Raw genomic sequence first — 45,071 nt, 5'->3', positions numbered from 1 at the left:
TGGCTGGTCAACACCGGCTGGACCGGCGGCAAATACGGCACCGGAAGCCGGATGCCGATCAAGGTGACGCGGGCGCTGCTCACCGCGGCGCTGAACGGCTCGCTGCGCAATGTCGAATTCCGCACCGACAAATATTTCGGCTTTGCGGTGCCGACGGCGCTGCCGGGCGTGCCCAGCGACATCCTCAATCCCGTCAACACCTGGCAGGACAAGGCCGAGTTCGACAAGACCGCGCGCGCGCTGGTCGGCATGTTCCAGAAGAATTTTGCGAAATTTGAAGCCCAGGTCGACGCCGACGTCCGCGCTGCCGCGCCCGAGGTCAAGCTCGCGGCGGAGTGATCCGAACGTCATTTCTCGGAAATGAAAAGGGCGACCGCAAGGTCGCCCTTTTTTCACAGAACGCTTGTTCTTGATGCGGCTGCTCTGGCTATCGTCCTTGCAGCATCGCGTTTGTCGGCGTTCGGCGGTCGGTGATCTGCAGGCCGAACAGGCTGCCGATCAGCTCCACTGCGACGCGCGCGGTGCGGCCGCGCTCGTCGAGGAACGGGTTGAGTTCGACGATGTCGACCGAGCGCACCAGTTCCGAATCATGCAGCAGTTCCATGACCAGATGCGCCTCGCGATAGGTGGCGCCGCCGGGCACGGTGGTGCCGACACCCGGTGCGACCGCCGGATCGAGAAAATCGACGTCGAAGCTGAGATGCAGCAGGCCATTTTTCGCCTTCACGCGCTCGATGACGCGGCGGATCAGCACGCCGACGCCGAATTCGTCGAGCGCGCGCATGTCGGCGATCGCGACGCGGCGGTCCTGAACCAGCTTCTTTTCCAGGGGATCGATCGACCGGATGCCGAACAAATCGAGCTGATCCGGCGTGATCGAGGCGCGCGGCTGATCGCCGAGCAGATCGTCCAGCCCGCCTTCGCCGCACAGGAACGCCGAGGACATGCCGTGCATGTTGCCGGTGATGGTCGTGTCGGGCGTGTTGTAGTCGGCATGCGCATCGAGCCACAGGACGAACAGCGGCCGGCCCTGTTCTTTCCAATAGCGCGCAACGCCATTGACCGATCCCATCGAGAGCGAATGATCGCCGCCCATGAAGATCGGCACCGCGCCGGAACGCGCCAAGTGGTAGGCGCGCTCGCTGAGCAGCCGAATCCAGGTTTTCACCTCGTCGTAGAATCTGGCGTTGGCAGGCGGCGGTCCGTCCGAAATGACTTTCGATATCGAAAGGTCGCCGTGATCCTCGACGGCAAATCCCAACTGGTCGAGCACGCGTGCAATGCCCGCGGTTCTTAGCGCCGCGGGGCCCATCAGCGTGCCGGCCTGCGAAGCACCGATTTCGATGGGGATGCCGAGCAGGGCGATATCGGGCTTTTTGACGTCGGGTTCGGACATGAGCCGCCTTCCAGGACCGTAGGGAACGGAAGATGAGGCCCGTATGTTCCCTTACGCCTTGAAATACGCGATTTGCGTCGTCGTTGCGAGCAACCGTCCCTTCGGCGACCACAATTCACCGTTCTGGTCGCCATAAGACTTGTGGAAAATCTTGGCGTCGGCCACCGCCAGCACGCGCGTGATGTCTTCCGCGGCGAGATCGGCGGCGTCGGCGTGGAAATAGGTCGTGATCGACACCGTGCCGAACGGTACCAGTTCGCGCCTGGCGTGGAAGATACGGCCAAAAAACGCGTCCGACATCGACATCAGCGACAGCGCGTCGATCTTCCGCGGCACCCGGTCGCCGATCCACAGTTTCGAGAACGAGTTCGGCTCGGCCGACGACGCCGAGCCCCAACCCGGCTCGCCCTCGACGAAACGGAAATCATACTGCTTGACCCAGGGAGCGGCGACCTTTCCGTAAGGCAGCGTCTGCTCGTAGGACTTGGTTGGCGGAAACGGCGCCTGCGCGTGCGACCATGACGGCCGGCGCTCGGCGAACACCGCGGTGGCCAGCGTCGCCACCTCGCCGCCGCCTTGCGTCATCTCCACGCACCAATGCTGCGTCGAACGGTTGGCCTTGACCAGCCGCACGTCGAGATCGAAGGCGCCTTGCGCGACCGGCGCGCAGAAATTGACCGTGAGCGACAATGGATCGCCCGATCGTTGCGGGTGGTCCATGAGAGCGCGCAGGATTGTGGCCGCAGTGCAGCCGCCGAACGGGCCGACAAAGGCCCAGTAATCCTCGCTGGTCTTGCCCTGCCAGCGGCTGTCGCCGGCGGTGACCTGCGTGGCGTCGTCGAACAGATGCGGTGTCTTGGTAAGCATGGAATTCCCCGGGGTACTGCCGTGCAGTATCACCGCAACTGGCATGAATTCAATGACGTGACAGGTAATGGCTTTCTCCGTCATGGCCGGCGTCCGCTTGCCTATGCCCGGCCACCCACGTCTTCCTTGTCAGTGGCGCCTGAAGACGTGGATGCCCGGGTCAAGCCCGGGCATGACGAATCGAGAGAGATCGCCGGAATTCAGCCCGACACGCCGCGCTGGGCATCCTGCTCCTGCACGGGCGCGGTCGGCAGCACCGGCACGTGCCAGATATCCGCGGCGTATTCGCGGATGGTGCGGTCGGAGGAGAACCACGGCATCCGCGCCACGTTGAGGATCGAGGCCCGCGTCCACGCCGGCATCACCTGCCAGCGCGCATCGATGCCGCGCTGGGCCTCGTAATAGGAATCGAAATCGGCGGCGCACATGTAGTGGTCGAACTGGCGCAGCGTGTGGCCGATCGCCTCGAACCGGGCGGGGTCGCCGGGCGAAAAGTCGCCGCTCTCGATCGCGCTGATCGCCCGCGACAGCCGCGGCGAGCGGCGGATCACGTCGGAGGCATCCAGCCCCTGCCGGCGCCGGACCATGACGTCGCCGGCCTCCATGCCGAAGATCGCGATGTTTTCCGCGCCGACATGGTCGCGGATTTCGATGTTGGCGCCATCGAGCGTGCCGATGGTCAAGGCGCCGTTGAGCGCGAGCTTCATGTTGCCGGTGCCGGAGGCTTCCATGCCGGCGGTCGAGATCTGTTCGGACAGGTCCGCCGCCGGAATGATCACTTCGGCCAGGCTGACATTGTAGTTGGCGAGGAACACGATCTTCAGCCGTCCCGCGACCGCGGGATCGTTGTTGACGATCTCGGCGACGTCGTTGATCAGCTTGATGATCAGCTTGGCGGTGCGATAGCTCGCCGCCGCCTTGCCGGCGAAGATTTTCACCCGCGGCACCCAGTCGCGCTGGGGTTCATCCTTGATCGCCTGATACAGCGCGACCGCCTCGAGGATGTTGAGCAGTTGCCGCTTGTATTCGTGGATGCGCTTGATCTGGACGTCGAACAGCGCCGACGGATCGACCTTGATGCTGAGGCGCTCGCCGATCGCCCGCGCCAGCGCCAGCTTGTTCTGCAGCTTGACGTCGCGGAACTGCTGCTGGAACGAATTGTCGCCGCAATGGTCTTCGAGGCGCTGCAGCCGCGAGAAATCGTCGAGCACGGCTTCGCCGCAGGTCTCGCGCAACAGCCCGGTGAGTTTCGGATTGGCCAGCATCAGCCAGCGCCGGAAGGTGATGCCGTTGGTCTTGTTGGTGATGCGCTGCGGATAGAGATGGTTGAGATCGTGGAACACGGTCTCCTTCATCAGGTCGGAATGCATCGCCGAGACGCCGTTGATGCGGTGCGAGCCGACAAAAGCCAGTTGTCCCATCCGCACCCGGCGGCCGGAGCGCTCGTCGATCAGCGACACCGAGGCGCGGAAGTCGATATCGCCGGGAGCGCGTTGCTCCGCCAGCGCCAGATGCGCGGCGTTGATGCGGTAGATGATTTCAAGATGCCGCGGCAGCAGCCGTTCGAACAGTTCGACCGGCCAGGTCTCGAGTGCTTCCGGCAGCAGCGTGTGGTTGGTGTAGGACAGCGTCGCGACCGTGATCTTCCAGGCCTCGTCCCAGCGGAAATTATGCAGGTCGACCAGTAGCCGCATCAGTTCGGTGACGGCAAGGCTCGGATGGGTGTCATTGAGCTGTACCGCGGCCTTTTGCGCCAGGCTGCGCAATTGTCCATCGGCGGCGAGGTGCCGCTTGACCAGATCCTGCAGTGAGGCGGAGACGAAGAAATATTCCTGGCGCAGCCGCAATTCGCGGCCCGCGGCGCTCTCGTCGTTCGGATAGAGGAATTTGCAGATCGATTCGGCGCGCGCTTCCTCGGCCATTGCGCCGAGATAGTCGCCGGTGTTGAAGGCATCTAACCGCAGCGGATCGGGCGAGCGCGCCGACCACAGCCGCAGCGCGTTCACATGCTGGCCGCGCCAGCCGACGATCGGGGTATCGTAGGCGACGGCCTGCACGGTTTCGCCGGGATGCCAGCTGGCGCGTTCGCGGCCGCGGTCCGCGACATGGGTGACGTGGCCGCCGAAATGCACCTGATAGACCACCTCGGAGCGCTGGAATTCCCAGGGGTTGCCGAAGCCGAGCCACTCGTCGGGATATTCCTGCTGCCAGCCCTGCGCGATGATCTGGCGGAACAGGCCGAAATCGTAGCGGATGCCGTAGCCGATGGCGGGAATGGCGAGGGTGGCCATGCTTTCCATGAAGCAGGCCGCCAGCCGCCCGAGGCCGCCATTGCCGAGCGCCGCATCCGGTTCGCAATTGCGCAGGTCCGACAAATCGACGCCGAGATCGCCCAGCGCCGCCTCGAACAGCGGCAGCAGGCCCATATTGTTCAGCGCGTCGGTAAACAGGCGCCCGATCAGGAATTCGAGCGAGAGGTAATAGACCCGCTTGCGGCCGGCGTCGTAATTATCCTTCTCGGCCGTCAGCCAGCGGTGCACAATGCGGTCGCGCAGCGCCAATGCTGCGGCCTTGTACCAGTCGCGCTTGGTCGCCATGCCGGTGTCCTTGCCGATGGCAAGCCGCAGCTTGGCGAGAATCGCGCCCTTGATCTCGGAAAGCGCCAGTTCGTCGATCGGCTGGCCCGGCACCGGAAAACTCCCTGCGAATGCTTGTTCTTGCAACGCGTCAATCCCTGCAGTTTCAGACTCAACGAAAGGATACGCGCCTTGCACCACAACCGAAACTATCCAGACGTTTGTTGTGCACCGCGCTGGTATGTTTTTATGCAAGGACCGGGCCGATTTGGTGGCCTCCGTGCGCCGATTTCGGTGCTAGAATAACGGCCGAGAGCCTGGATATCGCCTTGAGTCTGAAGGAGGGTGGGCCATGAGATTGATCATCGAGATCGCCGCTGCGACGCTTCTGATGGTCTGCATCAGCGTCACCAGCGCCGCGTTCGCCGCCGGCAAGGCGGGCAAAACCGCCGATGGATTGGGATGCTCGTTCAGCGTCGCGAAGAATGCGGCGCCCGCCACCCGGTGTGCGGCGATGAAGCGGCATGCGGCGGAAAATTCTACGCCAATTATTGCGGCGGCAAGATGCTGTCGGCGATGTGAGCCATAACGAAGCCAATCCGTCCGAACCTGCCTCGCAAGAAGAAATGATCCCGCCGATCGGTTCAATCTCGCTGTGCCCGGCCGACCATGCCGACGCAGAAGCTTTCGCCGCGCTTCGGATTCTGGCGATGCGGGAGAGCCTCGAACGCATCGGACGCTTTGATCCGCAGCGCGCCCGCGAGCGGTTCCTGTCGGGCTTCGTGCCTGAATTCACCCGGCATATCCTGGTCGACGGATCGCGCGCGGGATTGGTGGTCGTGAAGCCGGATGATGAAGGCTTGGTGCTCGATCACCTCTATGTCGATCCGCACTATCAGGGCCGCGGCGTGGGTGCAGCGGTGCTCGCCGAAGTTTTCGCCGAAGCGGACCGGCAAAGAAAGCCGTTGCGGGTCACCGCGCTGCGCGGCAGCGATTCAAACCGCTTTTATGTCAGGCACGGCTTCACGCTCGTGAGGGAAGCCGAGTGGGACAATTACTATCTGCGTCCCGCCATGGGATAGTTCCCGCTGGTCTTGGCGCTACCAGATCGGCCCGAGTCGTCAAAACATCACATGCCTCTGCTAGCAGGCGGCATGACCTATCTCTATTTGGGCATCGCGATTCTCTCGGAAGTCGTGGCGACAACCTTCCTGAAACTGTCTGACGGTTTCAGCAAGCCGCTGCCATCGCTGGTGACGGTCGCGGGTTACGCGGTGGCGTTCTGTTTTCTGTCGCTTACCCTGCGAAGCCTGCCGACAGGCGTGGTCTATGCCGTCTGGTCGGGCGTCGGCGTCGTCCTCATCGCCACGATCGCCTGGGTGTTCCAGAGCCAGAAGTTGGATACGGCCGCGCTTTGCGGCATGGGCCTGATCGTCACCGGGGTCGTTGTGATCAATCTGTTTTCCAGCGCCTCGTCGCATTAAAGACAAGCCAGTGGCACTGAACGCCCGGGATCGGAAACGCGCAGCGCCCATCAGCCTGTCAAGCGTATCTCGCTGTGCCGCCATGCGCGAACGTTGCCCGCGCTCTCGATACTTCCGGCTTCGGCCAATGCCTGGATGCGCGCAGCCAGCATTTCCGCATCGATGGGCCATGCAAGCGCTTCGCAGCGAATGACAAGGTTGCCGATAACCCAGGCGGTCTTCTGCCAATTCGGTTTCAGAGTGGAAAAGATCAACTCGTCGAGATCGGCCTGGGACACGGACTTAGGGAGCACGACATCCGCCCATTGCAGGGTCGAATCGATGGAGGGCTCTTCGTCCGATGGCGGTCGCAAGTCCGGATAGCGATCGTAAACAGCCCGCAAAAGGCCGAAAAATGCAGGGCGGAAACGGTCTCTCCAAGGGGATTGGCGAGTGCTGTCCGATCCGCCTGATCAAGCGCTGATATGACAGCGCTCGCCCGGTCAATGGCCTCTGCAGCATCGTGCAAGTGCCTGGCAATTTCCGTGGCCTGCATCCGGTCCATGTCTCGATCTCGCAAATTTATACTACTGGAACAAATTAAGAACACTTTAGCAAGTGCTTGATATATCATTGTGATTCGGCACAGCGCCGACACAATATCTATGGTCTATCGCCAATATCGAGGACTACATGTCCATGTCCACCATCGCCTTCGATCAATTCGCGCTCACCCGTATCGCCGATTTCGCGCGCTCGCTGTCGCGGCTGCATCAGGCCTCGCGCCGCCAGCCGGTCGACGACGACACCATCGACCGTGAGTTCAATGCCGTCTGCATGTCGGTGTGGGGCTACACGACCGACGATTTCAGCGACGAGTTGTTCTCGATCGCCGACCACGCCTGGCTCGATTCGCTCGACGAGGCCCATGCGCGGATCTTTGCCGCCGAGCAGGGCTACGACCTCGTCGACGACCAGGGCATGCTGTCGGACTGGTGGGGCTATTGCTGGATGATCCTCGCCGAAAAGCGCGGCCTGCTGACGCCGGAAAACCGCGCCGCGGCGCGTGCGGCGATCGAGGAAAAATATCTGTCGGCGCCGAACGTCATCGGGGTGATCGTCGGGCGGTGATGATTGTGTTTGTCATTCCGGGATGGTCCGTAAGGACCAGACCTCAGATGCGCAATTGCGCATCGGGGAATCTTGAGATTCGGGTTCGATGCTTTGCATCGCCCCGGAATGACGGCCCTAAGATGTACTGTTGCTATCGTTGACTCGTGCGATCGGCCGTCAGTTCACTTCCGCCCGCTTCGCCGCCTTGGGGGCCGTGCTCTTCGGCACCACGCTCGCCGGCATCGCGATCTCGTTTCGCGTCTCGGGCATCACGGTCTCGCCGACCATTTCAGCGCTGACAGGTGCGACCTTCATTTCGCCGAGCCGGGCACGGACGCTGGCGGTGAGGCCGGGATAGGAGGCGACGGGCGTGAATTCGGCGGTCTGCTCGGCGCCGAGGCGAACGCCGGTATAGGCGACGAGGCCGTCGGTGGTGGCGACGACGTCACCCGAACGCAGCGAGGTGTCGAGCGCGAGGTCGACCGGCGCGAGGCCGGACGGGCTCCTGCCGTTGCAGGTGCAATCGGCGCGCAGCGCCTTGCGATAAGCGAACGCGTTTTCGCTGTCCGCGTAGCGCTCGCCATTGCTGGCCGACGCGCTGTCGATGTTGCTGCCGTAGAACACTTTGGTGGGGCTGGCGGGGCAGAACGCCTGGCACATCTGAACCGGCGTGGCGTTGCCGCGCGTGGTCAGCGGAAAATACTTGCCGTCGCAGCTACGGACGCAGAAGGCGGGTCCGGAGCCGGCGACGCGCGGCGCCGGCGCGGGCTGCGCTGGCGGCTGATTGAGGCCGAACGGATCGGCAAAGAAATTCGCCTGTGCCGGGGCTTGCCGCGCCTGCTGTTTCTGGCCACCGCCAAAGAACATGTCGAACAGGCCTTCGGCCGATACGCTGCCGGGCACCAGCATGAAAGATGCTGCAAGCGTGGCGGCGGCAATAGAAGTCGCGCGGCGCCGCATGCGCGAAAAAACCAACTCTGTACGCAACGCTAACTCCACCCAACGCAACACTTAACCACCGACGCGCAACAGGCGCCGGTGGATTCACCATAATCCGGGATGGTAAACGAGCTATGAGCAAGCGCTCGGCAGCGGGAAAGAATTGAGTGTCGGTGGCGTGCCCCGGATGCTGCGCAGCGCGCTTGCGGTGCGCTGCTGATCCGGGGCCGATAGTGGTCGACGGGCGAGTGTGGGTCCCGGCTCTGCGGAGCAGCACGAAGGGTGCTGGACCGCGTCCGGGACACCCGCCAGACGAAAGAGCAATCAGCCCTTCAAAAATTCACCGGCCTTGTAGAGCGAGCGGAACGGAATGCCTGCCTCGGCAAACGCTTCGGTGGCGCCTTCGTCGCGGTCGACCATGGTGAAGACGAGCACGATCTCGCCGCCGGCATCGCGGACGGCTTCAACCGCTTTCAACGCCGAACCGCCGGTCGTCGTGACGTCTTCCACGATCACGATGCGCTTGCCTTGCAGGCTCTCGCCCTTGGCAAGGCCCTCGACCGCCAGGCGGGCGCCATGCTCCTTCGGCTTCTTGCGCACGAAGAACGCCGCGATCGGATGGCCCTTGAGCCAAGAGAGCTGCGCGATCGCGCCGGCCAGCGGCACCGCGCCCATTTCCAGGCCGCCGACGTAGTCGAGCTGGTCGTCCTTCAGCGCCTCGTAGGTCAATTCCGCCAGCAGCGCCGCACCCTCGGGGTCGAGCATGGTCGGCTTGAGGTTGAAGTAGAAGTCGCTCTTGCGGCCGGAGGCCAGCGTGATCTCGCCGCGGCCGAACGATCGCTTGCGGATGATCTCGGCGAGGCGGGCGCGGGAGGCTGACTTGGACAAGGCGTATTCCCAAAGGTTTGAGGCGGCCGGCAATCTATCGGTGCTTTCCCTTTCATTCCAGAGCCGATCTGGCCAAATCAACAGGGCGCGGCAATCTGCCGGGTCCCGCCGGGCGCAGGGAGGCCCCCTCGGAAACGGCGGTTGTAAGGCCGCAAGCTTCCGCGCTACGGGAGGTCCAAGCTTTATTGGGGGAAACCGTAATGACCATCGAACTGCACACCTGGAACACGCCGAACGGCCGCAAGATCTCGGTCGCGCTGGAGGAAATGGGGCTGCCCTACAAGGTGATCCCGGTAAACATCAGCAAGGGCGAGCAGATGGCGCCCGCCTTCCTCAAGCTCAGCCCCAACAACAAGATTCCCGCGATCGTCGATCCCGATGGCCCCGACGGCAAGCCGGTCAGCATTTTCGAGTCCGGCGCGATCCTGCTTTATCTCGGCGAGAAGACCGGCAAGTTCCTGCCCAAGCCGCTCAACGACCGCATCCCGGTTTATGAATGGCTGATGTGGCAGATGGGCGGCTTTGGGCCGATGCCCGGCCAGGTGCACCACTTCATCGCGCTCGAGAACGAAACCGACCGCGCCTATGGCCTGAAGCGCTACATGGACGAGACCCGCCGGCTCTACGGCGTGCTGGACCGCCGGCTCGACGGCCGCGACTTCGTCGCGGGTGCGCTGTCGGTCGCCGATTTTGCCATCCTCGGCTGGGCCTGGCGCCACCCGCGCCACAAGGTGGAGCTGAAGGATTTCCCGAATGTCGAACGCTGGTACAACGCGCTGATGGCCCGCCCGGCGACGAAGCGCGGCATGGAAGCGAAGCTGGATTGAGGGTCTCGATGTCATTGCCGGGCATAGCCGTCTGAAGGACGGCGTCGCTTCCGCTCGCCTATGACCCGGCAATCCATCTTTCTTGACCAAAATGATCTGCCTGCTTGCGCAGGCGATGGATGCGCGGGTCAAGCCCGCGCATGACGAGATGGGCTACGCCTTCCTTGCCTCGAACGCCATTTTCACCGCCAGCCCCGCCAGCACGGTGCCCATCAGCCAGCGCTGCAGCAGCAGCCAGCTCGGCCGCGTGCCGAGAAACAGCGCGATCGATCCGGCCGCCAGCGCGATCATCGCGTTGACGCTGACGCTGATCACGATCTGGATCGCGCCCAGCGCCAGCGACTGCGTCAGCACGCTGCCGACGGTAGGGTCGATGAATTGCGGCAGCAGCGCCAGATAGAGCATCGCGATCTTCGGGTTCAAGAGATTGGTGACAAAGCCCATCGCGAACAATTTTCGCGGGCCATCGACCTGCAGCTTCTTCACCTGAAACGGCGAGCGGCCGCCCGGCTTCAGCGCCTGCCACGCCAGCCACAGCAAATAGGCCGCGCCCGCAAAGCGCAGCGCGTCATATGCGTAAGGAATGGCGAACAACAGCGCGGTGATGCCAAACGCCGCGCACAGCATGTAGAACACAAACCCGAGCGCGACGCCGCCAAGCGACACGATCCCCGCCGCCGCGCCTTGCGTGATCGAGCGCGAGATCAGGTAGATCATGTTCGGCCCCGGCGTCAGCACCATGCCGAGCGAGACGAGGGCGAAACCGAGCAGGGCTGACGTGTGGGGCATGAGCGGACTCGCGAGGGAATGCGCGCAGGTTCTAGCGCGCGACATGCCGCGATGTCATTTCGGAAATTGTACGGAGAGCAATTCTAGCAGTCGGTCACGTGTCCCGGACGCGGTGCAGCGTTCTTCACGGTGCACCGCAGAGCCGGGACCCATCTTTCACAGAAGATGGACCCCGGATCAGCAGCGCACCACGCCGCAAGGGCGGCGTGCTGCGCAGCATCCGGGGAACGCCATCGAACTAATGCGCCTCGTCCCAATTATTCGCGGCCCTCGCATCGACTTGCAGCGGCACCGAGAGCAGCACCGCCGGGAACGGTGCGTCCTGCATCACGTGCTGCACCACCGGAAGCGTCGCCGCGACTTCGCTTTCGGGCACCTCGAAGATCAGCTCGTCGTGAACCTGCAGCAGCATCTGCGCCGAGAGCTTCTTCTCGGCCAGCGCATCTTCCATCCGGATCATGGCGCGGCGGATGATGTCGGCGGCGGAGCCTTGCAGGCGGGCGTTGATCGCGGCGCGCTCGTTGAAGGAGCGGACCGAGGCGTTGCTCGCCTTGATATCGGGGTAGTGGCATTTGCGGCCGAACAGCGTCTCGACATAGCCGTTGGCTCGGCAGAAATCCCGCGTCGCATCCATGTAGGCGCGGATGCCAGGAAAGCGCTCAAAATACTTCTTGATGTAGGCCGAGGCCTCCTCGCGCGCGATGCCGAGCTGATTGGCGAGCCCAAACGCCGAGATGCCGTAGATGATGCCGAAATTGATCGCTTTCGCGCGTCGGCGCACCTCGCTCGGCATGTCCTTGATCGGCACGCCGAACATTTCGGAAGCCGTCATGGCGTGAATGTCGAGCCCGTCGCGGAAGGCCTGCTTCAGCACGGGAATGTCGGCGATTTCGGCCAGCAGCCGCAGCTCGATCTGCGAATAGTCAGCCGACACCAGCTTGTGGCCGGGGGTGGCGATGAAGGCGCGGCGGATCTTGCGGCCGTCCTCGGTACGCACCGGAATGTTCTGCAGGTTCGGCTCATTGGACGACAGCCGCCCGGTGGTGGTCGCGGCCAGCGCGTAGGTGGTATGAACGCGGTGGGTCTGCGGATGCACATAGATCGGCAGCGCGTCGGTATAGGTCGATTTCAGTTTCGAGACCTGCCGCCATTCCAGAATCTTCTTCGGAAATTCGTGGCCCTGTTCGGCGAGCTCATCGAGCACCTGCGCCGAGGTCGACCATGCGCCGGTCTTGGTCTTGGTGCCGCCGGTGATGCCCATCTTGCCGAAGATGATATCGCCGATCTGCTTGGGGCTGCCGACATTGATCGGCTCGCCCGCGATTTCCTGCAGTTCGGCTTCGACCCGTGCGGCGGTCTGGGCGAACTCGCCTGATAACCGCGACAGCACCTGGCGGTCGATCGAAATGCCGCGCCGCTCCATCCGCGCCAGCACCGAGATCAGCGGCCGTTCCAGCGTCTCATAGACCGCGGTCATGCGGTCGGCGACGAGCCGCGGCTTGAGCACACGCCATAACCGCAAGATCACATCGGCGCTTTCGGCCGCATATTCCGTCGCCTTGTCGATGGCGACCTGGTCGAAGGTGAGCTTGTTCTTGCCGCTGCCGGTGAGCCCGGCATAATCGACGACGGCATGGCCGAGCCAGCGCTCGGCGAGCCCTTCGAGCCCATGGGCGTTGCGGCCGGCATCCAGCGCATAGGACATCAACTGCGCATCGTCATGGTTGCGGAGTGTGATGCCGTGCTGGGCCAGCATCACGGCGTTGAACTTGATGTTGAAGCCGATCTTGAGAATGCCCGCCGATTCCAGCAGCGGCTTCAATGCGGCAAGCGCATCGCCCGCCTTGATCTGGTCCGGCGCGAGGCCGGCGTCGAACAGGCCGGCACCGCCGCCGGACTGCTTGTGGCCGAGCGGGACATAGCAGGCATCGTCGGGCGCCAGCGCCAGCGCAATGCCTGAGATCTCCGCCTGCATCGGATCGATCGAGTCTGACATCGCCTCGATGACGAAATGGCCGACATCGTGCACCCGCGCCAGCCAGGCCTCGAGCTGATCGAGGCTGCCGATGGTCTGATACTTCTTGCGGTCGAACGGGATTTTGCGGATCGCCGCCTCGCGCGCGCTCGCGAGCGAGATCGGGCTGCCTTTCAGGCTTGAGGCCTTGTCTTGCCGATCACCCGACCCCTTGGCCGGTGTGCTGGCTTTCCCGCCGGCACCTTTCTCCGCAAACAGGTCTCCACTCGGGCCGTCACGTTCCCCGACTTTCTCGGCAATTGGCAGCACCCCAAAAACGCTTGCCCCGCTTTTGTTGCCGGCATCCGCCTCCACATCGGACGGATCGATCTGCGAATAATCGGCAACGCGGCGGGTGAGGGTGGAGAACTCCATCGCCTTCAGGAACGCGATCAGTTTTCGCGCGTCGGGCTCATGGACCGCAAGATCATCGAGCGGCACGTCGAGCGCGACCTTGTCGTCGAGCAGCACCAGCTGCCGCGAAATCCGCGCCTTCTCGGCATTCTCGATCAGCGCCTCGCGCCGTTTCGGCTGCTTGATCTCGCCGGCGCGCAGCAGCAGTGTTTCCAGATCGCCATATTCGACGATCAGTTGCGCGGCGGTCTTGACGCCGATACCGGGCACACCAGGCACGTTGTCGGTCGAATCCCCTGCGAGCGCCTGGACTTCGACGACCTTCTCCGGCGGCACGCCGAACTTCTCGATCACCTCCGGGATGCCGATGCGGCGGTCCTTCATGGTGTCGTACATGGTGACGCAGTCGGTCACCAGCTGCATCAGATCCTTGTCCGACGATACGATGGTTGCGGTGGCGCCGCGCTCGCAGGCCAGCCGCACATAGGTCGCGATCAGATCGTCGGCCTCGAAGCCCACCTGTTCCAGGCAGGGCAGGTCGAACGCGCGCACCGCCTCGCGGATCAGCGCGAATTGAGGGATCAGATCGTCGGGCGCCGGCGGCCGGTGCGCCTTGTAGTCGGGGTAAAGCTTGTTGCGGAACGTGATCTCTGACTTGTCGAAGACAATCGCCAGATGGGTCGGCCGGTTGTCCTCGGGCATGTCGCGCAGCAGCTTCCACAGCATGTTGCAGAAGCCGAGCACGGCATTGACCTGCAACCCGTCGGATTTGCGGTTCAGCGGTGGTAGCGCGTGATAGGCGCGGAAGATGTAGGAGGAACCGTCGACCAGAAAGACATGGTCGCCCTTGCCCGGAACTTTGGCAGGCACCTTGGCTTCAGCCTTTGTTTCGGCCTTGGTCTGAGACTTGGTCTCGGACTTGGCTGCGGCTTTGGCGGGGGCGGGTTTGTCGGCTTTGGGGGCTGTTTTCGGCATGGCCGAAACTTAGGGATTTTTGCGCGGATTGACAGCCTCGGCGGGCGATTTTCCACGCTGTCATCAGCTGCCATTCAGGCGGGAATCCGGAATGGCCCAAGAACCAATTTTCGTCGTCCCGGCGAAGGCCGGGACCCATACCGCGTGATCTATCGATCGAGTAAATCTGGCTGACGCCTTCCGCTAAACGAAGGCCGGTGGTTATGGGTCCCGGCCTTCGCCGGGACGACAAGAGGAGAAACCTATTCCGCCGCCTGCAACACCGGGGCAACCTTCTTCGGCGCGATCCAGAACGCGCCGGGGCGATCGAACAGGAAGTTGGCATGCAGCGCCAGGGCCAGCCGCCAGATCGCCAGCGCGCCGACGACGCCTGCGACGGTGACGATCAGAGAGATCGTGCCGACGTCGAGGAGTCCACTGCGCAGCAGCACCGCCCTTGTCGCCGCCATCGGCAGGAAGAAGGCGAGATAGATCACAATCGAATGCTCGCCGCAAAAACGCAGGAAATTGAGCCAGCGCATGCGCGCCAAAAGCGTGCCCATCACGATGATGGCGCCGGCGCCGGCAAATCCCAGTGCGAGCGAGACCAGCGGCCAATCGCTGTAGCCCGCAATGACCAGGCCGCCATTGATCAAGGCCCACAATGCCAGACCCGCGAGCGCAAGTGCGGGCCGCGCCCGAGCGCGGTCCGACACGGCAAAGACGTAGGAAGCCAGCCAATAACCCGCATAGAAATAGACGAAGCGCGCGCAGAATTCGTCGATCACGGTCCAGCCGGTCGCGACATGCGCCATTTCCAGCAACGCGGCCGCGGCAAAGATCGCCAGCGGCGGGGCGCTGCGTGTCAGTTTTGTGACGACAAAGAAGATCGGCAGCAGATAGATGAACCACAGCGTGCCGAACGGCTCGATGAAGGATTCCAGATACAGATAGCCGACATGTGCCCAACCGGACCCGGCGGCGAACGACGGCGCCTTGAAGCCGAACTGGATCGTCACCCACAGCACGTAGAAATAGACGAAATGCACCACCTTGCGATCGAGATAGGTGCGCCAGTCGCGGTCGATCACGACCGCCAGGAACAGGCCTGAAATCAGGAAGAAATCCGGCATCCGGAACGGTTTGGCGAACATGACGAGCCAATGCATGAAACCGGTCTGGCCCGCCGCGGCTTCAACCCCCAGCACCGAATGCATCATCACGACCATGACGATGCAGATGCCCTTGGCATAGTCGACCCAGTCAATGCGTCCGGCCACAAAAGACGTGGCGCGTTCGGCGACAGGTAATGTGCCGTTTGGTGTCATGGTTGTCCTGTTTTGGCCCGTTGGCGCCGCATCATCGGCCCGATCCGTTGCTTTCTCCTTTATTCATACAAATGACATGCCGGTTTTCTTGCCGATTTCTTTGCCGGCCTTCTTGCCGCTCTCCGACGCTTTTCCGGTTTCCTCTTTGCCGCCAAATGCTTTAAGAGGCGGGCAGAATCTGAACCGACGTTAACCATCAAAGCGGGCTGTTTTCATGCGCATTGCCATGATTGGCACGGGCTATGTGGGGCTGGTATCCGGCGCCTGTTTTGCCGATTTCGGTCACCAGGTTACCTGCGTGGACAAGGACGGCGACAAGATCGCCGCGCTTCGGCGCGGTGAGATCCCGATTTTCGAGCCTGGGCTCGACGCGCTGGTGGCTTCCAATGTGAAGGCCAAAAGGCTGGATTTCACCACCGACCTGACCGGGCCGGTTGCGGACGCCGACGCGGTGTTCATCGCGGTCGGCACGCCGTCGCGGCGCGGCGATGGCCACGCGGATTTGAGCTACGTGCACGCCGCCGCGCGCGAGATCGCCGCGGTGCTCAAGGGGTTTACGGTCGTGGTCACCAAATCGACGGTGCCGGTCGGCACCGGCGACGAGGTTGAGCGGCTGATCCGCGAGGTCAATCCGTCGGCCGATGTGGTGGTGGCGTCCAATCCGGAATTCCTGCGCGAGGGAGCGGCGATCCGCGATTTCAAGTTCCCCGACCGTATCGTGGTCGGCACCTCGGACGAGCGCGGGCGCAAGGTGCTCGGTGATATCTACCGGCCGTTGTCGCTCAACCAGGCGCCGCTGATGTTCACGGCGCGGCGCACCGCGGAACTGATCAAATACGCCGCCAATGCGTTCCTCGCCACCAAGATCACCTTCATCAACGAGATCGCGGATCTTTCGGAAAAGGTCGGCGCCGACGTACAGGAAGTCGCGCGCGGCATCGGGCTCGACAACCGCATCGGCGCGAAGTTCTTGCATGCCGGCCCCGGCTTCGGCGGCTCGTGCTTCCCGAAGGATACCCGCGCGCTGGTGAAGATCGCGCTCGATCACGACGTGCAGCTGCGCATCGTCGAGGCCGTGCTCGGGGTCAACGACAACCGCAAACGCGCGATGGCGCGCAAGGTGTCGAACGCGGCCGGTGGCAGCCTGCGCGGCAAGACGGTCGCGGTGCTCGGCCTCACCTTCAAGCCCGACACCGACGACATGCGCGAGGCGCCGTCGCTTCCGCTCATCACCGGACTGCTCGACATGGGCGCCAAGGTCCGCGCCCACGATCCGGTCGGTATCGAGCAGGCGCGCAAGGAATTGCCCGATATCGAATATTGCGACGACCCCTATGACTGCCTGCGCGGCGCTGACGCGATGGTTGTCGTGACCGAATGGGTGCAATACCGCACCCTCGACCTGGAGCGCGTGAAGCGCGAGATGGCCAAGCCGGTCGTGGTGGATTTGCGCAACATCTATCGCCCCGAGGACATGGCGGCCCACGGCTTTACATATGACAGCGTGGGACGGGGATCGGGCAGCGGCGTTTGACGCCCTTTCTTCCCTTCTCCCCTTGTGGGAGAAGGTGGCGCGAAGCGCCGGATGAGGGGTCAGCATCCGCGGATAGAGACCCCTCATCCGGCTCGCCGCCGCTGCGCGTCAGCGATCCACCTTCTCCCACAAGGGGAGAAGGGAAGAACCGACACGAGCCATAGTTGCCCCTGACCTTCGACACGCCACTTCCGATCGACGCGGCACTCCCCGAGCTGACGCGCACGCTGGCGGACCACAATTCCGCGGTGCTGGTGGCGCCGCCGGGCGCCGGCAAGACGACGCGGGTGCCGCTGGCGCTCTTGGATGCGTCCTGGCTCAAGGGCAAGAAGATCATCATGCTGGAGCCGCGGCGGATCGCGGCGCGCGCCAGCGCGGAGCGGATGGCGAAGACGCTCGGCGAGCGCACCGGCGACACCGTCGGCTACCGCGTCCGTTTCGGCTCTAAGGTCTCGCGCGCGACGCGGATCGAGGTCGTCACCGAGGGGATATTCTCACGGCAGATCCTCGATGATCCCGAACTGAACGGCGTCGCCGCCGTGCTGTTCGACGAATTCCACGAGCGCTCGCTCGATGCCGATCTGGGTCTGGCGCTGGCGCGCGATGCGCAAACCGGCCTGCGCGAGGATTTGCGCATCCTCGTGATGTCGGCGACGCTCGACGGTGCGCGGGTCGGCAAACTTTTGGGCGACGCCCCGGTGGTCGCCAGCGAAGGCCGCGCCTATCCGGTGGAGACGCGTTATCTCGGCCGCAAGTCGGACGCGCCGCTGGAGCGGCAGATGGCGGACGCGATCGCAACCGCGCTGCGCGCCGATCCCGGCTCCGTGCTGGCGTTCCTGCCGGGCGCCGCCGAAATCCGCCGCACGCAGAATTTTCTCGGCGAGCGGGTCCATGATGCCAGCGTCGAGATCGTGCCGCTGTTCGGCGCGCTCGACGCCGCCGTGCAGGACCGCGCGATTGCGCCCGCGCCCAAGGGGCAGCGCAAGGTGGTGCTGGCGACATCGATTGCCGAGACCTCGCTGACCATTGAAGGCGTTCGGATTGTCGTCGATTCCGGCATGGCGCGGGTGCCGCGCTATGAGCCGGATATCGGCCTGACCCGGCTGGAAACCGTGCGTGCCTCGCGCGCCGCGGTCGATCAGCGCCGCGGCCGCGCCGGCCGCACCGAACCTGGCGTATGTTACCGGCTGTGGGACGAGCCGCAGACGGCATCGCTCGCCGCCTACACGCAGCCCGAAATTCTGTCGGCCGACCTGTCCTCGCTGGTGCTCGACCTCGCGCAATGGGGCGTGCGCGATCCCGCGACCCTGGCATTCCTCGATCCACCGCCGGCACCTGCGTTGAAGGAGGCCAACAGTCTTCTTTCCGAACTCGGCGCGCTCGACGGCGACGGCCGGATCACCGCGGAGGGCAAGAGCCTGCGCGCGCTGGCGTTGCCGCCGCGGCTGGCGCGCATGATCGTGGACTCGCATCGCGCCGGCGCGGGCGAGGAAGCCGCCGATATCGCCGCTGTTCTGACCGAGCGCGGCCTCGGCGGCGACAGCGTCGATCTCGATCACAGGCTGGATCAATTCCGCCGCGACCGTTCGCCCCGTGCCGCCAGCGCGCGCAGTCTGGCGCAGCGCTGGGCCTCGCAGGTGGCCGCCGAAGCGCCGGCTTCGTCCGCGCAAGCGGATGGCGATCTGAGCACCGGCGTCATGCTGGCATTTGCCTTCCCCGACCGGGTCGCCCGCAACCGGGGCAACGGCAGTTTTGTGCTCGCCAACGGCAGGGGGGCGGCCGTGGAGCAGACCTCGTCGCTGGCGCGCGCGCCCTATATCGCGGTTGCTGAACTGACCGGCACGGCCGCACAGGGCCGCATTCTGCTGGCGGCGCCGATCGCGCAGGAAGAGATCGAACTGCGCTTCGCCGACCAGATCGAGAACGCCGAGGAGATCACGTTCGATCGTGGCGCGATGGCGCTCCGTGCCCGGCGCAAGCGCAGCCTGCACGCCATCACGCTGTCGGAGGCGCCGATGGCGCTGTCACCTTCGGCGGAGACCGCAAAAATCTTCGCTGCCGGACTGGTCGCCCTCGGGCTAGACAGGCTGCCGTGGTCGAAATCATCAAAGCAATGGCGCGACCGCGTCATGTTCCTGCGCAAGGCCGAAGGCGACAGCTGGCCTGATCTGTCCGACGACGCACTCGCGGCCACAAGCGAGGCGTGGCTGGAGCCCGTTCTCTACGACAAGACCTCACTGAAAGACTTGGCGCCCGGCGATCTCTCCGACGCGCTGATGGCCTTATTGCCGTGGGATCTGCGGGCGCGGCTGGAGCGCGAGGCACCGACCCATTTCGAGGCGCCGACCGGCACCATGCTGGCGATCGATTATGAAGCCGAGCAGGGGCCGACGATCGCGGTTCGGCTGCAGGAATTGTTCGGGCTCAACAGCCATCCCTCGATCGCCAAGGGCGCGGTGCCGCTGGTGCTGGAACTGCTCTCGCCGGCGCAGCGGCCGGTGCAGGTGACGCGCGATTTGCCGGGGTTCTGGCGTGGCAGTTACGCAGCCGTGCGTTCCGACCTGCGCGGCCGCTATCCTCGCCATCCCTGGCCGGAAGACCCAGCCAATGCCTTGCCCACGCGACGGGTCAAGCCGCGCGGAACGTGAAGGGCGCAATTGCGCGCCTTCGTTAACGCTTCGCTCATCCTTTTCGCCAAAATGGCAGCCTCGGCCGGCGTTGTTAGTCGCGGCTTGGCCGGCGCCGTGGTGTGATCGGCGGTCTGGCCCTAAATGTATCGAGTGTGGCGTCATGCGTAACCTGATGATTTTTGCCGCAGTCCTGGTTGCCCTCGGCAGCTTCATGGCCCAGATGGCGGATAAGTTTGCGCCGGCGCTCGCCAATACCGCCCCGCCAAAAGCGCAGGTCGCAACAACGGTCGCGCAGGCCAGCGGCCGCAGCATCAGCATTCCCAGAGACGCGCGCGGCCATTTCCAGACCGACGGCCGGATCGACGGCCAGCGCGTCGACTTCATGGTCGACACCGGCGCTTCGCTGGTGGCGCTGAACGAAAAATCTGCGGCGCGGTTCGGCCTGCGCCCCTCGCGCGGCGACTACAACGCGACCGTCACCACCGCCAACGGCACCATCAAGGCCGCACGCACGCGGATTGCCATGATTGACCTCGGTGGAATCGTGGTGCGCGACGTCGACGCCATGGTGCTGCCCGACGAAGCCCTTTCGGAAAATCTGCTTGGCCTGTCGTTCCTGTCGAAGCTGAAGCGCTTCGAATACGCCAATGGCCGACTGGTGCTGGAGCAATAAAGCGTTTTCGAGCGAAGCATGCCCTCGGACTTGATCCGAGGGTGGATGCCGGTTCGCGTGAAGAAAACGCGTCAAAACAGGAATTTAGAGCTTCAGTTCTGATGCAATCAGAGCTGAAGCTCTAGGCAGTTCTGCCTTCAAATCCGCCGCAATTAATCGCCAAAAGCCGCTAATCCCGCCTTCCGCTGCGCCTGCGCTTTCGCTAAGCCTGCGGCGCTGCCCTTCTATGTCTCAAGAGGCCATCCCCCATGTTTCCGAAGCCGAAATCCGTGCTGGTTCCGAATACCTATGCCTATGAATCCGAGCCGATGGTGAAGGCAACGGGTTTTCGCGAATATGACGCGCGCTGGCTGTTCGGCAAGGAAATCAACCTGATGGGCATTCAGGCGCTGGGCATGGGGCTCGGCGCGCTGATCGCGGAACGCGGCGTCAAGCAGGAGATCGTCACCGGGCACGACTTTCGCGGCTATTCGGCCTCGATCAAATACGCGCTGATTTCGGGCCTGATGGCGGCGGGCTGCAAAGTGCACGATATCGGGCTCGCGGTGACGCCGATGGCCTATTTCGCGCAGTTCGACCTCGACGTGCCCTGCGTCGCGATGGTCACCGCGTCGCATAACGACAATGGCTGGACCGGCGTCAAGATGGGCGCCAACCGGCCGCTGACCTTCGGTCCCGACGAGATGACGCGGCTGAAGGAAATCGTGCTCAACGCCGATTTCAAGAACAAGGCCGGCGGCTCCTACCAATTCCACGAGAATTTTCCGGCGCGCTACATCGCCGACCTGACCCAGCGCCCGAAGCTGAAGCGCAAGCTGAAGGTCGTGGTCGCCTGCGGCAACGGCACCGCGGGCGCGTTCGCGCCGCAGGTGATGGAAGCGATCGGCTGCGAGGTGATCCCGCTCGATACCGAGCTTGATCACACCTTTCCGAAATACAATCCGAACCCCGAAGACATGGAGATGCTGCACGCGATCCGCGACGCCGTGCTCACGCACAAGGCCGATGTCGGCCTCGGCTTTGACGGCGACGGCGACCGTTGCGGCGTGGTCGACAATACCGGCGAGGAGATCTTTGCCGACAAGGTCGGCGTGATGCTGGCGCGCGACATGTCGGCGATCCACAAGGATGCGTTGTTCGTGGTCGACGTGAAATCGACCGGACTTTTCGTCACCGATCCCGTGCTGCAGAAGCAGGGCGCCAAAACCGAGTATTGGAAGACCGGCCATTCCTACATGAAGCGCCGCACCAACGAGCTTGGCGCGCTGGCAGGCTTCGAAAAGTCCGGGCATTTCTTCTTCAACAAACCGTTCGGCCGCGGCTATGACGACGGCCTGGTTTCGGCGATCGCGATCTGCGAGATGCTCGATCGCGCCACCGGCAAGTCGATGGCGGATCTGAAGGACGCGCTGCCGAAAACCTGGTCGTCGCCGACGATGTCGCCGCATTGCGCCGACGAGACCAAATACGGCGTCGTCGACGCCGTGGTGAAGCATTTCGAGACGCTGCAAAAAAAGGGCGAGAAGGTCGCGGGCCAAAAGATCCGCGATCTCGTCACCGTCAACGGCGTGCGTGTCACGGTCGAAGATGGCAGCTGGGGCCTGGTGCGGGCGTCTTCCAACAAGCCGGAGCTGGTGGTGGTGGTCGAGAGCCCCGTTGCCGAGCAGCGGATGCACGACATGTTCGAGGCGATGAATGTGGTGCTGCGCACCCATCCCGAAGTCGGCGAGTATAATCAGAAGATTTGAGATTGACGTGTCATTGCCGGGCTTGACCCGGCAATCCATCCTCTTCGTGAAAGTGTTCTAGTGAGGATTGATGGATGCGCGGGTCATAGGCGAGCGCAAGCGACGCCGTCCTTCAGACGGCTATGCCCGCGTATGACACTTGTGGCGCCTACGCCGCGTGAAGCGAGCCGAGGAAGCTGTCGACTTCGGATTTCAGCCGGTCCGATTGCGACGACAGGCCATTCGCGGCGTCGAGCAACCGTGCCGTCCCGCGGCCGGCTTCATCGGAAGCCCGGCTGACGCTGAGGATGCTGTCGTTGACATCCCTGGTGCTATCAGCGGCCTGCTGCACGTTCCCCGCGATTTCCCGCGTTGCGGCGCCCTGCTGATCGACCGCGGCGGCGATTCCGCTCGAGATCTCGTCGATCTCGGCGATGGTGCCGCTGATCACCTGGATGGCGTTGACGGCTTCGCCGGTGGCGGTCTGGATGGCTTGAATCTGCGCGGAAATTTCCTCCGTCGCGTTCGCGGTCTGATTGGCCAGCGCCTTGACTTCGCTCGCTACCACCGCAAATCCCCTGCCATGTTCGCCGGCGCGGGCGGCTTCGATCGTGGCGTTCAGCGCCAGCAAATTGGTCTGGCTGGCGATGCTCTGGATCAGCGTCACCACTTCGCCGATCTTCTGGGTGCCGGCGGCAAGTCCCTCGACCACGGCGTTGGTCCGACGCGCCTCATCGGCGGCCTTGTTGGCGATCTCGGCGGAGCGCGTCACCTGCTGGGCGATGCTGTTGATCGAAGCCGCGAGCTCTTCGGTTGCCGATGCCACCGTTTCCACGTTCGCCGAGGCCTGCGTCGATGCGGCGGCGACCGTGGCGGTCTGCCGCGAGGTTTCAGCGTTGCTGTCGCTCATCGAGGCCGACAGACCTTGCATCTCGCTGGCCGCCACGGCGACGGCCTCGACGACGCCGCTGATCCTGCGCTCGAAGCCGGCGGACAGTTCGCGCCTTGCCGCATCACGGTCGCGCTTGGCTTGCTCGGCCATGGTGCGGTCGGCAGTGGCGCGTGCTTCGGCAGCGCTGGCCGCATCGGCCTCCGCGGTCTTCTGTGCGGCCATTTCGAACAAATGGGTGACCGTGGTCGTGAGCCAGATCAACACGCCTGCCTCGATCAGGAGGATGACGGCGTGGAGAACGACGCGGCCAAAATCGGAGCCGCCGGGATAGACCGCGGCCGGCAGCACGAAGTTCAGCGTCAGGTGGTGCAGCGCGACAGCCACCGTGCCGAGGACGATCGGCCGGTAATCGCAATAGGCGACCAGACAGGCCAGCGCTGCGAAGAAGTACATGTGCATGTCGACCTGCCAGCGATGTCCCGCGAGCTGGAAGACAAACATCGCGACATCGGCCATCAACGCGACCGCAACGATCAGGCGGGTGGAAAGCCCGTTCCCCGACATGCGCCACGATACGGTCGCGGCCAGCGCCATTGCGGCCATGAAGGCGGCCGGTACCAGCCAGTCGGCGTCGCGCGCCATACCGATGACGAGCGCGATCGGAACGTGCAGCCAGAGCACCGCGAGCAATATCTTGCTGGCTGTTTCGCGCAGGATTACCAGGTCTTCGCTTTCGAAGGTCATTCCCAGCTCCCAGATTGTAGGTCGTCAAGTACGCGTCTATTTCGTGAAGCAGGCCGCGATCGCCTGCGGGTCCATGGTCAGCCAGGCGCCGGCCTTGCGCAGTTGTGTCAGCCCGTCATTGTCGTCCGGTCGCACGACCAGAAGGGCCGGAACGGCGGTCGTCCTGACGATGGCGGCGTTGGCGGACGCGGTAGCAAGCAACGCCTGCTTGTCGCTCCACCATGGCGGGAAAGCCACCGCCACGACCTCGGCGCCGGTCCTGACCTGCAACGACAGTGCTGCGATTCCGATCCAGCTCGCGATCAGCAGCGCAGCAGCGTTCAGCCAGACAGGCCGTCGGGTCGTTGGAATGATTTCCCCCCGCTCCATCACAGAACAATATCGTGACGAAGCTAACGGCGCGTAAACCTTCAGCCTAAGGTAGCGTTGTCGCGGCGCAACATCGGACGGCGGTTACGCCGCCGGGACCGGCAGTGCGGTGACCGACTTGATCTTCTCCATCGCAAAGCGCGAGGTCACGTTCTTCAGCGGCACGGCGCTGATCAGCTTCTTGTAGAACACGTCATAGCTCGCCATGTCGGCGACCACGACGCGCAGCATGTAATCGACGTCGCCCGCCATCCGATAAAACTCCATCACTTCGGGCATGGCGCTGACGGCACTGGCGAAGGTCTTCAGCCAGGCTTCGGAATGATCGGAACTCTCGACCGAGACGAATACGGAAATGCCGAGCCCGATCTTGTTCTGATCGACCAGCGCAACCCGGCGCAGGATCACGCCGTCGGCCTCTAACCGCTGGATGCGCTTCCAGCACGGTGTCGAGGACAGCCCGACCCGGTCGCCGATCTCGGCTACCGACAGCGAGGCGTCCTCCTGCAGCACCGTCAGGATTTTGCGGTCAATGGCGTCAAGGCGGCGATTGGCTTCGTGAAGCTGGACTGCAATGTCGGTCATGAGAAGAATGTTCCATGAATGAGGCTTTCATTCCTCATATATAGAAAATTCTTCTATAGCAAGCCTATCTTATTGGCCGGTCGAGGCCGGGCTGGTACTCTGGTTTTGGCTGAAAAGCTCTTCAACTTCGATACGTTGCGGCGCGGCAAAGGCGCCGCCAAAGCGGGTGCATTTCAAGGCCGCGGCAGCCGAGGCAAACCGAAGCGCCTGCTGCAATTCCTGCCCCTCGGTGATCGCGAGCGCGAAGGCGCCGTGGAACACGTCACCGGCGCCTAGCGTGTCGACGGTATGGACCGGGAAGGCCGGGGTTTCCTGGATACCCCCGTTCTCGTCGAGCCAGATCGTGCCGCGCGCACCGCGGGTCCCCGCCAGGAACGACTTGGTCAGCTTTGCGATTTTCTTCAGGGCCTGGGCGTCGTCGGCGACATCAGCGGTCTCCTGCAGCGGCTCGCTCGAGAACACCAGATGCGAGGACGCATTGAGCAGCCCCTCGCGCAGCGACATCGCGCGATCGACGTCGACGATCACAGGGATGCCGCGCCGTTGCGCCTCGGCGCATAGATCCGTGCAGAATTCCGCGCAACGACTCTCGGTGAGAATGGCGGCACAATCGTCCAGCAGCGTGTCGAAGTCGGGCAACTTGACCTTCCACAGCTCCGGATCGCGGAAGGTCACGATGGTGCGCTCGCCGGAAGGATCGATCATGACAGCCGAGATCGGCGTCACCAAGCCCGGCATGTGGATGAGATGTTTCGTCTCGATGCCCTCATGCGCCATCTGATCGAAGATGAAGCGAGCAGATGTTTCCTTGGCATCGCCCATCGGCCCGCAGATCGAGGCGCGTCCACCGAGCCGAACGATGCCGATCGCGCCATTGAGCGCGTTGCCGCCACAGATTTCGTCGAATGCGGTGGCGTTCTCCTTGGAGCCGCGCCCAGGAACACCTGGCGTATGAAAGGTCAGGTCGCGCACCGGCATGCCGATGCACAGGATGCGCGGCGGGGGTTTCGGCGCTTTATCGTGAAAATTCATGCCGGAATCCGTCATGTCGGTTCCACCGTGTGCCGGAACCCGGAAAAGCGATGCAGTCCGGGGGTAATGATCTGGTCCATCGGAGAGTTCCCGCTATGCGCCCGAATCGTTAGCCCCATGCACCCAGCGGCCGATCAAATGGTGAGCGATCGCGAACGGATGGGCGGCAAACATGCCGTCGGGATGTGTTCGGCTGTGCATCAGGGCCACTTCGTCGCGAGTGAACCAGCGTGCATCCTCCAGTTCGGCCTTGTCGACCACGATTTCGTCCGAGGTTGCGCGTGCGGCGCATCCGATCATCAGCGATGACGGGTAGGGCCACGGCTGCGTCATGTAATAGGTCACGTCGGTGCAGTGAATTCCGGATTCCTCGAAAATCTCGCGCCGGACCGCGTCCTCGATGGTTTCGGCGACCTCGACGAAGCCCGCCAGGCACGACCACATCCCCGGCAAAAACTGCTTCTGCCGTCCCAGCAGACATCTGTCGCCATGAGTGACCAGCATGATGACGACCGGATCGGTGCGCGGAAAATGCTCGGCCTTGCAGTTCGGGCAGTCCCGCTTCCAGCCACCCTCCTTCATCGCGGTGCGGGTGCCGCAATTGGCGCAATAGCCATGGCGCTGATGCCAGCTCACCATCGATTTCGCCATCGCGATCGCCGAGAGCTGTTCGGTCGGCACCGCGCCCTGCATCACCATGCCGCGCAGGTCGGTGACCGCGACGTCGTCGCGCGTCAGCAGCTTTTCCACCGCCGCCGCCGCAATCCCCATGCCGAAAACCGGCGCACCGTCGCGCAGGCCCAGAAAGATCGTGCCCGGATTGGCGCCCAGTTTCGCGGCCTCATCGACGCTGAGCAGGACGCGCGATCCTCCGGCCTCCTGCCGCACCACCAGCGAGTCGCGGTAGATCACATAGGCGCCGGCGTCGCGGTGGCTTTCCAGCGCGAACAGTTTCTCGTCATTGCTGCGCAGATGCGCGGCGCGGTCGAGAATGTCGGTGACGAAAGCGGGCTTGCCGAGTGGAAACGAATCGAAAATTGACATGAATTCAACCTAGCCAAATCTTGCGGCGGAGCGCGCTGATGAAATTCTGGACTTCCTCGGCGTCATGCGCCAGTGGCGGCATCACGCCCCAGACCGGCCGCGGCCAGGCGGCGTCGCTGGTGCGGCGCGCGACGACGTGAACATGGAGCTGTGGCACCAGATTGCCCAGTGCCGCGATATTGAGCTTGTCGCATTTGGTGATCTCTTTGAGGGCACGGGCGACGCGCGAGACTTCCGTCATCAACTGCGCCTGGGCGACCTCGTCGAGATCGATGATTTCCACCGCCCCCTCGCGGCGCGGCACCAGCAGCAGCCACGGGTAATGCGCGTCCTTGATCACCAGCACCCGGCACAGCGGCAGGTCGCCAATGTCGATGGTGTCTTTCTTGAGCTGGGAGTGCAGCGACCAGTCGGATGCAGACATTATCTCACCTCGTCATGCCCGGCCTTGTGCCGGGCATCCACGTCTTTCTTGTGGATGCAAGGTGAGACGTGGATGGCCGGGACAAGCCCGGCCATGACGGCAAGTAAAGCCTTTCCGCGGTTCCACACAAGTCCTGCGAACCCCGTTTACCCCGCTTGCTTTCCGGCCCTTTTGGCCCCAAATAAGGACCGGGAGATTGGCGGTGGACGAGCCACTCGCCAACCGGGTCAGGTCCGGAAGGAAGCAGCCCTAACGAGGTCCGGATCGGGTCGCTCGTCAGTCTCCTACCTGTTTTTCGAGCGAATCGCGCTCAAGGCGGCGAGGCCCGCCTTTGGCGCTTGATTCCTCTCCCGTTCCGCAAGCCGGCCTTGAGAGACAATCAATTGCGGATCGACCGATGAGTGATGCTGGCGCTCCCCCCGAAAATGCAGGCCGCCTCGATCTCGGCGGGCTGCCGGAGGCCGGAAAGCCCTACCGGGTGCTGGCGCGCAAATACCGCCCCTCCAGTTTCGAGGATTTGATCGGCCAGGAGGCCATGGTCCGCACCGTTTCGAATGCGTTCGAAACGGGGCGAATCCCGCAGGCCTGGATTCTGACCGGGGTGCGCGGGGTCGGCAAAACCACCACGGCGCGGATTCTCGCCCGCGCGCTCAATTACGAAATGGCCGACGGTTCGGTGAAGGGGCCGGCGATCCAGATGCCCACGCTCGGCGTGCATTGCCAGGCGATCATGGAAAGCCGGCACATGGACGTGCTGGAAATGGACGCTGCGTCGCATACCGGCGTCGACGATGTCCGCCAGATCAATGACAGCGTGCGCTATGCACCGGCCTCTGCGCGCTACAAGGTCTACATCATCGACGAAGTTCACATGCTGTCGACCGCCGCCTTCAACGCGTTCCTGAAGACGCTGGAGGAGCCGCCGGAGCACGCCAAATTCGTGTTCGCGACCACCGAGATCCGAAAAGTTCCGGTCACGGTGCTGTCGCGCTGCCAGCGTTTTGACCTCCGCCGCGTCGAGGCCGACGTGCTGATGGGGCACCTGTCCAACATCGCGACCAAGGAAGGTGTCGAGGTTGAACCCGAGGCGCTCGGCATCATCGCGCGCGCCGCCGAAGGCTCGGTGCGCGATTCGCTGTCGCTGTTCGACCAGGCGATCGCGCATGCGGCCGGCACCGTGCGCGCCGACGCAGTGCGGCAGATGCTTGGGCTCGCGGACCGCACGCGCGTGATTGATTTGTTTGAATCGCTGGCCCGCGGCGACATCGCCAGCGCCTTCAAGGAATTCCGCGAGCAATATGATGTCGGCGCAGATCCGGTCGTGGTGCTGTCCGATCTCGCCGAGTTCGTCAATTTCGTCACCCGCGTGAAAGTCGTGCCGGCCACCGCCGACAACGTCGCCTATGGCGAGACCGAACGCGTGCGTGCCCGCGATTTTGCGGCAAAATTGTCGATGCGGGTGCTGTCGCGCATGTGGCAGATGCTCCTGAAAGGCATCACCGAGGTGCAGACCGCGACGCGGCCGGCGGCGGCGGCCGAAATGGTGCTGGTGCGCATCGCCTATGTCGCCGACATGCCCACGCCAGACGAAGCGATCAGGATGCTTGAACAAAACGGCGGTGGCTCGCCGGTCGTTTCGGCAAGTGCTGCGCCCTCGCGCGCGGCGCCGGCCTCGACCGTGTCTTCCATGTCGTCAGCGCCGATGCGCGGGCCCACGGCGCAAAGGTCCGGCGCCGAGGCGTCCGCGCGCCCGCAAATGGCCGCGCCCGCGCCGGAGCCGCAGTCTGCGCCCGCTTTGCGGATCACCAGCTTTGCGCAGCTCGTCGCGCTGGCCGGCGAGAAGCGCGATCTGCTGATCAAGGCGGCGCTCGAGGCCGACATGCGGCTGGTGCGCCTGGAGGATGGGCGGCTGGAAGTCGCGCTCGAACGCCACGCGGCGCGGGCGCTGGTCAGCGATCTCTCCCGCAAGCTGGAACTATGGACCGGCCGGCGCTGGACCGTGATCGTCTCCAACGAGACCGGCCAGCCGACGGTTCGTTCGCAGAACGAGCATGCGAAGAACGAACATGCGCGGGCCGCGGAAGCCGATCCGCGCGTGCAGGAAGTGCTGGCGCGGTTCCCGGGCGCCAAGGTCGTCGAGGTGCGCAAGCTTGCCGCCGAGCCGCCGGAAACCGACGCGATCGGTGAGGACCCGGCCGAGCGTTCGGACAGTGATGACGATTGATCGATATCTTGAGAGGACGCAACCATGGCTGATTTTCTCGGCATGATGAAGCAGGCGGCGCAGCTGCAATCCAAGATGCAGGCGATGCAGGAAGAACTCGGCAATGTCGAAGTCGAGGGCATTTCCGGCGGCGGCATGGTCGCCGTGCGGATGACCGCGAAGATGGAAGTGAAGGGCGTCAAGATCGACCCATCGCTGATGAAGGCGGAGGACCGCGAAATCCTCGAAGACCTGCTGGTGACGGCGCATAACGACGCCCGGCGCAAGGCAGAAACCGCGATGCAGGAAAAGATGCAGGCGCTGACCGGCGGGCTCGGCCTGCCACCAGGGCTTGGTCTTACCTGAAGTCTTGGTCTTACTTAAATGCTTGGTCTCACCTGAAATGGCTACCGCGGTTGCCGGCCCCGAAATCGAACGTCTGATCCAGCTGTTGGCGCGGTTGCCGGGGCTTGGGCCGCGTTCGGCGCGGCGCGCGGCGCTGCATCTGATCAAGAAGCGCGAAGCGCTGATGACGCCGCTCGCCGGCGCGCTGCAGGTGGCGATCGAAAAGATCCAGGTCTGCAAGACTTGCGGCAGTATCGATACGCAAAATCCCTGCACGGTCTGTACCGATCCGCGGCGCGATCCCACCACCATCGTCGTGGTCGCCGACGTCGCGGATTTGTGGGCGCTGGAGCGGGCCAATGCGACCAACGGCCGCTATCACGTGCTGGGCGCCACGCTGTCGCCGCTCGACGGCGTCGGTCCGCAGGATCTCACCATCGACGCGCTGGTGGCGCGCGCACATGACCAGCAGGTGAGTGAGATCATCCTGGCGCTGAATGCAACGGTTGATGGCCAGACCACGGCGCATTACATCACCGATTTGTTGCAAGAGGCCAATGTCAAGGTCACACGGCTGGCCCATGGTGTTCCAGTCGGCGGCGAACTTGATTATCTCGATGAAGGTACGCTATCGGCTGCGATGCGACAGCGAACACTGTTCTGATTCTCTTTATCATGGAACTATCGGAAATGACGAAACGACGATTCGCCATACGCTCGGCTTTTGTGTTGGTAATGGTCACGGCGCTTGCTACGCCTGCTGGCTCCGCGCAGACGGCTCAGCAGGAGGAACCTGCACCGGCCAAGGCAGGCAAGCTGATCAATGTGGGAGACATCCTCTCGGGCGAGCTCAACGCCATGAAGACGCGCGGCGGCAAGCGTGGCGCGAAGGTCTCGACCTACCAGATCACGTCCGAGCCGCGTCGCCTGCCGCCACCGAGCGGTCTGTGCAACCTCGAGACTGGGCCGGAGACTTTCCAACTCGTCATCACCAGCGACGCGCAGGCTGCGCAGTTGAAGGGCAAGGTCGGCAAGGAAATTTCGGTGAAGGTCGATGAAGTCGCCTGTGCCGAGGCTGCCGGACAAATGAGCGAAGCCGTGATCACCAAGTGGAGCGTCGTGACCAAGAACTGAGTTTGTCGCGGCCGCTGTCACAAACACCGCTGTCATCGCCCGGCTTGACCGGGCGACCCAGTACGCCGCGGCTTCTCGATTCAGCAACCGGCGTTTCTGGAATACTGGGTCCCCGCCTTCGCGGGGACGACAACCGAGGTTGTTGACACAGCGTTCAACGCCCTTGCAGCCTAAACCTTCATCGGCCCCAGTTCATCGAAATGCCCGCGCCGCTGCAGCCACACCAGCAGGATCAGGCTCGGCACCGCGACCAGTACGGAGACCACGAAGAACAGCGGCCAGCCCGTCGCCTCGGCCACATAGCCCGAGCCAGAAGACAGATAGATACGGCCGACTGACGCCAGTGCGGTGAGCAGCGCATATTGCGTGGCGGTGTGCAGCGGATTCTTGCATAGCGCAGAGAGATAGGCGACGAAGATCACCGTGCCGATCGCGCCGGTGAACGCTTCCACCGAGACGGCGACGGTCAGCGCCCATTGCTGCGGCCCGACCAGCGCCAGCCAGGTGAAGGTGAGGTTGGACACCGCCTGCAGCAGGCCGCCGATCCACAGGCAGGTCACCAGCGAGGTGCCGCGCGCGAGGAAGCCGCCGGCGAAACCGCCGACCAGGGTCGCGGCCAGGCCGACTCCTTTGACGATGATGGCGTAGTCGTTGCGCGTGAAGCCGATGTCGATGATGAACGGCACTGTCATCGCGCCGGCGAAGGCGTCGGTGAACTTGAACAGCATCACGAACACCAGCACGATGATGGCATAGCGCTGGGTCAGGAACTCGCTGAAAGCGCCCATCGCGGCCTCGGCGATGCGGCTGACCGAAGGCTTTCCTCCTGCTGCGGCGTCAGCAATACGGGACTGCTCCGGCTCCCGCGCGCACAGCACCGTGACGATGCCGATCAGCACCAGCGCCGCCATGACAGCGAAACTCGCCATCCAGGCATCGAGCCGGGTCAGCCCAACATATTCGAAGCCGGTGACGAGAAACAGCGCGCCGGCCGTGGACGCCACCATGCCGACGCGATAGGCCGCCACATAGGACGCCATACCGGCGGCCTGTTCGTTCTCCGCTAGGCTTTCGACCCTGTAAGCATCGACCACGATGTCCTGCGTTGCCGACGTCGTGGCGACCAGCAGCGCGCCGAGCGCCACGAAGAACGGCGAGCGTGCGGGATCGGTCAGCGCCAGTCCGAGGATCGCGGCCATCAACAGCAGTTGGGTGAAGACCAGCCAGCCGCGCCGCCGCCCGAGCCAGCGCGTCAGCAGCGGAATGTTAAGGCCATCCACCAGCGGCGCCCAAAGGAACTTGAGCGTGTAGGGCGTGCCGACCAGGGTGAACAGCCCGATGGTGCCGAGGCTGACGCCGTTCTCGCTGACCCATACCAGCAGCGTCGATCCCGACAGCGCCAGCGGCAGCCCGGACGAGAAGCCGAGCATCATCACGATCAGCACGCGCGGCTGCAGATACACCGCAAGCGCTTCGCGCCAGGAGGGCGCGGACGAGGGTGTTGCCGATGTCGAGGGGGCTTCAGGTGCGTTCATAGACAGGTGTTAGCAGATTCGGCCGCCAAAAATGATACTGTCATCGCCCGGCTTGACCGGGCGACCCAGTATCCCAGAGGCGGCAGATGGGAACGCGCAGCTATTATGTATATATCCTGGCCAGCCGCATCGGTGGCACGCTTTACATCGGCGTGACCAATGACCTCGTCCGTCGCGTTTACGAGCATAAGTCAGGTGCGGTGGAAGGCTTCACTAAAGATTACGGCGTGAGTCATCTGGTGTACTTCGAATGCGTCGACGAAGTAGAGGTTGCCATTCAGCGTGAGAAACGGCTGAAGAAATGGCCGCGGGCTTGGAAGATTGCGCTGATCGAAAAGGACAATCCGAACTGGATTGATCTTTATCCGGAGATCGCCGCAGGAGGAGGATAGGTCAGCGCTTTCGACGAGATGGCTCTGATGGCGGCGGGTCCCAGAAGGACGAACAAAAATCATTGTCGTCCTCCGCGAAAGCGGGGGACCCAGTATCCCAGAGGTGTTTGAGCTAGATCGAGAGGCCGCGGCGTACTGGGTCGCCCGGTCAAGCCGGGCGATGACACCGCTTGCGTAGCGCCTGGGCCTCTACTCCCCCGCCTGCAGCTTGCGCGCCAGCGGGAACAGCTCTGGTGCGCCAGATTTGACGATGCGCGGAGCCTCGGGCGGCGGCTCGGACTTGCTAAAATCCAGTTCCTCGATCCGCCCCGCCCGCTTTTCGATCTTGTCGGCGGAGATCAGGATCTGGCGGACGTCCTCATTCACATCGCCAAAATGCTTTTGCAGTTTCAGCACGCGGTCGCGCAGGCGGCCGAGATCGTCGCCCAAATTAAGCACCTCGGTGCGGATCTGGTCGGCAGCATCGCGCATCCGCGCATCTTTCAGGATCTGCTGCATCACCTGGATTGCCAGCATCAACAGCGACGGCGACACCAGCACGACGCGGGCGCGGTAGGCCTTCTGGATCACGTCGTCGAACCCATCGTGAATTTCCGCATAGACCGATTCCGACGGCACGAACATCAGCGCGGTGTCCTGGGTCTCGCCTGATATCAGATACTTCTCGGCGATGTCGTTGACATGCTTCATCACGTCGGCGCGCAGTCGCCCTGTAGCGTATTTCTTTTCCTCGTCGGTGCGCGCGTCGTGCAGCGCGGTCATCGCCTCCAGCGGAAATTTCGCATCGATGCAGAGCGGGCGCTGGTCGGGCAGGAACACCACGCAATCCGGCCGCTTGCCTGATGAGAGCGTGTACTGGAACTCGTAGGAACCCGTCGGCATGCCGTCCTGGACGATCGCCTCCATCCGCGCCTGGCCGAACGCGCCGCGCGACTGCTTGTTGGCGAGCACGTCGCGCAGCGTGGTGACTTGCGAGGTCAGGTCGGTGAGATTTTTATGGGCATTGTCGATAATGCCGAGCCGCTCATGCAGCGCGCGCAAACTGTCCATGGTGTTGCGCGTGGTCGCTTCCATCGACTGGCCGACCCGGTGGGTCACCGAATCCAGCCGCTCGTTGACGGCGCGGGCCATCTCGGCCTGACGGCCGGCCAGCGCCTGTCCCATCGCATCGACCCGGCCGGTGGATTCGCTCTGCGCCCGCAGCATTTCGCTCAGGCGTTCCTCGAGCTCGTCGGCCCGGATCGCCTGCGCCATCGCGAGTTCCGCGCCGCGGCGGCCCGACCGGGCGATGACGATGGCAATGGTGAGCAACAGGATTAGCGCCAGCGCGCCAAAGCCGATCAGCGCGTCGAGGGCACGAATCGGCAGGTCGCCGATGACAAAAAGAATCTCGTTCATGGCTGCTTGTAGCCGATTCGCGGGTTAGCACGAACGAAGAGGGAACATTTATGGTAGATGACCCCTTAATTTTCGTGGTTAACGCGGCCTTAAAAATCATGGTTAAGGCCGCCTTACCCGGTTCCGACGTGCATTGACCGCGGCAAATCAGCAGCTTAAATCGCCCCATCATGGCAATCAGAGAAATCATTATCCTGCCGGACAAGCAGTTGCGGCTCGTCTCCAAACCCGTCGAGAAGGTGACGGCGGAGATCCGCAAGCTGGCCGACGACATGTTCGAGACCATGTACGACGCGCCCGGCATTGGCCTCGCCGCGATCCAGGTCGCGCAGCCGCTGCGGCTGATCACCATGGATCTGGCCAAGAAGACCGAGGACGGCGAGACCAAGCCGCAGCCGCGGGTCTTTATCAATCCGGAGATCATCTCCTCGTCCGAAGAGCTGTCGGTCTACGAGGAGGGCTGTCTCTCGATCCCCGAATATTACGAGGCGGTGGAACGGCCGGCGCAGGTGCGCGTACGCTTCACCGATCTGGACGGCAAGGTGCACGAGGAAGATGCCGACGGCCTGTTTGCCACCTGCATCCAGCACGAAATCGATCACCTCAATGGCGTGCTGTTCGTGGATTATTTGTCCAAGCTGAAGCGCGACCGTGTGCTGAAGAAGTTTACCAAGGCCGCGAAGAGGGCGGCGGAGTAGGATCCACCGCGCCGTCACCCTGAGGTGCGAAGGCGCCTCTTGGCGTCGCAGCCTCGAAGGGCGACGGCAGACGCAAGCGACATTCTTTCTTTCCTGCGCATCCTTCGAGGCTCGCAAGGGCTCGCACCTCAAGATGACGCTCGTTATCTAGATGCCGGGTCCAAAGGATTTTCTTCGCATCATGCCTCTCCGCTTGATCTTCATGGGCACGCCCGATTTCGCGGTGCCGACGCTGCTGGAACTCGTGGCCCATGGCCATGAGATCGCGGCCGTCTATACCCGCGCGCCGAAGCCGGCCGGGCGTGGCATGAAGCTGCAGCCGACACCTGTGGAGCAGGAAGCGCGGCGGCTCGGCATACCCGTGCTGACGCCGACCACATTGAAGACGCCGGACGCGCTCGAAGCGTTTCGCGCGCACAATGCGGATGCCGCCGTGGTCGTCGCCTATGGCATGATCCTGCCGCAGGCGATCCTGGATGCGCCGCCGCTCGGCTGTTTCAACCTGCACGGCTCGTTGCTGCCGCGCTGGCGCGGCGCAGCCCCAATCAATCGTGCCATCATGGCAGGCGATGCCGAGTCCGGTGTGATGGTGATGAAGATGGACGTCGGCCTCGATACCGGCGACGTCGCGATGGCCGAGCGCCTGCCCATATCGGACACCATGACCGCCGCCGATCTGCACGATGCGCTGGCCCCGTTGGGGGCCGATCTGATGGTGCGCGCGATGGGCGGGCTGGAACGCGGCGGTCTTCAATTGAGCAAGCAAAGCGCCGATGGCGTCACCTACGCTGCCAAGATCGAGAAGGCCGAGGCGCGGATCGACTGGAGCCGGCCGGCGCGCGAAGTGCTGCGGCACATCCATGGGCTGTCGCCGTTTCCGGGCGCCTGGTGCGAGGCCGCGCTCGACGGCGAAGCGGCGCGTATCAAGATCCTGCGCTGTGAGCCGGCGAAGGGCACGGGCGCGCCGGGCGATGTACTTGACGAGCATCTGACGATCGCTTGCGGCGACGGTGCGATCAAAATTCTCGAACTGCAGCGGGCGGGCAAGGCGCCGATGAAAGCCCCGGATTTTCTGCGCGGCACGCCGTTAAAACCGCCGGCGCGGCTTGGCTAATGCCCCGCTACAAGCTCATCATCGAATATGACGGCAGCCCCTTCAGCGGCTGGCAGATCCAGGACAACGCGCCGACGGTGCAAGGCGCGCTGGAAACTGCGGTCAAGGCGATCTGCGGCGAACAGGTTCGCGTCCACGGCGCGGGGCGCACCGATGCCGGCGTGCATGCGCTGGGGCAGGTCGCGCATTGCGATATCGAAAAACCGTTTCCGCCGGGTCGCTTGCGCGACGGGCTGAACGCGCACCTGCGGCCGCATCCGATCGGCGTGCTCAGCGCCGAGATCGTGGCCGACGATTTCGAGGCGCGATTTTCCGCCATGAAGCGGCATTACCGCTATCGCATCACCAACCATCGCGCCAATCTCGCGCTCGATATCGGCCGCACCTGGCGCGTGCCACGCCATCTCGACACCGACGCGATGCACACCGCGGCGCAACGGCTGCTCGGCAAGCATGATTTCACGACGTTCCGCGACACCGAATGTCAGGCGAAATCGCCGGAAAAGACGCTCGACCAGCTCGATGTCGTCAGGGACGGCGATGCGGTTGCCATCGTGACCTCTGCGCGCTCGTTCCTGCACAGCCAGGTGCGCTCGATGGTGGGCTCATTGGTCTGGGTCGGCGAAGGCCGCTGGAGCGCCGACGATCTTGCCTCAGCCCTCGCCGCCCGCAACCGCGCCGCCTGCGGCCCCGTCGCGCCGCCGGACGGGCTATATCTGGTACGTGTGGAGTATTAGGGCCCCCAGCCATTCTTTACATGGGGTTGTTTTCGCGATTTTTGTCTGGCTGCCGGCGGTGTACCGCCGGACGAGGCAATCACGAAAAATACCGATCCAGTATCCCGCGATACACCTTCGTCAGCTTCTCGATATCCGAGACCGGCGTGCGCTCGTCGACCTGGTGCATGGTCTGGCCGACCAGTCCAAATTCGATCACCGGGCAATAGCTCGAGATGAAGCGCGCATCGGAGGTGCCGCCGGAGGTCGACAGTTCCGGCTTGAGTCCCGTCACCTCTTCGATTGCGCTGACGGCGAGATCGGTGAAGGCGCCGGGTTTTGTGACGAACACGTTGGAGTTCGACGGCTCCCATTTGATGTGCGCGCGGATGCGGTTGCCGCAGGCTTTCGCCAGTCTTTCATCGACCAGCGCCCGCAGCGTTTCCTGCGTGTGGTTGTCGTTGAAGCGGATGTTGAATTTCGCGCGCGCCTGTCCGGGGATGACGTTGCTCGCGGTGTTGCCGACATCGACGGAGGTGAATTCGAGGTTGGAGGCCTGGAACTGGGCGCTGCCGTGATCGAGCGGCTCGTCGGAGAGCGCCACGATCAGCCGCGAAATATCCGGCACCGGGTTGGCTGCGCGATGCGGATAGGCGACGTGGCCCTGCACGCCGTCGACGAACAGCGTGCCGGATTGCGAGCCGCGCCGGCCGACCTTGATGCAATCCCCTAGCACTTCGACATTCGAGGGTTCGCCGAGCACGCAATGGTCGAATTTTTCGCCGCGCTCGGCGCACCATTTCAGCAGCTTGATGGTGCCGTTGACTGAAATGTCTTCCTCGTCGCCGGTGATCAGGAACGAGATCGACCCCTTTGGCTTGCGGTCATTGGCAGCGAGATATTGCAGCACCGCCGCGACGCTGCAGGCGATTCCGCCCTTCATGTCGACTGCGCCGCGGCCATAGAGGAAGCCGTCCTTGATGTCGCCCGAGAACGCGCCATGGCTCCATGCGGCTTCATCGCCGGCCGGCACCACGTCGGTATGGCCGGCGAAGGTGATGTGCGGGGCACTATCGCCGATGCGGGCATAGAGATTGTCGATGTCAGCTGTGCCGGGCTCGCCGAATGTAATGCGATGCACCTCGAAGCCGGCGGCTTTGAGGATGTTCTCGAGAACGCCAAGCGCGCCGGCATCGGCAGGGGTTACGGATGGGCAGCGGATGAGGTCGCGGGTGATGGAAACGGCGTCATTCATACCCCGGCTTAACACGCCAAACCGGCGGCGGGCCAGCCTTGTGCGGCACCATTTCGATCTCGCTTTGCTGGTCCCATGCGGGCCGCATATCGACCGGCGCCAGCGGGTCGGCGCCGTAGGCGTTGGTCCCGGTGGTGCCCTTGAGGCAATACAGCTCGACGAAACCCCACACGGTGAATACGAACGCGTTCAGGCTCAGCGGTATCGCGAAGTAGGAATCGTCGAGTAAAGCCTCGAGCCGGTTACCGAACTGGCTGTAAAGACCAGGCATCACGAAGAACAGCAGCATCCACCAGCCGCTCTTGTTGCGGTCATGCAGCCGCTTGACCGAGGTCGCCAGATAGACCCACAGGAACAGCGGCGTTCCGATTACATAGATCAGGAGGCTGGTGCGATTGGTCGACGACAACGACCGCCAAGCTTCTGGATCGACGACATAGAAGATTTGCTCGGTGCTAAAGCTGAGTTTGCTCGGCAATTCCGCGCCGAACAGATGGGCGATGCCCATCAGCGTCAGACCCAGGAATATCATCCAGCTGATGACGATCAGCACCGCCAGCCAGCATTTGGCGCGGTTGATTCGACCTTCGAAACTGAACAGGTACCAGACGTAATCCATGCGCGCGTAACTCCGAGCTACCAGCCAGGTATCAACCACGTGCGACCGGGCCGGCACGCTGCAGCAGAAAGTCCGGAACGCCGAACGATTGCGGGTGCGACATGACCGGCAATTTGGCAGAGCGCGTCGGATCGGCTCCGAACCGGTTGCGGCCATCGGTTCCGATCAGGAAAAACAGCTCGATGACCATCCAGGTTTGCAGAACGGACAGCGCCACTGCACCCATCACGAGCAGCATCTCCCGCGCGGCCGAAACATCAACGCCGAAATAGAGCCCGAAGAACAGAGCATAATAAACGTAGGAGAGCGGGTTCACGATCAGCACCGCAATCGCCCACCAGCCGCTCCTGTTGCGGTCGTGAAGCCGCTTGGCCGTCGTGGCGGCGTTGATCCAGAGCATCGCGATGACGGCGCCGGCTTGCAAAACCTCCCATTGCCCGAACGGGGATTTCAGCCAAAGCACGAGCCAGAAGGTCAGGAGCGCGAGCTGGACGGCAAGGTACCTGGCGCGGTTGATGCGGCCATTGAAACTGAACAGTAAACGGGCGTAATCCATCGCAACCTCCGGACGGCGGAAAAACGCCGCGGTTCCGGAATATTGGTCGCACCCCGGCTATTTTGGTTCGATTCGGCCTGCTTTGGTTCGGGCCTGCACCGCCAGCAGGCCCACCAGCGCAAAGCCGGCACCGGCGAAGAACGTGGCTTCCGGCCCCGCACGATCCCACAGCGCCCCGGCCATGACGCTGGCCGCCAGCATGGCAAAGCCGCCCAGTAGGTTGAAAAATCCGAAGGCCGTGCCCCGCAGTTCGGGAGGCGAGGTATCCGCCACCAGCGCCGCCAGCAGCCCCTGGGTCAATCCCATGTGCAGGCCCCACAGCGCGACGCCGAGCGCGACCCCAGTGAGCGAAGGCAGCAAAGCGAGCGCGATATCGGCGGCGACCAACACCAGGATGCCGATAGCCAGAACGGTGACGCGATTGACGCGGTCCGACAATACGCCGGCCGGGTACGCGGCGGCGGCGTAAACCACGTTCATCAGCACCAGCACCACGGGCACCAGGGTGAGCGGCATGCCGACACCCTGCGCGCGCAGGATCAGGAAGGCTTCGCTGAAGCGCGCCAGTGTGAAAACCGTCGCGACCGCCACCACCCACCAATAGGCCGCACCGAGATTCCTGATTTCGGCAAGGCTGATCGGGTTGCGCACCTTGCGCAAGCCTGCGGGGCGGTCGGGCTCGCGCACTGCGAAGATGATCAAGGCCAAGGACAGAAAGGCGGGGATGACCGCAAACCAGAACACCGCCTTGAAATTGTCCGCGGTCAGCCACATCAGGCCGATCGCCAGCAAGGGGCCGGCGAAAGCTCCGATCGTGTCGAGCGACTGGCGCAGGCCAAAGCTTGCGCCGCGCAGATGGGGCGGCGCAATGTCCGCCACCAGCGCGTCGCGTGGCGCGCCCCGGATACCCTTTCCGACCCGATCGATGAAGCGCGCCGCGACCAGCCAGGCGACCGTCGGCGCCAGCGGAAACATCGGCTTGGTCAGCGCCGCAAGGCCGTAGCCAAACGCCGCGAGCCATTTGCGCCTGCCGAGCCAATCGGAAAGCGCGCCGGAAAAGATCTTGGTGATCGATGCGGTCGCTTCCGCAATGCCTTCGATGATGCCGACCGTGACCATCGACGTGCCGAGCACGGTGACGAGGTAGATCGGCAGCAGCGCATGGATCATCTCCGATGAGATGTCCATCAGCATCGAGACGAAGCCCAGCGCCCACACCCCGCCCGGAATGTCGCGCAGGGACTGCGGGCGCTTGCGTGCCTCAGGCATGGCTGAGAATCAGCCCGCTATCCTAGTCGCGCAGCAGCTCGTTGATGCTGGTCTTGGCGCGGGTGCGTTCGTCGACGCGCTTGACGATGACGGCGCAGGCGGTGGATGGGCCGGGCTGGCCGTTCTTCAAGGGACGCGCCGGCAGGTTGCCGGGCACGACCACGGCATATTCCGGGACCTCGCCGATGAAGGTCTCGCCGGTGTCGCGGTCGACGATCTTGGTGGAGGCGCCGAGGAACACGCCCATCGAGAGTACCGCACCCTTGCGCACGATCACGCCTTCGGCGACTTCCGAGCGCGCGCCGATGAAGCAATCGTCTTCGATGATCACGGGCTCGGCCTGCAGCGGTTCCAGCACGCCGCCGATGCCGACGCCGCCGGAAATGTGCACGCGCTTGCCGATCTGTGCGCAGGACCCGACCGTGGACCAGGTGTCGATCATGGTGGCTTCATCGACATAGGCGCCGAGATTGACGAAGGACGGCATCAGCACGACGTTGCGGGCGATGAAGGCCGAGCGGCGCACGATCGCGCCGGGCACCGCGCGGAAGCCCGCATCGCGAAAACGGTTCTCGCCCCAGCCATCGAACTTCGACGGCACCTTGTCCCACCACGTCGCCTTGCCGGGGCCGCCGGGAATAGCGCCCATGTCGTTGAGGCGGAACGACAGCAGCACGGCCTTCTTCAGCCATTGATTGACCTTCCACTTGCCGTCGGCCGCGCGCTCGGCAACGCGCACCTCACCCTTGTCGAGCAGTTCGAGCGAATGATCGACAGCCTCGCGCACCTCACCCTTGGTCGATGTCGAGATGCCGTCTCGGGCATCGAACGCGGTGTTGACGGTGGATTCCAGCGCGGACAGGGACATCGGGATTTCCTCGGAGCAATCGGGCTAATTGTGAAGCGAATTGGAAGGCTTTTTCGGGATTTGGCGCGGGAGAGTCAAGGCTTGCTCTGCTGTCGTCCCGGCCTTGAGCCGGGACCCATAACCACAGGGAGCTATGATTTGAAGAAGGTATCTACCCGCAGCGCCTCGTAATATCGGCCGCGGCGTATGGGTCCCCCGATGCGCAATTGCGCATCTGAGGTCAAGCCCGAGACGACGCGGGGAGATGGCGCGCCTAACCCCGCGCCAACCCTTCCAAAAACCCCGTCAAATCGTCCGTGACATGATCGACATAGGCGGCGTCGCGGCCTTCCAGTTCCCAGTCCTCGCGCACCACTTCCTTGGCGCCGTCAGGCACCACCAGCACCGTGGTCATGCCGAGCTCGTGCGGCACCACGAGGTTGCGGGCGAGATCCTCGAACATCGCGGATTTCGTGGGATCGACGCCGTGCAGGCTGAGGAATTTCTGGTAGGTCTGCGGCGCCGGCTTCGGCTCCAGTTCGGCGGCGATGATATCGAACACCGCCTCGAAATGCTCGCCAATGCCGAGCCGCGCCAGCACCGCGCCGGCATGGTCGGTCGAGCCGTTGGTCAGGATCAGCTTGCGCCCCGGCAGTCTGGCGATCGCAGATCCCATCGCGGGATTCGGCTCCAGCGGCGAATGATCGATCTTGTGCACGTAAGCCAGGTAATCGTCGGCGTGCACGCCGTGCTCGGTCATCATGCCGCGCATGCTGGTGCCATAGCGGCGGTAATAATCCTTCTGCAGCACCCGCGCTTCTTCTGCCGAGATCTTCAGGTAGGTGCTGATGAACTCGCCGATGCGGGCGTCGACCTGCTGCCACAGGTTGACGTGATGCGGGTACAGCGTGTTGTCGAGGTCGAACACCCAGGTTTCGATGTGGGTGAATGCGCGGGGGGAGATCATGATTCGCTCTCCACCGTCGTCCCGGCGAAGGCCGGGCCCCATACGCCGTGTAGATTCTTGTTGAGCACAGTGTGAATTGCCTTTTCTTGTGGCGCCGCCATCAGCCAAAACTCAGATCGGTGGTTATGGATCCCGGCCTTCGCCGGGACGACGATAGACTGCATCATGGCATCGCGAACCGCAGCGTCCTGCCGCCGCCCGTCATGTCGACGACGGCAAAGCCGATCGGGCTGAGGCCACGGCTGCCGCAATCGCCCTGTTCGTTGATTTCGAATTTGCTCTCGCGGGTGCAGAGCTCCCTGGTGCCGCCCCAGTTCAGCGGCTTGTCCTTGAGCTTGACCGTGCGATTCTCGCCGTCGACAGCCTCGGCAAAACTGAACACCTGTTTCGGTTGGCCGGTCAGGTCGGGATGCAGGCATTTGCCGGGATCGATCCGATACCAGCCGCGACTGGTCACGGCCTTGCCGTCGTCGGTGGCGACCGCGGCCATGATCTTGTGCGGCGTGTCGTTGCACCAAGTCAGGCCGGTGGCGGACGGCGACTGCACCGCGTCGATCATGGTGGCGAAGAAGTTCGGCGACTGCACGATGTCGGGGCTAAGCCCGCGATTCCTGAGAAAGGCGCTCAGCGCGGCCTGCGTCTTCGGGCCATCGACGCCGTCGATCGGGGCGGCGTCATAGCCGGCGATCACCAGCAGCCGCTGGATTCCGGCCAGGCGCGCCTGTTCGTCGTCATACTCGCTGCCCTCGGCGAGATAGGCCACCAGATTGCCGTCGTCGGTTTTCGTTGGCGTGATCTGTGTGAAGGGTGCCGGGGTCTGTCCGGAGCGGCACTGGCGAGCGGCGGCGATGACGAAATTCTCCGGCGCGATGCACAGCGTGTCGTTGCCGCCCTGCGCGACCGGCGAGGCGCCATAGACGCCGAGCGCGCGTGCATTGAGGAGGACCCGATCCGCGGTCAGCGCGCCCTGCAGCACCACGCGGCAGGCGGCGGGATCGATGCGAAACCAACCCCGGGTGGCGGTCGCCGATTTGTCGTCGATGCCGATTGCGGCCTCGACCACATAGCTCATACGGTTGCAAAGCTTGAGATCGGCCAGCGCCGGCAACGACGAGACGAACAGCGAGATCGTGGCCGCCGGCAGCGCCAGGACCGTGCGCCTCCCATACCGCCGCATTCTGGCGCGGAAGCGGCGCGTGAGCTTCGCGGGCGGGGAGATCGCGCTTGTCACTTGTGGATCAGCGTGCCGGTACCCTGATTGGTGAACAATTCGAGCAGCACGGCGTGCTGTGTCTTGCCGTCGATGATGACGACGCCCTGCACGCCCTGTTCGAGCGCATAGATGCAGGTCTCGACCTTGGGGATCATGCCGCCGGAAATCGTGCCGTCGGCGATCAGCTTGCGCGCATCCTTCACCGACAGTTCCGGAATCAGCTTCTTGGACTTGTCGAGCACGCCGGGAACGTCGGTCAGCAGCAGCAGGCGTTTTGCCTTCAGCGCGCCGGCCACCGCGCCGGCAAAGGTGTCGGCGTTGACGTTCAGTGTCTGCCCGTCATGCGAGGTCGCCAGCGGCGCCAGCACCGGGATCAGCTCATAGCCGATCAGCTGGTTCAGCAGGGTCAGGTCCACCTTGTCGGGGTCGCCGACGAAACCGAGATCGACAGCTTTTTCGATGTTGGAATCCGGATCGACCATGGTGCGCGTCGTCTTCGACGCCTTGACCATGTTGCCGTCCTTGCCGCTGAGGCCGACGGCCTTGCCGCCGGCTTCGTTGATGTAGCCGACCAGTTGCTTGTTGACCGAACCGGCCAGCACCATCTCGACGATTTCGATCGTCGCCGCATCGGTGATGCGGAGGCCCGCGGCGAATTCGGACTGGATGCCGAGCCGCTTCAGCATGGTCGCGATCTGCGGCCCGCCGCCATGCACGACCACCGGATTGATCGCGGTCTGCTCCAGGAGCACGATGTCGCGGGCGAAAGCCTTGGCCAGATCTTCGGCGCCCATGGCATGGCCGCCATATTTAATGACGATGGTTTCCTCGTCATATTGCTGCATGTGCGGCAGCGCCTCGGACAGGATGCGGGCCTGGTCGAGCGGGCTGATATTTGGCGAGTCGGTCATGAAGCGGCTCTCGTCATTTCCAGATGTCGGGCCGGGTTCTAGCTGATTGGCGGGCAGGGCGCAAAGTGGGCGTGCAATTCCGTAGCCCGGATTTCGCTTGGCTTCACGCAGGCTAAAAGGTGGTTACCGGGGCCTCGGCCACGCCGCAGCCACGGCGACCGCCAGCCAACTCAGAATCAACAACGTCCCGCCGGTTGGCGCGGCCATCGGAAACAGGCCGTGTCCGGCGTATTGCCGCAGCGTCAGGTCGCCGGCGAACAGGCCGGCCGCGATGACGAAGCCGAAGGCGGCCACGATGCCGATTCTGATATGGATGAGGTCACGTTCGGCCAACGCCACCGCAGCGAGAACGGCGGTGGCATGGAACAGCAACATCGATGACGCCGACGCCAGCCGCGACGCGTCGGCCTGATGCGCGGAGGCCGCCGCCAGCATCACGCCATCGGCGCCCATGATGGCGGCCAGCACGATCAGGATGCGACAGGCGCGTGACATCAGCTGCGCTCACCGAGCAGACGCACCATCGCCGCGCGCAATTCCGGCATGCCGCTGCCATCGCGCGAGGAGGTCACCAGCACGTCCGGAAACGCGGCGGGATGTTTGGCGAGCGCGGCTGTGGTCTCTTCGACGTGCTTTTCGAGCTCTGTGCGCTTGACCTGATCGGCCTTGGTCAGCACCACCTGATAGCTCACGGCGGATTTATCGAGCGTCTTCAGCACGTCCTGGTCGACGTCCTT

Annotated in this window: 44 protein-coding genes and 1 other RNA gene (1 of these 45 only partly in view); 18 read left to right on the top strand and 27 right to left on the bottom strand. The window is 63.7% G+C overall.

Annotated features, from left to right (window positions below; genetic code table 11):
* The coding region (locus JQ609_RS23645; protein ID WP_212275134.1) for a phosphoenolpyruvate carboxykinase (ATP) at positions 1-339 on the top strand (339 nt) is incomplete at its 5' end.
* Between the two features lie 88 nt (positions 340-427).
* Here the strand turns inward: JQ609_RS23645 and rocF are convergent.
* The 3 genes from rocF to JQ609_RS23630 all read right to left on the bottom strand — a co-directional run bounded on the left by rocF (position 428) and on the right by JQ609_RS23630 (position 4,986).
* Positions 428-1,396: an arginase gene (rocF, locus tag JQ609_RS23640; RefSeq protein ID WP_212275133.1), complete on the bottom strand. Its 969-nt coding sequence runs from the start codon at positions 1,394-1,396 to the stop codon at positions 428-430.
* A gap of 51 nt (positions 1,397-1,447) precedes the next feature.
* Positions 1,448-2,263 carry an acyl-CoA thioesterase II gene (locus tag JQ609_RS23635; RefSeq protein WP_212275132.1) on the bottom strand — a complete coding sequence of 272 codons (816 nt, stop codon included), beginning with the start codon at positions 2,261-2,263 and terminating at the stop codon, positions 1,448-1,450.
* A gap of 200 nt (positions 2,264-2,463) precedes the next feature.
* A complete protein-coding gene (locus JQ609_RS23630) occupies positions 2,464-4,986 on the bottom strand; it encodes a glycogen/starch/alpha-glucan phosphorylase (protein WP_212209296.1) in 2,523 nt (840 codons plus the stop codon).
* Positions 4,987-5,417: 431 nt separating this feature from the next.
* On the opposite strand from JQ609_RS23630, the gene JQ609_RS23620 reads away from it, so the two are divergent.
* Positions 5,418-5,921 carry a GNAT family N-acetyltransferase gene (locus JQ609_RS23620; protein WP_212275131.1) on the top strand — a complete coding sequence of 168 codons (504 nt, stop codon included), beginning with the start codon at positions 5,418-5,420 and terminating at the stop codon, positions 5,919-5,921.
* Between the two features lie 72 nt (positions 5,922-5,993).
* Positions 5,994-6,323, top strand: coding sequence for a multidrug efflux SMR transporter (locus JQ609_RS23615; RefSeq protein ID WP_212275137.1), 330 nt, complete (start codon positions 5,994-5,996; stop codon positions 6,321-6,323).
* A 50-nt stretch (positions 6,324-6,373) separates the two neighbouring features.
* Here the strand turns inward: JQ609_RS23615 and JQ609_RS23610 are convergent, their stop codons facing one another.
* Positions 6,374-6,601 carry a DUF3658 domain-containing protein gene (locus JQ609_RS23610; RefSeq protein WP_212209299.1) on the bottom strand — a complete coding sequence of 76 codons (228 nt, stop codon included), beginning with the start codon at positions 6,599-6,601 and terminating at the stop codon, positions 6,374-6,376.
* A 400-nt stretch (positions 6,602-7,001) separates the two neighbouring features.
* Here JQ609_RS23610 and JQ609_RS23605 point away from each other — a divergent pair, with 400 nt between their 5' ends.
* Entirely contained in the window at positions 7,002-7,433 is a 432-nt protein-coding gene (locus JQ609_RS23605; RefSeq protein WP_212209399.1) for a hypothetical protein, read from the top strand.
* 159 nt (positions 7,434-7,592) lie between these two features.
* Here the strand turns inward: JQ609_RS23605 and JQ609_RS23600 are convergent, their stop codons facing one another.
* Both JQ609_RS23600 and pyrE read right to left on the bottom strand, forming a co-directional pair.
* Positions 7,593-8,402, bottom strand: a complete 810-nt coding sequence (locus JQ609_RS23600) for a DUF2865 domain-containing protein (protein ID WP_409363404.1) — start codon at positions 8,400-8,402, stop codon at positions 7,593-7,595.
* A gap of 276 nt (positions 8,403-8,678) precedes the next feature.
* On the bottom strand, positions 8,679-9,242 hold the full coding sequence (gene pyrE / locus JQ609_RS23595) for an orotate phosphoribosyltransferase (protein WP_212209300.1): 564 nt from the start codon (positions 9,240-9,242) through the stop codon (positions 8,679-8,681).
* 200 nt (positions 9,243-9,442) lie between these two features.
* Between pyrE and JQ609_RS23590 the strand changes: the two genes are divergently transcribed.
* Complete coding sequence (locus JQ609_RS23590) at positions 9,443-10,069, top strand: glutathione S-transferase family protein (RefSeq protein WP_212275130.1); 627 nt, start codon at positions 9,443-9,445, stop codon at positions 10,067-10,069.
* A gap of 153 nt (positions 10,070-10,222) precedes the next feature.
* Here the strand turns inward: JQ609_RS23590 and JQ609_RS23585 are convergent, their stop codons facing one another.
* The 3 genes from JQ609_RS23585 to JQ609_RS23575 form a co-directional block, all read right to left on the bottom strand.
* Positions 10,223-10,858, bottom strand: coding sequence for a LysE family translocator (locus JQ609_RS23585; RefSeq protein ID WP_212036478.1), 636 nt, complete (start codon positions 10,856-10,858; stop codon positions 10,223-10,225).
* Positions 10,859-11,096: 238 nt separating this feature from the next.
* Positions 11,097-14,201 (bottom strand): DNA polymerase I, encoded by a 3,105-nt coding sequence (gene polA / locus JQ609_RS23580; protein WP_212275129.1) that lies wholly within the window; start codon positions 14,199-14,201, stop codon positions 11,097-11,099.
* 242 nt (positions 14,202-14,443) lie between these two features.
* Positions 14,444-15,508, bottom strand: a complete 1,065-nt coding sequence (locus JQ609_RS23575; protein ID WP_212275128.1) for an acyltransferase family protein — start codon at positions 15,506-15,508, stop codon at positions 14,444-14,446.
* Positions 15,509-15,722: 214 nt separating this feature from the next.
* Here JQ609_RS23575 and JQ609_RS23570 point away from each other — a divergent pair, with 214 nt between their 5' ends.
* From JQ609_RS23570 to JQ609_RS23555, 4 genes are all read left to right on the top strand, one after another.
* On the top strand, positions 15,723-17,042 hold the full coding sequence (locus JQ609_RS23570; RefSeq protein ID WP_212275127.1) for a UDP-glucose/GDP-mannose dehydrogenase family protein: 1,320 nt from the start codon (positions 15,723-15,725) through the stop codon (positions 17,040-17,042).
* Positions 17,043-17,206: 164 nt separating this feature from the next.
* Positions 17,207-19,690 carry an ATP-dependent helicase HrpB gene (gene hrpB / locus JQ609_RS23565; RefSeq protein WP_212275126.1) on the top strand — a complete coding sequence of 828 codons (2,484 nt, stop codon included), beginning with the start codon at positions 17,207-17,209 and terminating at the stop codon, positions 19,688-19,690.
* Between the two features lie 142 nt (positions 19,691-19,832).
* Positions 19,833-20,345: a TIGR02281 family clan AA aspartic protease gene (locus JQ609_RS23560; RefSeq protein WP_212209306.1), complete on the top strand. Its 513-nt coding sequence runs from the start codon at positions 19,833-19,835 to the stop codon at positions 20,343-20,345.
* Positions 20,346-20,593: 248 nt separating this feature from the next.
* On the top strand, positions 20,594-22,093 hold the full coding sequence (locus JQ609_RS23555; protein ID WP_212275125.1) for a phosphomannomutase/phosphoglucomutase: 1,500 nt from the start codon (positions 20,594-20,596) through the stop codon (positions 22,091-22,093).
* Positions 22,094-22,241: 148 nt separating this feature from the next.
* Here JQ609_RS23555 and JQ609_RS23550 read toward each other — a convergent pair whose 3' ends face one another.
* The 6 genes from JQ609_RS23550 to JQ609_RS23525 all read right to left on the bottom strand — a co-directional run bounded on the left by JQ609_RS23550 (position 22,242) and on the right by JQ609_RS23525 (position 27,162).
* The gene (locus JQ609_RS23550) at positions 22,242-23,708 is read right to left on the bottom strand and encodes a methyl-accepting chemotaxis protein (RefSeq protein WP_212275124.1); all 1,467 of its coding nucleotides are present in this window, start codon (positions 23,706-23,708) and stop codon (positions 22,242-22,244) included.
* A 36-nt stretch (positions 23,709-23,744) separates the two neighbouring features.
* Positions 23,745-24,077 (bottom strand): hypothetical protein, encoded by a 333-nt coding sequence (locus JQ609_RS23545; RefSeq protein ID WP_212209309.1) that lies wholly within the window; start codon positions 24,075-24,077, stop codon positions 23,745-23,747.
* Between the two features lie 84 nt (positions 24,078-24,161).
* On the bottom strand, positions 24,162-24,662 hold the full coding sequence (locus tag JQ609_RS23540) for an Lrp/AsnC family transcriptional regulator (RefSeq protein WP_192739183.1): 501 nt from the start codon (positions 24,660-24,662) through the stop codon (positions 24,162-24,164).
* Between the two features lie 69 nt (positions 24,663-24,731).
* Positions 24,732-25,694, bottom strand: a complete 963-nt coding sequence (locus JQ609_RS23535; RefSeq protein ID WP_212275123.1) for a sugar kinase — start codon at positions 25,692-25,694, stop codon at positions 24,732-24,734.
* A 93-nt stretch (positions 25,695-25,787) separates the two neighbouring features.
* A complete protein-coding gene (nudC, locus tag JQ609_RS23530; RefSeq protein WP_212209311.1) occupies positions 25,788-26,738 on the bottom strand; it encodes an NAD(+) diphosphatase in 951 nt (316 codons plus the stop codon).
* Between the two features lie 4 nt (positions 26,739-26,742).
* Entirely contained in the window at positions 26,743-27,162 is a 420-nt protein-coding gene (locus JQ609_RS23525) for an HIT domain-containing protein (protein WP_212275122.1), read from the bottom strand.
* Positions 27,163-27,353: 191 nt separating this feature from the next.
* Between JQ609_RS23525 and ffs the strand changes: the two genes are divergently transcribed.
* The 5 genes from ffs to JQ609_RS23500 all read left to right on the top strand — a co-directional run bounded on the left by ffs (position 27,354) and on the right by JQ609_RS23500 (position 30,844).
* Positions 27,354-27,450, top strand: an RNA gene (ffs, locus tag JQ609_RS23520) — signal recognition particle sRNA small type.
* A 109-nt stretch (positions 27,451-27,559) separates the two neighbouring features.
* On the top strand, positions 27,560-29,386 hold the full coding sequence (locus JQ609_RS23515) for a DNA polymerase III subunit gamma/tau (RefSeq protein ID WP_212275121.1): 1,827 nt from the start codon (positions 27,560-27,562) through the stop codon (positions 29,384-29,386).
* A gap of 24 nt (positions 29,387-29,410) precedes the next feature.
* Positions 29,411-29,731: a YbaB/EbfC family nucleoid-associated protein gene (locus tag JQ609_RS23510; protein WP_192739178.1), complete on the top strand. Its 321-nt coding sequence runs from the start codon at positions 29,411-29,413 to the stop codon at positions 29,729-29,731.
* Between the two features lie 37 nt (positions 29,732-29,768).
* The gene (gene recR / locus JQ609_RS23505; protein ID WP_212209314.1) at positions 29,769-30,374 is read left to right on the top strand and encodes a recombination mediator RecR; all 606 of its coding nucleotides are present in this window, start codon (positions 29,769-29,771) and stop codon (positions 30,372-30,374) included.
* A 26-nt stretch (positions 30,375-30,400) separates the two neighbouring features.
* Complete coding sequence (locus JQ609_RS23500; protein WP_212275120.1) at positions 30,401-30,844, top strand: hypothetical protein; 444 nt, start codon at positions 30,401-30,403, stop codon at positions 30,842-30,844.
* Positions 30,845-31,014: 170 nt separating this feature from the next.
* Here the strand turns inward: JQ609_RS23500 and JQ609_RS23495 are convergent, their stop codons facing one another.
* Positions 31,015-32,379 (bottom strand): AmpG family muropeptide MFS transporter, encoded by a 1,365-nt coding sequence (locus tag JQ609_RS23495; RefSeq protein WP_212275119.1) that lies wholly within the window; start codon positions 32,377-32,379, stop codon positions 31,015-31,017.
* Positions 32,380-32,465: 86 nt separating this feature from the next.
* Here JQ609_RS23495 and JQ609_RS23490 point away from each other — a divergent pair, with 86 nt between their 5' ends.
* Positions 32,466-32,771 (top strand): GIY-YIG nuclease family protein, encoded by a 306-nt coding sequence (locus tag JQ609_RS23490; RefSeq protein WP_212275118.1) that lies wholly within the window; start codon positions 32,466-32,468, stop codon positions 32,769-32,771.
* A 189-nt stretch (positions 32,772-32,960) separates the two neighbouring features.
* On the opposite strand, the gene JQ609_RS23485 is transcribed toward JQ609_RS23490, so the two are convergent.
* The gene (locus JQ609_RS23485) at positions 32,961-34,169 is read right to left on the bottom strand and encodes a DNA recombination protein RmuC (protein ID WP_212275117.1); all 1,209 of its coding nucleotides are present in this window, start codon (positions 34,167-34,169) and stop codon (positions 32,961-32,963) included.
* A 170-nt stretch (positions 34,170-34,339) separates the two neighbouring features.
* Between JQ609_RS23485 and def the strand changes: the two genes are divergently transcribed.
* From def to truA, 3 genes are all read left to right on the top strand, one after another.
* Positions 34,340-34,867 carry a peptide deformylase gene (def, locus tag JQ609_RS23480; RefSeq protein WP_192739172.1) on the top strand — a complete coding sequence of 176 codons (528 nt, stop codon included), beginning with the start codon at positions 34,340-34,342 and terminating at the stop codon, positions 34,865-34,867.
* Positions 34,868-35,048: 181 nt separating this feature from the next.
* On the top strand, positions 35,049-35,981 hold the full coding sequence (gene fmt / locus JQ609_RS23475) for a methionyl-tRNA formyltransferase (protein ID WP_212275116.1): 933 nt from the start codon (positions 35,049-35,051) through the stop codon (positions 35,979-35,981).
* Positions 35,981-36,718, top strand: a complete 738-nt coding sequence (gene truA / locus JQ609_RS23470) for a tRNA pseudouridine(38-40) synthase TruA (RefSeq protein WP_212275115.1) — start codon at positions 35,981-35,983, stop codon at positions 36,716-36,718. The genes fmt and truA overlap by 1 nt, the downstream gene beginning before the upstream one ends.
* 79 nt (positions 36,719-36,797) lie before the next feature.
* Here the strand turns inward: truA and dapE are convergent, their stop codons facing one another.
* The 10 genes from dapE to yihA form a co-directional block, all read right to left on the bottom strand.
* Complete coding sequence (gene dapE / locus JQ609_RS23465) at positions 36,798-37,952, bottom strand: succinyl-diaminopimelate desuccinylase (protein ID WP_212275114.1); 1,155 nt, start codon at positions 37,950-37,952, stop codon at positions 36,798-36,800.
* A complete protein-coding gene (locus JQ609_RS23460) occupies positions 37,945-38,571 on the bottom strand; it encodes a DUF805 domain-containing protein (RefSeq protein WP_212275113.1) in 627 nt (208 codons plus the stop codon). Before JQ609_RS23460 ends, dapE begins: the two co-directional genes overlap by 8 nt.
* Before the next feature lie 31 nt (positions 38,572-38,602).
* A complete protein-coding gene (locus JQ609_RS23455; protein WP_212275112.1) occupies positions 38,603-39,127 on the bottom strand; it encodes a DUF805 domain-containing protein in 525 nt (174 codons plus the stop codon).
* A 57-nt stretch (positions 39,128-39,184) separates the two neighbouring features.
* Positions 39,185-40,396, bottom strand: a complete 1,212-nt coding sequence (locus tag JQ609_RS23450; RefSeq protein WP_212275111.1) for an MFS transporter — start codon at positions 40,394-40,396, stop codon at positions 39,185-39,187.
* Positions 40,397-40,418: 22 nt separating this feature from the next.
* Positions 40,419-41,264: a 2,3,4,5-tetrahydropyridine-2,6-dicarboxylate N-succinyltransferase gene (dapD, locus tag JQ609_RS23445; RefSeq protein WP_211999592.1), complete on the bottom strand. Its 846-nt coding sequence runs from the start codon at positions 41,262-41,264 to the stop codon at positions 40,419-40,421.
* A gap of 253 nt (positions 41,265-41,517) precedes the next feature.
* Positions 41,518-42,210, bottom strand: a complete 693-nt coding sequence (locus JQ609_RS23440; protein WP_212209325.1) for a pyrimidine 5'-nucleotidase — start codon at positions 42,208-42,210, stop codon at positions 41,518-41,520.
* 163 nt (positions 42,211-42,373) lie between these two features.
* Positions 42,374-43,360: a DUF1036 domain-containing protein gene (locus JQ609_RS23435; RefSeq protein ID WP_212209401.1), complete on the bottom strand. Its 987-nt coding sequence runs from the start codon at positions 43,358-43,360 to the stop codon at positions 42,374-42,376.
* Positions 43,361-43,437: 77 nt separating this feature from the next.
* Positions 43,438-44,334 carry an acetylglutamate kinase gene (argB, locus tag JQ609_RS23430; RefSeq protein ID WP_212036457.1) on the bottom strand — a complete coding sequence of 299 codons (897 nt, stop codon included), beginning with the start codon at positions 44,332-44,334 and terminating at the stop codon, positions 43,438-43,440.
* A 123-nt stretch (positions 44,335-44,457) separates the two neighbouring features.
* On the bottom strand, positions 44,458-44,829 hold the full coding sequence (locus JQ609_RS23425; RefSeq protein WP_212275110.1) for a DUF423 domain-containing protein: 372 nt from the start codon (positions 44,827-44,829) through the stop codon (positions 44,458-44,460).
* Positions 44,829-45,071: the end of a ribosome biogenesis GTP-binding protein YihA/YsxC gene (gene yihA / locus JQ609_RS23420; protein ID WP_212275109.1), read on the bottom strand. 408 nt of this gene lie beyond the right edge of the window; the window shows 243 of its 651 coding nt (coding positions 409-651); the start codon falls outside the window, past its right edge — the gene reads right to left on this strand; its stop codon occupies positions 44,829-44,831. Before yihA ends, JQ609_RS23425 begins: the two co-directional genes overlap by 1 nt.

This window comes from Bradyrhizobium sp. AUGA SZCCT0169, assembly GCF_018130085.1.
Lineage (GTDB): Bacteria > Pseudomonadota > Alphaproteobacteria > Rhizobiales > Xanthobacteraceae > Bradyrhizobium.
Note: the sequence above shows the minus strand (reverse complement) of the source record. Positions and strands in the feature narration are given on the sequence as shown.

Bases quoted from the DNA above. Each gene is read 5' to 3' on its own strand.
- dapD (WP_211999592.1), bottom strand. From the start codon at position 41,264: ATGTCCCTGTCCGCGCTGGAATCCACCGTCAACACCGCGTTCGATGCC.
- polA (WP_212275129.1), bottom strand. From the start codon at position 14,201: ATGCCGAAAACAGCCCCCAAAGCCGACAAACCCGCCCCCGCCAAAGCC.
- JQ609_RS23570 (WP_212275127.1), top strand. From the start codon at position 15,723: ATGCGCATTGCCATGATTGGCACGGGCTATGTGGGGCTGGTATCCGGC.
- JQ609_RS23540 (WP_192739183.1), bottom strand. From the start codon at position 24,662: ATGACCGACATTGCAGTCCAGCTTCACGAAGCCAATCGCCGCCTTGAC.
- rocF (WP_212275133.1), bottom strand. From the start codon at position 1,396: ATGTCCGAACCCGACGTCAAAAAGCCCGATATCGCCCTGCTCGGCATC.
- recR (WP_212209314.1), top strand. From the start codon at position 29,769: ATGGCTACCGCGGTTGCCGGCCCCGAAATCGAACGTCTGATCCAGCTG.
- JQ609_RS23560 (WP_212209306.1), top strand. From the start codon at position 19,833: ATGCGTAACCTGATGATTTTTGCCGCAGTCCTGGTTGCCCTCGGCAGC.
- def (WP_192739172.1), top strand. From the start codon at position 34,340: ATGGCAATCAGAGAAATCATTATCCTGCCGGACAAGCAGTTGCGGCTC.
- JQ609_RS23450 (WP_212275111.1), bottom strand. From the start codon at position 40,396: ATGCCTGAGGCACGCAAGCGCCCGCAGTCCCTGCGCGACATTCCGGGC.
- JQ609_RS23485 (WP_212275117.1), bottom strand. From the start codon at position 34,169: ATGAACGAGATTCTTTTTGTCATCGGCGACCTGCCGATTCGTGCCCTC.
- JQ609_RS23510 (WP_192739178.1), top strand. From the start codon at position 29,411: ATGGCTGATTTTCTCGGCATGATGAAGCAGGCGGCGCAGCTGCAATCC.
- JQ609_RS23575 (WP_212275128.1), bottom strand. From the start codon at position 15,508: ATGACACCAAACGGCACATTACCTGTCGCCGAACGCGCCACGTCTTTT.
- nudC (WP_212209311.1), bottom strand. From the start codon at position 26,738: ATGTCAATTTTCGATTCGTTTCCACTCGGCAAGCCCGCTTTCGTCACC.
- JQ609_RS23590 (WP_212275130.1), top strand. From the start codon at position 9,443: ATGACCATCGAACTGCACACCTGGAACACGCCGAACGGCCGCAAGATC.
- JQ609_RS23550 (WP_212275124.1), bottom strand. From the start codon at position 23,708: ATGACCTTCGAAAGCGAAGACCTGGTAATCCTGCGCGAAACAGCCAGC.
- JQ609_RS23460 (WP_212275113.1), bottom strand. From the start codon at position 38,571: ATGGATTACGTCTGGTACCTGTTCAGTTTCGAAGGTCGAATCAACCGC.
- dapE (WP_212275114.1), bottom strand. From the start codon at position 37,952: ATGAATGACGCCGTTTCCATCACCCGCGACCTCATCCGCTGCCCATCC.
- JQ609_RS23495 (WP_212275119.1), bottom strand. From the start codon at position 32,379: ATGAACGCACCTGAAGCCCCCTCGACATCGGCAACACCCTCGTCCGCG.
- JQ609_RS23615 (WP_212275137.1), top strand. From the start codon at position 5,994: ATGACCTATCTCTATTTGGGCATCGCGATTCTCTCGGAAGTCGTGGCG.
- JQ609_RS23515 (WP_212275121.1), top strand. From the start codon at position 27,560: ATGAGTGATGCTGGCGCTCCCCCCGAAAATGCAGGCCGCCTCGATCTC.
- JQ609_RS23455 (WP_212275112.1), bottom strand. From the start codon at position 39,127: ATGGATTACGCCCGTTTACTGTTCAGTTTCAATGGCCGCATCAACCGC.
- JQ609_RS23525 (WP_212275122.1), bottom strand. From the start codon at position 27,162: ATGTCTGCATCCGACTGGTCGCTGCACTCCCAGCTCAAGAAAGACACC.
- JQ609_RS23605 (WP_212209399.1), top strand. From the start codon at position 7,002: ATGTCCACCATCGCCTTCGATCAATTCGCGCTCACCCGTATCGCCGAT.
- JQ609_RS23555 (WP_212275125.1), top strand. From the start codon at position 20,594: ATGTTTCCGAAGCCGAAATCCGTGCTGGTTCCGAATACCTATGCCTAT.
- JQ609_RS23585 (WP_212036478.1), bottom strand. From the start codon at position 10,858: ATGCCCCACACGTCAGCCCTGCTCGGTTTCGCCCTCGTCTCGCTCGGC.
- argB (WP_212036457.1), bottom strand. From the start codon at position 44,334: ATGACCGACTCGCCAAATATCAGCCCGCTCGACCAGGCCCGCATCCTG.
- truA (WP_212275115.1), top strand. From the start codon at position 35,981: ATGCCCCGCTACAAGCTCATCATCGAATATGACGGCAGCCCCTTCAGC.
- fmt (WP_212275116.1), top strand. From the start codon at position 35,049: ATGCCTCTCCGCTTGATCTTCATGGGCACGCCCGATTTCGCGGTGCCG.
- JQ609_RS23490 (WP_212275118.1), top strand. From the start codon at position 32,466: ATGGGAACGCGCAGCTATTATGTATATATCCTGGCCAGCCGCATCGGT.
- JQ609_RS23425 (WP_212275110.1), bottom strand. From the start codon at position 44,829: ATGTCACGCGCCTGTCGCATCCTGATCGTGCTGGCCGCCATCATGGGC.
- JQ609_RS23545 (WP_212209309.1), bottom strand. From the start codon at position 24,077: ATGGAGCGGGGGGAAATCATTCCAACGACCCGACGGCCTGTCTGGCTG.
- JQ609_RS23535 (WP_212275123.1), bottom strand. From the start codon at position 25,694: ATGAATTTTCACGATAAAGCGCCGAAACCCCCGCCGCGCATCCTGTGC.
- JQ609_RS23500 (WP_212275120.1), top strand. From the start codon at position 30,401: ATGACGAAACGACGATTCGCCATACGCTCGGCTTTTGTGTTGGTAATG.
- JQ609_RS23635 (WP_212275132.1), bottom strand. From the start codon at position 2,263: ATGCTTACCAAGACACCGCATCTGTTCGACGACGCCACGCAGGTCACC.
- JQ609_RS23440 (WP_212209325.1), bottom strand. From the start codon at position 42,210: ATGATCTCCCCCCGCGCATTCACCCACATCGAAACCTGGGTGTTCGAC.